Raw genomic sequence first — 57,671 nt, 5'->3', positions numbered from 1 at the left:
CAGCATCTGGTGCTGCACCAACGCCAAGGCTATCTGCCATTAAAATAATTGCTCTTGCCATATATCACCTCTCATCTTTTGTCTGGGCCGTATTTTGTTTTTATAAAGCATCTTTGCTCCCAGAGGTCGTTACTTTATTGATAGCTAAATATATCGTACAGGACATTAGTCCGCTGTCACAAAACCATAATATATCTTCTTAGTTCCCATTTTAAATAAATAAAAAATCTGGTTATACCAGCGGACATAAGTCCTGTTTTGAATGGGGCAAAACATTTAAATTTGCTCATTAAGCGAGGCAAAAGAGATTAATCGTGTCTTTTTTGCTATTGTGATCTTCCAACGTCAACAATAGCTGGGTGTGAACTTTAGTGACACGAACAATTATAGCCATAGCTGGCGCTTCTGCGTCTGGTAAGTCTCTTTTTAGTCAAACAATATATAACGAATTAGTAAATGAACTTGAATCAGGTGCTATCGCCGTTATAGAAGAAGACGCTTACTATAAAGATCAATCGCATTTGCCATTTGAGCATAGAACTCAAACAAATTATGACCATCCGGATGCGTTTGAGCATGCGTTGATGAAAGAGCATCTTGAACAATTGCGTCAAGGTAAATCAGTACAAGTACCTACTTATGATTATGCTCAACACACGCGCAGTAGTGAGACACGCACAGTAAATCCGGCAAAAATATTAATTGTCGAAGGGATTTTACTGTTAAGCGACCCAGCATTAATAGAAGAATTTGATATAAAGGTATTTATTGATACCCCGCTTGATATTTGCTTATTACGCCGTATGCAGCGTGATATCGAGCACAGAGGCAGAAGTATTTCTTCTGTTGTTGAGCAGTATCAAGCAACGGTTAGACCGATGTTTTATCAGTTTATCGAACCATCGAAGCACAATGCCGACTTGGTCGTGACCCGTGGCGGTATGAATCGCGTTGCGATTGATATTATTAAAAGTAAAATAAAATATTTGCTGCAAGAATAAAACGGGAACATTTTGGCATGACAACAATAATGAGCCTAGTAGGCATGATGATGCTACTAGGTATTGCTTTCGCGGCTTCAACGAACCGCAGCGCAATAAATAAACGAACTGTAGGTATCGCATTTTTAATGCAAGTCGTCATCGGCGGCTTTGTACTCTTTATAGAAGCTGGTAAAAACGCGTTGGCCGCTATGTCGTCAGCAGTTTCTTCAGTAATTGGTTATGCCAATGATGGAATTAGCTTCTTATTTGGTCCTTTGGCTGCGCAAGAGTCAATTGGATTTGTATTTGCAATTCAGGTTTTGCCTGTCATTGTATTTTTCTCGGCGTTGGTCGGTGTTTTATACCACCTCGGGATTATGGAATGGATAATTAAAATTTTAGGTGGCGGATTACAAAAGCTTCTTAAAACATCACGACCTGAGTCGCTTTCTGCTACCGCGAATATTTTCGTTGGACAAACAGAAGCACCTCTTATTGTGAAGCCGTTCATTCCTAAAATGACGCAATCAGAGTTATTTGCCGTTATGGTTGGTGGCCTTGCAACTGTTGCAGGCTCAGTCATGGCGGGTTATGTTGCTATTGGTGTTGATTTAAAATATTTGATCGCAGCAAGCTTTATGGCAGCACCTGGTGGTTTCTTAATGGCCAAAATGATTGTGCCAGAGACAGAAAAAACCAAAGAAAACTTAGCTGAAGTAGACAGTGGTGAAGAAAAGCCAGTTAATGTCATCGATGCAGCGGCTGCAGGCGCTTCAAGCGGCATGCACTTAGCACTTAACGTAGGTGCTATGCTACTGGCCTTCGTCGCATTAATCGCGCTGATGAACGGTTTACTTGGCGGAATTGGCAGCTGGTTTAATCACCCAGAGCTGACATTACAAGAAATTTTAGGCTATGTCTTTGCACCAGTAGCTTGGATGATTGGTGTACCTTGGGCAGAAGCTGTAACGGCAGGTAGTTTTATCGGCCAAAAATTAGTAGTTAACGAATTCGTTGCTTACTTAGACTTTATGAATTATCGCGATGGGTTATCTGAACACACCCAAGCAATTGTCACATTTGCGTTATGTGGATTTGCTAACCTATCGTCGATTGCAATTTTACTAGGCGGACTAGGTGGTATGGCTCCTAGTCGTAGAAAGGATATCGCACGCTTAGGGCTCAGGGCGGTTTTAGCAGGGTCAATGGCTAACCTAATGAGTGCAGCAATAGCAGGTTTTTTCCTCTCGCTAGCTTAGAAACTTAACGAGATATGCCGCTTTTGCAAAACAATTGGTTGGTTGCCTTAAGGGGTTAGGGTAGCCATACTAACTTGAACGATACTTCCAAAGGGCCTTTATGGCCCTTTTATCGTTTCTAATACATCATAAATACAGTCACCTAGACTCTCATCACTTTCCACAAGTCTCATTGACACAATTCACAAACAACTTTTATGTAATCAACCTTCTCATCTAAACCCACTTTTAATTCACATTTAATAAACATATAATTATAAATTAATAAACAATAACCATACTGCGAACTGCTCTTGAGAACGTAAAAGAAACTCTTCACAGAAGAGAAGTTTCTTATTACGTGCGTTTTTTTACTGCCTAATTAGTGTGTTTAAGGAAGTTTAGTGTCATCGAGTAAAAAAATTAATAACGCTTTTTCTATATTTGTACTTGTTACCCTCTGTATTTTTAATGCGAGTAAAGGGGGCGCAGCACCCATCGCTAAACAACGAAATAAGCAAGAGGTTCAAAATATTGAGCGCATCACAGTAACGGGGTCGCACATAGCACAAAGCAATAGCACGCATTTACTCACTCGTGTTTCCGACGACATAATCGGTCAGTCTGCATATGCCTCTTTATCGGATATTCTCATTGATGAAGTTGTTCAGATTAATGAGGGAGTAAGTCATTTAAATTCTCAAAATAGTACGCATAACTCAGGCCTTTCAACTGTCGATTTACGCGGTTTAGGACTTAACAGAACATTGACTTTAATTGATGGTAGGCGAGTCGTTTCAAATAGTTACTCAGGTGAGTTGGTCGGCCTTTCTACCATACCTAAGGGTATGATAAAAAATATCGAAATTATTACAGGTGGCGCGTCAGCAGCATACGGCTCTGGCGCTATCTCAGGTGTCGTCAATATCATCACTAAGCAAAGCAAAGACGACACAACAATTAATTTAACTGTGGGCGAGAGCGTGGCGGGCGGTGCACGTGAAATCGCCTTCAATGCCGATACTGGACTTCAGTATAGCAACCAGCAGGGACAACTACTGCTTAGCGCCACCTACATCGAACATTTTGGCTTGGATTACTGGGACAGAAGCCGCGCTCAACAGCAGGATGACTGGCGATATGACCCAAAAAGAATGTGCAATACGATGCTCACCGCACTGTATGACCCTAAGCAACAGAGTGCATACCGCTGTATGCGTGATATTGATCAAAATGATTGGACTTCGTTAAGCGATGCATTACCGGGAGGGGTTTTTAATGAATCAAGCAGCTTTAAGCCTAACTCAGGCTTTTGGTATGATGAGCAAACATTGCGAAATAACTGGCAAGAAGAAGTGCATGGTTTGCACTTTAATCAATACAGTTTACTGCAACTACCCAGCCAGCAACTCAACCTAGCAATCAAAAATGAATTTGATTTTAAATCAGGTAAGCAGGCCTATTTTCAATTGCATTACAGCAAAAATGATAGTCAAAATATAAAGTCCCCAGAAAACGAAGATGAGTGTGATCTGGTCATCACCTATAACGCACACACACAGCAATTTGGTTCAGATTGTATTGGCGCAATCCCCTACACTAATCCTTATATCCCGCCAGCGATCAAAGAAAGTGCAAATAGCCAAGATATAAAATGGGATCGTTTGTTTCAAGAAGTCGGCGCCGTCACCAATGATAACTCGCGCGCTACACTGCGTACGTGGGCTGGTCTCAATGGAATCATGTGGGATAACTGGCAATGGGATGCCTCACTTGGCTTTGGTCAGTTTACTCAACAACAAATCCGCTATAACGAATTAAACGTTGCTCATGTCACAAACGCACTTAACGCCCACAAGTTACCTGATGGTTCCATAGAGTGCATAGATGAAGACGCCAGAAAAGCTGGCTGCACCCCAATCAACTTATTTGGGGAAAACGCGATTAGCCCAGCGGCCGCAAGTTATATACGAGCGAACCCTAAACTGACCACTCGCCTTTCACAAATAACCTTATCCGCCACACTCAGTGGTGAACTTATCAACTTGCCGTCAGGCCCTTTATTAAGTGCTTTTGGTATAGATTACAGAAGGGACAGTCAAAATGTCTCCACCAACGTGCCTCAAGGGGGAGTGACTTTTAACTATATTCCTAACTTTTCTGGAGATGTCACTAGCTATGAAGTCTTTATGGAAGCGTCTGTACCTTTGCTCAAAGATAAGCGATTTGCACAGCAATTAAGCCTTTCTGTAGCTGCACGCGCAGCGGATTATAGCTGGTCAAATATGGGACTTATTCAGAGCTATAATCTTGGTTTCAATTTTACTCCCACGACACATTATACTGCGAAGTTTAATTGGGCAAAGGCGATGCGAGCCCCAACAATCACTGAGCTCATGTCTCCCATAAGAGGCGACTACAATGCCTTTCAAGACTTATGTAATGGCGTAACCGCAACATCAACGCTGATGGGTCATGACAACTGCAGAAAGGAAACGAGTATCAGTGATGTAATAAAAAAAGAGGGGATTTTTCACGATCGTAATAACAGCTACTCGCCAAACTTGGGAAATCCAGAGCTCACCGAAGAAACTGCCGATAGCTTCGCGGTTGAGCTCCAAGTTGAGCCTGAATCAATCGCTAACATGACCATTAATGCAAGCTATTATCGGATTAGCATAAGAGACGTCATCACATCACTTTCACATCAAAATATTATGAATAGGTGTTATAAAACAGACACACCATTTGATCCTAAGAACCCATTTTGCCAAGCGATAAAAAGAGACAGTGAAGGACAAATTATTGAGTTACAACAGCGCTTAGTCAATGCAAACCAACTCTTTACACAAGGCTATGATGCGGCGATTCACTATACACACACTTTAAATCGTCTTGGCCAGCTCAGATTTAAATTGAATTGGAATCATGTGATTGAGCATGCATTAATATCTGAACACATCAATGGACGTGTAACTGAAATACACGAAGGGTATTTAAATCACCATATTTTTGCAGATACAGGCAAAGCCTCTCTTTTGTGGCAATATGATAAATGGCAAGTGTCATGGCATACACAATTTAAAAGCGGTATAACACGCAATAAGCAAGTATCTGAGAATTGGCTTGGTTTTATGCAAGATAATAGTAAACAATGTGCACTGCTGTCAGACACCTGTATCGACAACCCAGAACCTCTTTGGGGTAATGACCTTCCATCATACACCACTCACTCGCTTCAACTATCTTATCGTCAAAAATTACAAGGAGCGACATTAAGACTCTCTGGCAATGTAAAAAACCTGTTTAATAACAATGGGCCCTTTATCATTGGGGGGAATGGCAACTTTCATAGTGCTTATGGAGGCGGACGAGGTCGCTTTGTTTCATTGGGTGCACAAATCACATTTTAACAAATACAAAAAAGGCTTCATGTTGAAGCCTTTTTTAACGGATGTTATCGTAAGTTACTTATTTAGTTGTGCCTTCGCAGCTTCTACTTTCGAATAATCTAATCCAAGTTCCGCAACGGCCTCTTTAATTAAGGCAGGGTTTTGCATCACAAGCCCCATCAGTTGCTGTAATTTTTCAGGTGGAATTGGCAATTGCTGTACAGTCGCCATTGCCATTAAAGGGTTTTCAGTTAATGCCTGAAATACCGCTTTAATTTGTTCATCAGAAATATTGTGCTCTTTAAGTAGTGCGATAATAGGATTCATTGTCAAACCTTAAACTATTAATGTGTTCGCTAGATGCAGTCAAATATGCGCCTAGCAATATATTCTTTTTTGTTGGGTCAAAAGCGTGTAACTTCAACCCCATAAATCATGAAATATCATTTTTTACTAATACTGCGCCGTAAAAACCATCATATTCACTATTTACACCGGGAACTAAGCTTAATTCGTCCTCTAAAGTCCAATTTGGATTATTAGCTAAAAATGCTTGAACCTGTTGTCCATTCTCAGAAGGTAAAATAGAGCAAGTCGCATAGACAAGCTTGCCACCCACACAACACATCTGACTGTACCTTTGCAAAATATCCTTTTGTAATACAATTAAGTCATCAATATTTTGCTCATTCAAATGCCATTTTGCATCCGGGTTACGACGTAATATACCCGTACCTGAACAAGGCACATCCAAAAGCACACGATCAAACTTTTCTTTTTGCCTTTTGATCGTTTTACTATTTTGGATCAGACGTGTTTCTATAACATGAGAGCCTGCACGCTTAGCACGCTTTTTTAATGTATCCAGCTTATATTGGTGGATGTCTAGCGATAATAAACGCCCTTTGTTCTCGAGCAAAGCCGCAATATGGAGGCTTTTTCCTCCCGCACCTGCGCACGCGTCCACTACTTTCATGCCTGGCTTTATATCCAATAAGCTGGCAATTTGCTGAGAGCCGGCGTCTTGCATCTCAAAATGACCCTTTTGAAATGCATCTGTTCTAAACAAATACCCCATTTGCTCAACTTTAAGAGTATTTGGTAAACCATCAACAGGCACAGTAGCTATCTGCTCTTTCCTTAAACTCTCTTGGACACTCACAACGTCACTTTTGAGTGAATTCACTCGAATGAAGTGTTCAGCCGGCTTGTTAAGCGCATTGGCTATTTTATGCCACTCCGTGCTCAACTCCTTTCGCGCTCGCTCATCCAACCAAGCAGGCATGCTCAGCAGCACATCTTCAGGCGCACTGGCGAGTTCATTTTCGATATTAGCGATATTCAGTGCTGATACTTCAGGGATCTCTGGGAGTGTTTGCCCGCTCAGTAAAGTGTAAGCGCCCCACATATGCCATGCATCATCTGAATTTAACCCAGTGACAGAGTCAACTAAATCTCGACGGCCAAGCCCCCAACAAAGCTTTCGACTATAGCGGATCAAATCGTAGAGAGTTGTAACAAAATATGCGCGCTGTTCGACAGTCCAAGCGAGGTTTGCTTGTAAGTGCTGTTGCACTACTTTGTCAGCATATTGTTCCAATGTTGATGCCTGTAATAAGGCACTATTTAGGCTCTCTAGCAGTTGGCGGGGTGCAGTCACGGTGGTTTCTCATTTGTGTAGTACAAGGCGCGAATTGTAGCGCTTTTGTGGTTCTTACACCACTTAATAAACCACTCCTTTTCATGCAGGTCGTCACAAATAATTACAACCTCTGCATTGCACGCTAAGAGCTACTCACATAGCATCTAAATTGAACTATTTATAAACAAGTACAACTAATACCAAGTTAATAATGCTAACTCAGTCATTCTAGTTGGTAATAAAGAAAAAATAACCAAATAAAATCTTTTACTCGTAAAGGATAAATTTGTGTTTTGGAGAAACATGATGAACTTTAAAGCTATTTTGACAACTGGGATGATCGTATCAAACCATGCTTATAGTGCTCAGATGCCACTAAAAATAGACACCGATAGCCCATTAGTCCTAACAAACTCTCCGATCGTTTTCGCCGTTAATAAAGAAGAAAAAGCGTTAGAACGTATCAATTTGAGTCAAAATACCTCTCAGAAACTGCCAATCAATGCAACATCCAAAGGGTTCCATTATGGACATGTCGCAAATTCTAGTGAAGTTCAAGCATTCGTATTAGATAATGGTGGCGTCTATTTAGTCACTGAGAACAAAACAACACAACTTGTTGAATCAAAAAGTTTGCTCACTCGCTTACAGGTAGATGACTTTGAGAAGGTCGAATTTATTTTAGATGCCAATAGTGACGGTTTAAGTGATATTTATTTACCTGGATTTACTCGTAATGAGCTTTTTGTTCAACAGCCAAATGGACAATTTATAAAGCATGACTTTGAATATAACTTACCTCTAAGAAGCAATTCCTATAGAGAATCGCTTGAAATCAGCACAAACTTTACCTCTTTACCCATAGTTCATGACTTTAATGCTGATGGCTTTCCCGATTTAGTATTTCGCACTCGCCAAGAAGTCGCAGTGCTATATGGTAATAAAACAGGTTACGCACCGAATGTGGAATATATTCATCTTCCTACCTCATTTGGAAAAATTACGGGTAACCGGATTCGTACTACACAAGACCTTTTAGATATTAACCAAGATGGGCATTTAGATTTAGTCACTAGAATACGGCCTGTGACTGAGGGTATATCAGGCCTTGAGGCCAAAGTAGAATATGATTTATATCTGGGCCAAGCTAAAGGCTTTAACTCAGGGGCTATAAAGTTGCCCCACACAATAGGTGTTGGAGGAATGCGTATCGAATATGACTTTGATGGTGACGGGTTACTTGATCTACAAACTCTTAATGTCGACATCGGCTTAACGACCATTGCAGCGATGGCACTAGGTGGGGGAAAGGCTGATATTGACGTTGACATGCATTTTTTTAAACAACACCCACATACGTTATTTAAAACGACACCAAATACAGAAAAGGAAATTGAACTAGAAGTTGATATGAAACGCTCTATGCAAGGCATGCCTTATTATACTGGCGACCTAAATGGTGATAATAAGCATGATTTGGTTTTTAAATCTTCGGATAATACTTTAAGTATTTTTTACGGTGAAAGTAATAATCTATTAAGAAAAAAACAAAAGAAGATAAACCATACTCTACCTAATAACCCTAACGATATTGTACTTGTTGACGTTGATGAAAATGGCACAGAAGATTTTGTTTTCAAGTACGCAGACAAACAAGGCAAAGTTGAGATTAAAACACTATTAAACTAACTTTTATTATCTTAGGGGTATTTAAAATGCCCCTAGTAATTTTGTGCTCTCACCAACAACACGACTCACAATTTCTTGATAAAAATTAGAGACCTTGACTCAGCGACCAGAAGAAAAACAAATGATAAGTAAACCACATACAAAAAAACATACTACAATGGTTGCTTTATAGTACGACAGACTAATAATTAAAGTGACAGAAATACTCGAATTGTTAATTCACTCTAAAATAAAGAAGAAAGATTTATACATTAACTATAGTTACTGTTTGGCTAAAAAGTTTTTACTGTTAAAAAACCACAATACTAGCTTATCAGATATCCCTATCACTCATTAGCATTAAATTTATATAATATTTATTATTTAATAAATAGGGTTCTTACATTTAACATTGGTAAATCATGTTGTACCATTCCACTTTGATCAAAAAACATACTCAAAAGGACTAATAATGAACGTGAAAAAGAATGGACTTTTAATTGCCGTACTAGGTGCGCTACAACTCACAGGATGTGGAGGAAGTGATAATAATACTCCAGCCACTCCCCCTGTCGCAGAGAGACCAAGCACAGAAAACCCACCAAGCACTGTAGAACCAAATTTTTCTTTAACCACATTCAAAAGCAATACATGTGGCAGTGAAAAAGTTGTAGCCGATATTGTTTATCACAGTGCAGATGGGAGTTTTATTTCTACAGAGAGAACATCTACATCTGGTGAAATAGCATCATTGCTGCCTGAAAATACACAACATATTTCTCTGGTTTATAATACCACTACTGAAAATGGTGATAGGCATCTGCAGATCCAAACCTTATTGAATGTTGCTGAAGGATTTAAAATCGATTCGCTCAGCTTTAATGATAAAGAACCTTGTGGATGCAGTGCAATTACATACGATTTAACAACGCTTAAAGCACAAGCACCTGACTCAACAGCGTTTAACGTCAGCGCAACACCTATTTTATTATCAGAAGCACAAGAACAGTTCAATACTTGCGCTACTGAAGCCCAAACACTTGTATTTACTCAATCTGAAGTGGGTCACAAAGGTGGATTATTTGATACATCAAAAGAGGCAACTATCACGTTATCGGATCAGCAAATCACGGCTTCTGGCACTCCGGTAGATTTGAGTGCTATACAGTTTGATGACCAAGAGACAATTAGTTTTTCATCTTATTCAGGTAATAACGAAGTACACTCAGTGATAGTAAACCAAGCCGCTTACATCAACCCATCTTATAAAGACAAGAACCAGCTTGTGATTTTCAATGACTTAGCAACGGTCAATTATTTATCTTTAAACCGTCCACTTCATATGCAGCTCACAGATGATCTGTCATATACTTCATATTTCACTGCAATGAATCGCGTTAGTGATGAAGGAAAAGTATCAGATCTTACACATATCCAATTAAATGATGTGCTCACCTCTGCCTACGAGTCATTTGTTAATTCAATCAAAGATGAGTCTCAAATGGCTGAGTTAGATTTTAGTGCGATAGATTACAGAGTAAATCTCGCCATCGTTAACTACAAATGGGAGAGTGACGTTCAAGGCAAAGTTCACTGGCAGATTATCACTGATGGAGAAGAAACGATTCCACAACTAAAATTTGATAACGTCGTTCAGGAAATTGAGCCTAATGATTTGTCCGTTACCTTAACCCTGAGCGCGCTAAATACAGAGCATACATTTAACGACTTAAGAGCCGCCTATTTAAACAGTATGATAAGCTTCGAGAAACGCGTAGAGTCAAAGCTGTTTGATAAAATGGCCAGCTATAGTCTTACCCACCAGCCATAATCATCTTTTGGGGAAACGCTTAGTTTCCCCTACTTATTTATTGTATTAATTTCCATGGTCCACTTGTATTTGTTGGACTCGGTGTATCTCCTTTGGTCCACCACTTCGCTTCATAGACCTTGTCTTGGTAGCTGGCTTTATCACCTTTAAGATAGACTTTATTGCTATCCCACGCTTTTACTCCCCCTACTGGCGGCTTAACATCGATTGGCGGTAATGTGTCAACTACTGTGACACTTGGCCACCCTGTGTGTGATTGATAGAAATTCGTTACGCATTTTTCATAATCGCCAGGAACAAGTGCAGAGTATGCAGTCTGATATCCGACTAATTTACACTCGAAAGAGTGGCCGCCCGGTCTGTCTGAGTAATGTGCCCAGTTCGCTTCCCAATTAGTGTAAAGCACACCACTTGCGCCATCGAGATTCAGACTACCAAAAGGGGTTTGCTGCCAGCATGTATTTTCTTCATCCGCTTCAATTGGAATGTTGTAGTAGTGGGATAACCCTTCCCAATAACGAATACGATTTACAGGCTGGCCTTTATAACGATTGTGTTCTCCACACTCAATCCCGCCATTTATAACATTGATGGTTGTACCAAAACCATAGCCAATGCCCGCATTGAGTTCCACCTGTGAAGGCACCCAAGTTCTATCGATCACATGTAACATGGCAGGCTTAGGCGCTTGCGGCGTTAAGAAAAACCAAATAGCAGATGCTAAATTAAGCCATGAATCTGCGACGCGACCTGGATCATTCAACAGTACAGTTGCATCCCCATCGAACATGACTTCAGAGAACATACCGTAGTTAAAGTGATAAGAGAGTTGTTTTGCACCACGGCCGAAATAGCCTTGCCCTTCACCGCACGGCCAACGTCGGTTTTGCCAGTCATTTTGACCACACCCTGTACGATAACCGCCCTGCCCTTCAGACCAACCCATTTCGCGGACATGTACAAGTGCCTGCTGCCACTCTTCTAGCCCATTTGGATTGTCAGACGTGTTGTCTTTAGAGATATGACCGCCGGTCTCCTGAGCAAAATGAGCAAATGCCGTAACGATAGACTCTTTACAAATTGCATCGGCATCTCGGCCATCTGTATATTCACCACAAAAAGCAGGGAACTTACCAATCGCACGCAAAAAGCGTGTGTATGTGTACTCAGGCGCAGCCATTTGCGTCAAAAAGTCCCACTCAGCTTGACCAAAAACCCGCTCAACACGTTGGACGTTACTTGGGTTGTTCGCAGCTCCTGGTAAAATTGCTTCAACAATCGTATTGCTGCGTGTTTCAAGTGCCTTAGACCAAATTGCATACATTGGATCTGCAGTCAATGCTTGCTCCGCTGTATTTAAATCTGCACGAGAAACAACATATCCACCTGGATTGTTAGGATCAGGCTGCACATTCATTCCATGGGTAACCGCACTTGCACACAATATTGGCATGCACATAGCCGCGAGTTTGGTAAGTTTACTTACCCCTTTTTTGCAGTTTTTCATAATTTACCTTTACATGTTGTTGAATTAAATAAAATTAGAATTCAATTTTTATTTGTATGTTGTATCTAAAAAGCAGTAACCAGCTGCTTTTGACTTGATGAATATCAATACTCATCAAATTAACAAATATTACACATTGACATCGCTGTCAATGTGAATTACCCATTTTTTGAACAAATGCAAACTTGATTATCACTCAGTCTTCTGCAAAATAGGGAAATATTATTAGAAAAAAGAACAAGTAAGATGATTAGATTAACTCAGCTAAGCCATGATTATTTTTCTCAAGTTATTTCTCTCGGTAACTTAGTACATGGAGAAAATTATCTCGATGAAGAAAAGCTTGAGAAAATTTATCAAATGGGTCTAAGAAATGGCTTAAATTCCTCATTTATTGCTGTTGATGAACAAGACCGTGTGGTGGGGTTGAGGCTAACTTATTGCCCAAGTCAGTGGGAAATAGACAAATGGTGTACCCCAACAGAGTGGCCCGTTGCCGTTGAAGCCATGGCTTACTTTAAATGCATTGCCATTCACCCAGATGCACAAGGACAAGGTATTGGCCCCAAATTATTAGCCGCTTCAATCACCGTTTTAAAGCAGCAGGGTGCAAAGGCAGGCGTTGCTCATCTTTGGCGTCAAAGTCCAGGTAATGGCGCAGTTAAATACTTCACCAAATCAGGGGGAAAACTGGTAAAACTGCACGATGATCGATGGCTTGAAAACTGTATAAATGATGGCTATGAATGCCCCATCTGTGGTAATGAGTGTCATTGTCAGGCCGCTGAAATGGTCATTGAATTTTAATGAGTACCTACGACCCTCTTTATCAAGCTAATTGCAAAGGTCAGCCGCTACCTTCTAGTTACTGGGCAAGTCAATTCTCCCTAGAAACAGACATTAAGCAGCCCACAAAAGCTGATATGTATGATGTTATCATTATTGGGGGCGGCTTTACCGGGTTACTAACCGCCTTCTATCTTGCCACTATGCACAATCAAAAGGTCTGCGTACTTGAAGCGAACCAAGTGGGATTTGGTGCAAGCGCGAGAAATGCCGGGTTTGCATTGCCCACCACAGGCAGATTAACTCCATTAAGCATGGTTAAAAAGTGGGGACTAAATATTGCTTCACAGGTATATAATGAATACCAAAATGGTGTAACTCGTTTAGAAAGGTTAATTCAAGAGCACAGTATCGACTGCGACAAACAATCACATGGATATTTGAAAATTGCCCACTCTAAACCTGCAATGGATGCCTTATATCAAGGTTATGAGTTTGCAAAAAAAGCCTTTTTTGATGAGAAGTTATCGGTTATCACACCCAATGAGCTTAAAGAGCACTACCTGAATATGCCTAACACCCACGGGGCAGTAAGAAATCAGCATGGTTTTGGACTAAACCCTTTAAAGCTCCTTAGTGCATACAAAACTGTGGCATTAAAGGCCGGTGTGGATATCTTTGAGCACAGCCTTGCAGAACATATGCCTAAAATGGGTAACACTCACACAGTAAAGGTAAATGATGTCTTACTGCGAGCCAACAAACTTCTTATTACTGCAAATGCTTATGGCAGCAAACGTTTTCACCCTGCGATTAATCATAAATATATCCCGATATTAAGTAGTATTTTGGTTACCCGCCCACTTACCTGTAACGAGTTAGCCGAGACGGGCCTCAAAACACACCAAGTCATGATGGATACCAGAACGCTCAAATATTACTACCGACTATTACCAGACAACAGACTGTTATTTGGCGGTAGAGGTGCTGTGTATGGGAAAGATCAAAACAAGCAAACCTACCAAACCCACCTCAAAGGCGCCATGCAAAATGGCTTCCCTGCACTTAATTCAATCGAGACAGATTATTACTGGCATGGTTATATTGCAGCGACTTTGGATGACCATCCTCATATTTATTTCCAAGATGGCGTTGGCTATGCCATTGGCTACTGTGGCGCAGGCGTCGCCTTCAGTACCCAAGCAGCATATCGCTTATCGCAAATGACCATGTCATTAGATACGCCATCGCTGCCAATCTATCAATCCGCCGCGCCTAAAGTGCCCTTTGCGCGACTTAGCCGTTTAGGCCAACTGAGCTTTTATCACTATGCGCAACTCAAGGATCGTCTGTTTTAGTAACAGGCTTTACCAAAAACTATTGTAACAGACACACAAAAAGATCAAAAATTAAACAAAAAGCACATCTTATTTCAATATTTGAACCGTTTAATGAGACAGGCAATTAAACTCAAATAAGGAAAATAAAATGAAAAAGTTAGTAATCGCAGCTTTATTTACAAGTCTGTCTGGTGTTGCAGCGGCCAATGCAATTGAACTAGAAACAATGGAAAATAGTAATGTTGCATTTGAAAAAGCAGAAGTCACTATCGCAGCCAATCAAGGGGTATTTGCTTCAAGCGTCGTAACATATTACAGCCCTCGTGTTTGGGTAAATGGTCGCCTTCAGCCGTTTTTTGTAGGTTCAACAAATGGTAACCAGTTCTGTGAAGAGCGTGGTCACAACCAAGAAGTCAGTGGCAGCACAATCACATGTGGTGAAGATGAGTCTTCATATGCAAATTACGACTGGTATGGAAAGTCTTGGGTATACAAGAGCACAGGCAGTAAAAACCAATGTTATCAGCTTTATGCAACAATAAAATGCCAATAATCAGGTTTGGCATCATAAGCTAAACAGCGTTGTATATAGTTGCAAAGTAACATGTATAAATAGGAGGTCACTGACCTCCTATTTTAAATTAGGTCAAAAGCATACAAGTTAAATTGTCGCTTCTGTCTTTTTTATCAAACCAAATAATTCATCTTTAAGCTGAACACGCTCCATTTTTTTCGTGTCCAAGTAATCGTCAGTGGTGTTTTCAACACCCTCTTCAATTCGACGCACTTCTTTGTCTAGCTCATTATATTTATTGAACAGTTTTGCAAAGTGGTTGTCATTCATTTTTAAATGGCGGATAGTGTGGTGGTGATCAGGAAATTCGTGCAATAAGTCGTGTTTTTCTATGCTCATAAATGGATCCTTCTGAGATATTTATTGGCTTAACTTCATTGTTACTGATACACATAAATGGTTATTGATCTGTATCAGCAATACATTGGTTATCCGTCTTATAAAACCACTTCAAAAGCATATAGCATGCACTTTAAAGATGTTAAATCACCAAGGTATGACACTACCATCAAAGCTCAAGAAGCTACCGCTTTGCTCCTCTTGTAACTCATCTAACACACGTTTTAGCCCCAATGCCGACTCTTGTGGCGTGATCAAAGCATTCGGGCCACCCATCTGTGTCTTTACCCAACCTGGATGTAAGGCAACCGTTTTAATGCCTTGTGGTAATAAGTCATTAGACAAGCTTTTTACTACAGAATTCAGCGCAGCTTTAGAGCTTCGATAAATATATCCACCGCCTTTAGTATTTTCAGTATGGCTGCCAACTCGTGAAGATAAGGCAGCAAAAGTTTTACATTGCCCTCTTAACAGGTTTGGATAAAACGCCTCAGCTAACTTGGCAGGCGCAATGGCGTTAACTTCCATTACCCTGCGCCAAGCCTCGACATCACAGTGCCCAAAACCATACCCCTTTGGTCCATATAATCCAGCATTATTGATCACAACATCAATCGCCAGCACACTCAGTTGCTTAGCTAGGTCGTCAAGCTGAATATAGTTAGTAACATCTAATGGGTATATATCAAGCACACCTGATGCGCTCCCCCCGGCCAAATCACGTAAGGCCTGGCTTGAATTTATGTCTCTAACGGTTGCCAGAACATGCCAGCCAGAATCTAGATATAATTTTGCAAGAGCAAGCCCAATGCCTCTATTTGCCCCAGTGATCAATACGCACGCCATATGTATTCCAAACTTGATCCGTAAATAAAAGAGTTTTAACGAATAAGAGAATGCAAATCAAGTGGTAACAACATTGCCCTAGATCATCACATATGATTGAGCCAATGCTGTGCAGAATGAGGTTCAGAAAAATAACGTGTTTGCCCGCCTAGTACCCAGCCACCAATGATGGACATAATTCTCTGCCACCGATTGCAGCCAATTACGGCAGTACGTGTAAATTGATCACTGTATTTGCAAGCAAGTCGAATATCAGTCCATGCTTCACTTACTTCCCACCCTTGTAACTCAGTTAGATCAATTAACACACAAATATCTTCATTCATACTGTGCATGACCACTTGATCAACTATGGGTAAGACAACCACATAGTCTTGGTGAGTGAGCCTGCCAACGGCTTTAAAGCTCAGTAATAAGCCGAAGTCCCGACGCTCTGTACCAACTGAAATACCATGGAATTCACTCATTGCAAATGCCGCTTTTAGAAAGTAAAAAATAAGTAAACAATGCCCTTTTTTACAATAGTTCAATTTAAGCTATCGCGCACATTTTAATAAATATACTATGCTTAAAAAAACGCGCTCATTAAAACCTTTGCTCCGAGTAAGCCTAAAAAAATGGGAAAGTCATTGAAAATAATAATCTTTTTTTTAGTGAGTTTGATCACTACTTACAGCTATGCACAAACAGAAAAGACTTGGTTCAATCAAGCCACTTATACCAAACTAGAGGATGCGAACACGCATACCTTGCAGCTGAGTAGCCACTATTACTTTGCGCCTCAAGCCAACTTTTGGGTGTGGGATGACTTCGGTTATCTAGATACAGACACCAATCTGCTGGCAACGTATACCAATGATGAACAATCTGCATTTACAGGTTTGGAAGGTGAGCTGTTTATTTCAAATTGGTTTGCAACAGCAAGTATTGTTGACTTAGGAGAGACCGACGACAACTACACTATCGGATTTGGCTATTTATTTTTTGATAATTTGAAAGTGAGCGCCAAACATCAGCAACAGGCGGGCGCAGACGATATTATTTGGCTGCAAGGCCAGCTCAATATAGATATCGATGAAAATGCTTATGTGGGTACCACACTAGTCAGTGATGATGAATTGGACAACTGGCAGGTAGAAGTGCGCTACTTTCGACGCCTAGGAGAGCAGCAATACTTCACACTTGATTTAACCCACGAAAACACAAGCAGCAAAAACCACAACAATTTCATTGCGAATTACTATTTTAACCAACACTTCGCCCTTGGTCTGGGCAGCAATGAGTCGCATCTACTCGTCGAAGGCAAGTATTTTGTTAATCACAGCTTTTTTGTCAAAGCTAGATATCAAGAGCAAAGTGATGATGAGCAATCTTTAGAGATGTCTATGCAAGCTCAGTTTTAACCGTCGATTAGTATATGCGACGACGAAAAGCATCATTGATAGCTTCTACTTTCGTATGTGACAAGGCGCCGGTGCTTGTCTCAACCCATGACTCAAAATCAGCGAAGCTCTCTAATTCAAACATTTTTGCTGTTACCTCGGCACAGTTTAATGCAAGCATGTCATAGATCACTAACTCTGCGTGCCACTCTGCATCAAGCACCTCAAACCGCTCTCCTCGTTTTATCATAAAAGCTCTTTGAAAACTGCGCTTCAGCTGCATCAATCCTAGCCTGCCAACGTCGTCACTTTTCGGTAATGCGTAATCACTGTACTGCCACTGTGCTTTTGGGAACAGAATCGAAAAGTCTGGGCTACTTGGTGCTACATAATCAAACTGAATAGTCTCATTTGCCGTCAGTACGACATCATAAGGGCTAAAGTTAAACGCAATATTTAAGCTGCAATCACCTTCAGTTAATACTAAATCACCATATACTTGAATATCCGTGGTGAGCTTAACTGTATAACCTGACCAATCTTTATCAGGAATAGCTAGACAAGATGAGAAACAGCTTAAATCTTCCTGACTTAAAGCCAAAGATGTTGATTTATCTAAACAGAAAAACTCGCCAAGTAACTCAGCTCGCTCATCCTTATTCTCGCCTTGAGTCAACCACGCTTTTAGGCTCACCTGCTGCGGAATAAGCACGCCTTCAGGCGCTAAAAACTGAACCAAATGTTTGAAAATATATACTTGTGGTTCGCGTTTTAACAAAGCCGTCATAGTTTCTGAAATAATAATATCAAAATGTTCTTGAGACGACTCGGGATGCCATAACGTCGCGTCTGCATGATGCGTACGAATGTGGTAATGATCAAGATTAAAGTGGTTAATTAACTTATGCACCGCATCAATATTCTCTTGATGAATATCAATTAAGGTAACCTCAACAGGTAAGTTATCACTCACCACCAATAAAGGTATAAGCAAAGTAGCATAGGGTCCAGTCCCTGCATAAAGTACTCTAACGGGAGCGTCATTTTCTCTAATGCAGTCATTTATCGCTTGTGCGACGCCTTGAGCAAATAATTGTGTTCGCACTGTTTCTTCAAAACATTTTGCCGCTTGCACGGGAGAAATCGCAACACCTGACGCGGTTTCTGTTTTATCAGAATAATTCATATCTGTACTGGTAAATATCCCAGTAACAGCGCCTAAATAATCCACCATAGCTTTGATATCAACTTTATCGACAGCCCCTTTTGGAGCATTCAGTAAAACCTGCGCAACATCGACAAACTGTGATTTAGATAACCCCATAACTTCCCTATTTTTAGAAACTTAGAATTAGGTTTGAGGATAGAGTGACATACCCCAAAAGTAAAACTAAAAGGCTTGCAAAAAACAGTCTTAAATATCTGAGTTGTTGTGAAGTTTTTACAACTCGATGTAACACTCCGCCAAAATATAGCCATAGCGCATCTGCCACGATAGCAACCGCAAACAGTATACTGGCCGCAACCACACTGGCCTGCACTTGAGATTCAAATGGCAAAGCTGTATTAGCAAATATAGCGATACAAGCAGCATAAGCTTTGGGATTAAACAAATTTAAAATAAACCCATCCATAAAACCAACGGACTTATCTCCAGTTGAAGATAAAGCACTTTTATTGGTAGCAATTTTATATGCAACGTAAAGTAAGTAGAGTAAAGCCGCGACTTGCAATAGGTGCGTTAATTGCGGGAAGCTCAACAGTAACGCTCCTAATCCTGTTGCCGACGCAACAATAGCGACCAGCAAGCCACTCAAAATACCCAGTAAAAATGGCACTCCTTCTCTAATCCCAGAGCTTGCCCCAACAGCGGCGAGCGCCAATGGGGCAGGACCAGGTGAGCCAAGTAACAAAAAGGTTGTAAATGCGAGCGAAATAATGGCTTCTAGCATGGGGTCTCCAAACTTTCCTTTTGTTTTATGTTTTGTTTTTTCTTGTGTTGAGTTCGTCGAAAAACTGACGAGGGACGGTTGAGGTGAACACCTCAACCTATTGCGTTTTATTCGGGTGACGGGATGCGAACAACGCCTTCCATCAATACACGTGCACTTCTGCTCATGATGGCTTTTTTCGCCAGCCAGCGTTGTCCATTTTGCTCAGCTTCAGCGCCGACTTTTAAGGTACCTGACGGGTGCCCAAACGTGACTTGGTTTCGCTGTCCACCACCAGCAGCTTCATTAACTAAAGTCCCCGGAATTGCCGCCGCAGTTGCGATGGCCACCGCGGCTGTACCCATCATCGCATGATGGAGCTTGCCCATTGATAAAGCTCGTACATTTAGGTCGATATCTTGCTCACTAATGGCTTTACCACTGGATGCAGAGTATGCACAAGGGCCACTAACAAAAGCTATTTTAGGTGTGTGCTGACGAACCTTAGCTTCTTCCAAATCGTTGATCAGACCCATTTTTAACGCACCATAAGCGCGAATTTTCTCTAGCCTTTGCAACGTATTTTCATCACCGTTTATTGCCTCTTGCAACTCAGTGCCATTAAAACCCAAATCGTCAGCCTTAAAGAATAAAGTCGGGATCCCTGCATTTATCATAGTGACATCAAAAGCCCCTTCATCAGGTACTTCAAGTACATCCACTAAATTGCCACTTGGGAACATATCGGCATCAGCATCAGCTGGATCTAAGAACTCAACAACCACTTCAGCTGCCGGAAACGTCACCCCATCTAACTCAAAATCGCCAGTTTCTTGCACTTCACCATTGGTGATAGGAATATGTGCGATGATGGTTTTACCGATATTTGCTTGCCAAATACGGACAACTGCAATGCCATTTTCAGGTATGCGAGTATTGTCAACCAAACCATTGCTGATGGCAAAAGCACCAACCGCCGCGGTTAAGTTACCGCAATTACCGCTCCAATCGATAAATGGCTTATCGATAGCCACTTGTCCAAACAAGTAGTCAACATCATGGTCGGCTTGTGTGCTCTTTGACAAAATGACCGTTTTACTGGTGCTGGAAGTCGCTCCCCCCATGCCATCAGTTTGCTTAGCATACGGATCTGGGCTGCCGATCACGCGAAGTAAAATATCATCCCGCAATTTACCGGCAACTTGTGCGCCTTTAGGTAAATCTTCTAAATTGAAAAATACGCCTTTTGATGTCCCGCCACGCATATATGTAGCAGGTATTTTTATTTGTGGTTTAAAACTCATGATCCTTCCTAACAATAAACCCAAGCATTGCTTGGGTTTATTTTGATAATGTTGGTTAAGCGTTGGCTTCTAAAAAATCTTTTGCAAAACGCTGCAATACGCCACCCGCTTCATAAATAGACACCTCTTCTGCGGTATCCAATCGGCACGTTACATCCACTTTGATACATTCACCATTTCGGCGATTAATCACCAGCGTCAACGTTGTACCCGGTGTACGCTCACCCACAACGTCATAGGTCTCTGTGCCATCTAACTCAAGTGTCAATCTTGTTGTGCCAGCTTTAAACTCGAGCGGTAATACACCCATACCAATCAAGTTGGTTCTGTGAATCCGTTCGAACCCTTCAGCAACAATCACTTCAACACCCGCAAGTCGCACCCCTTTTGCCGCCCAATCTCGCGAGGAGCCCTGACCATAGTCCGCACCTGCCACAATAATAAGCGGCTGCTTTCTATCCATATATGCTTCGATTGCTTCCCACATACGTGTCACTTGGCCTTCAGGCTCAACACGTGCAAGAGAGCCTTGTTTCACTTCACCATTTTCCTTCACCATTTCATTCAATAGCTTCGGATTCGCAAACGTTGCACGCTGCGCGGTTAAGTGATCTCCTCGGTGTGTCGCATAAGAGTTAAAGTCCTCTTCAGGCAGGCCCATTTTGGCAAGGTATTCACCCGCGGCACTGCTTGCCATAATTGCATTAGAAGGTGAAAGGTGATCGGTAGTGATATTGTCACCTAAAATTGCCAGCGGCCTCATGCCTTTCATCGTACGCTCGCCTGCAAGCGCACCTTCCCAATATGGAGGGCGACGGATATAGGTGCTCATTTCGCGCCATTCATACAATGGGTCGTTATCTTCACCATAATCAACCGTGAGGTTGAACATCGGGTCGTATACTTCTCTAAATTGCTGTGGTTTTACACTTTTTGCTATAACCGCATCAATCTCTTCATCGCTTGGCCAAATGTCTTTTAGTGTTACTGGGTTGCCCGCTTGGTCATGACCAAGGACATCTTGCTCAATGTCAAAGCGCACACTACCTGCAATTGCGTAAGCCACCACCAATGGCGGTGACGCTAAGAATGCTTGCTTTGCATATGGGTGAATACGACCATCAAAGTTTCGGTTACCTGACAATACAGCCGTTGCATACAGGTCTCTGTCGATAACTTCTTGTTGAATTTTAGGGTCAAGTGCCCCACTCATTCCGTTACACGTAGTACATGCAAAGGCCACTATGCCAAAGCCAAGCGCTTCAAGCTCTGGTAGTAAGTCTGCTTCAGTCATATAAGAGCGCACCGCTTTGGAGCCCGGTGCAAATGATGTTTTGACCCAAGGTTTGCGCTTCAGGCCAAGTTTATTGGCGTTTCTTGCCAGCAACCCAGCTGCGACCACATTGCGTGGATTACTGGTATTGGTGCAGCTGGTGATTGCAGCGATGATCACCGCGCCATCCGGCATTTGATCTTCAGTTTTTTCGTAATCAGCCACGATACCTTGTTTGGCCAAATCTTGCGTTGCCACACGGCGATGCGGATTAGATGGACCCGCTAAGTTGCGTCCTACACTGGATAAATCGAACTTTAATACACGCTCATACTTGGCTTCAGTCATGGCATCAGCCCACAAACCAGTCAGCTTGGCATATTTCTCTACTAACTCGACTTGCTCATCATCACGGCCCGTGAGCTTTAAGTAATCAATGGTTTTCTGATCTATGTAGAACATAGCAGCCGTTGCGCCATATTCGGGTGTCATATTTGAAATCGTCGCACGGTCGCCAAGGGTTAAGTCATTTGCGCCTTCACCGAAAAACTCTAAGTAGGTCGAGACCACTTTTTCATTACGTAAAAATTCAGTAATGGCTAAAACAATATCAGTTGCAGTGATACCCGGCTGGCGTTTACCCACCAGCTCAACACCCACAATATCCGGCAGTCGCATATATGATGCACGGCCAAGCATGACACTTTCCGCTTCTAAGCCACCCACACCAATGGCAATCACTCCCAGTGCATCAACATGTGGTGTATGACTGTCAGTGCCAACTAACGTATCAGGAAATGCAACCCCATCTCGCGCCTGAACCACTGGTGACATTTTTTCTAGATTGATCTGGTGAAGAATACCGTTACCCGGTGGGATCACATCGACATTTTTAAACGCTGTTTTTGTCCAATTTATAAAGTGGAAACGGTCATCGTTACGGCGGTCTTCTATCGCTCGGTTTTTCTCGAACGCATTTTCCTCATAACCTGCATGCTCTACAGCCAGACTGTGGTCAACAATTAGCTGAGTTGGTACAACCGGATTAACTTTGGCAGGATCGCCTCCTTTTTCTGCAATGGCATCACGAAGGCCAGCTAAATCAACCAGTGCTGTTTGACCAAGAATATCGTGACACACAACGCGCGCTGGAAACCATGGGAAGTCCAGGTCTCTGCGTCTTTCAATTATTTGTGTCAAAAAGTCATTAAGCTTTTCAGGCTCAGCTCTGCGCACTAAGTTTTCTGCAAGGACTTTAGAGGTGTAAGGTAATCCATCATATGCGCCGGGCTTTATCGCTTCGATGGCCTCGCGCGTATCATAGTAACATAGGGTAGAATCAGGTAATCGTTTACGGTATTGGGTGTTCATAACTGCTTTTTCCAACTGAAGAGGTGACGATGTGCTTAGCATGCAGCGCTATAAAGCACTGCATGCTCACGACTTACGGTCTATATAAGTCGTCGGCTAACTAGCGCGCTGCAATCGCAGGCACTGGGCGAAGATCTTCACCTGTATATTCAGCCGAAGGACGAATAATACGGTTATCCGCACGCTGCTCCATCACGTGTGCAGCCCAGCCCGTTAGGCGAGACATCACAAAAATTGGGGTAAATAGCTTCGTTGGGATCCCCATGAAGTTATATGCAGATGCATGGAAAAAGTCCGCGTTACAGAATAACTTCTTCTCACGCCACATCACTTCTTCACAGCGAACAGACACAGGGTAAAGCACTGTATCGCCAACATCTGCAGCCAGTTTTTCAGACCATGTTTTAATAATTTCATTACGTGGATCTGATTCAGAATAAATCGCATGACCAAAGCCCATGATTTTCTCTTTGCGCTCTAACATGCCCATCATTTCTTGTTCAGCATGATCCGCTGATTCAAAACGCTCAATCATCTCCATCGCAGCTTCGTTAGCACCACCGTGAAGTGGACCACGCAGTGAACCAATTGCGCCTGTCACACAAGAATGCATGTCTGATAGTGTTGACGCACATACACGCGCAGTGAAAGTAGATGCATTGAATTCATGCTCAGCATAAAGGATAAGTGATACATGCATAACGCGCTCGTGAAGCTCTGATGGCTTTTCACCACGTAGTAGATGTAAAAAATGCGCGCCAATTGAATCATCATCTGTTTCAACATCAACGCGAACACCATCATGGCTAAAGCGATACCAATAACAAATGATGCTTGGGAAACACGCCAGCATACGGTCAGTCACTTTACCTTGCTCATCAAAGCTGGCTTCGCCTTCCAAGTTACCCAACATAGAGCAGCCTGTACGCAGCACATCCATTGGGTGTGCATCTGCTGGAATACGCTCTAACACGTCTTTAAGTGCCACAGGTAAACCACGCATTGACTTCAATAGAGCTTTATATTCGTCAAGCTCACTTTGATTTGGCAGTTTGCCTTTAAGAATAAGGTATGCAACTTCCTCAAACTGACAGTTCTCAGCCAAATCTTTAACATCATAACCGCGATAAGTTAGCCCCGAGCCAGATTTTCCTACTGTTGATAATGCAGTTTTCCCTGCTACTTGACCACGTAGACCTGCACCGCTTAGTACTTTAGCCATTACTTTCTCCTGAAAATTTTTTACCTGCTGAATTTTAGAATCTTTTTTCTGAGCGTGCTAAAACACGCTCTTTTATATTATTTGTTACTTGTTTTTACCTTGGGCAAACAATGCATCAAGCTTTTGCTCGTAATCGTGATAACCAAGATAATCATATAAATCCATACGTGTTTGCATGGTATCTACAACTGCTTTTTGGTCACCATCATTCAATAAAGTACGATATACCAGCTCGGCTGCTTTATTCATCGCACGGAATGCGCTTAGAGGATACAGCACCATACCGACGCCCCACTCACCAAGCTGTTGCTTGCTCCAAAGTTCAGTCTTACCAAACTCTGTCATGTTCGCTAAAATTGGCACATCTAACGCTTCTGAAAATGCTCTGTAGTGTTCTTCAGTTTGAATCGCTTCTGCAAAAATGCCATCTGCGCCCGCTTCTACATAGGCTTTTGCACGTGCAATCGCAGCGTCTAAGCCTTCTTGAGCAAAGGCATCAGTGCGCGCCATAATGAAAAAATCTTTATCAGTACGGGCATCCACCGCCGCTTTAATTCGGTCGACCATTTCTTCTGTTGATACAATTTCTTTGTTTGGTCTATGGCCACAGCGCTTTTGTGCCACTTGGTCTTCAATATGTACCGCTGCAGCGCCTGCTTTTTCCATATCTCGAATAGTTTTGGCAATATTAAACGCACCGCCCCACCCTGTATCAATGTCCACCATCAGCGGTAAATCACAAGCAGATGTAATACGCTGAACATCAGCAATGACGTCATTTAAAGAGGTCATGCCTAAATCAGGTAAGCCGTATGATGCATTTGCGACACCACCACCAGATAAGTAAATTGCTTGGTGACCTATTTGCTTTGCCATAATCGCACTGTAAGCGTTAATCGTGCCTACAATCTGTAATGGTTGATTTGCATTTAACGCGTCACGAAATTTTTTTCCTGCACTCATGATGGTGTACTCTCCTGTGATGTTTACTTCATATTTGATAGCTTGACGGCGATATTATTTTTTGAATATTGAATATGGCGTCGCATTAAAATCTCTGCCAATTCACCATCACGATTTGCAATGGCTCTTACGATATGTATGTGCTCGTCATAAGCTGTTGTCACTCTTGGTCCAGTCATACCTAACTGAACTCGATACATTCTTGCTAAGTGGTAAATCCCATTGCTCAACATAGTGATCAGTTGTTGATTTTGACTGCCAACAATAATTCGATAATGGAAGTCCAAGTCACCCGCCTCTTGATAGTAGACGTTGCGCTGCTTTACCTCGTCCTGCTGGCCTTCTAACAAACTGCTTAATTGATTGATCTCAGCATCAGGCATATTTTGTGCTGCAAGCCTTGCCGCCATGCCTTCTAATGCTTCACGGATCTGGTACAGCTCAAGCAAGCCTTCGGACGTTAGAGTCACGACGCGCGCCCCAACATTGGCTTTGCGTTCAACAATATTGCATGCTTCTAAGCGGTTAATAGCTTCACGAACGACTGCACGGCTAACCTCATACTTTGTCGACAATTCAACTTCACTCAGCTTTGAACCAGCTGATATATGACCTTCAACAATTTCTTCCCTTAAATGAAAAAACGTTTTATCTGAAGAAGTTACAGCTTTCTCTTTAAAGAAGTTCATCAAATGATCACGCAATAGTTTTTATCAATTGCCAACAATATAGATACACTTTACGTTAACGTCAACCTGCAAACAAATAAATTGTCGACAATCTTGTTATTCACACTATTCACCTTATTTATTATGGCTGAGCAAGCACCTACCAATTTAATAATACAGATAAAGTAATAAACTAACGTGACAAGCGTTTAGTAAATCAGCAAAGAAGCATGCTAAAGCGCTGATAAGATAATAGATAATTTAGGAGTGGTAAGTTTAAAAACAGCGGTGTATAGGCAATAAAAAAGGCAAGCTTAGCTTGCCTTTTAGAATTCGTATAAACTGTGACAGTTACAGCTTAACGATTTCCTCAGCTTGAGGACCTTTTTGGCCTGTAGTAAGTTTAAATTCTACACGCTCGCCTTCAGCTAGAGTACGGAAACCGTCGCCTTTAATTGCACTGAAGTGTGCAAAAACGTCTGGGCCATTTTCCTGAGCGATAAAACCAAAGCCTTTTGACTCGTTAAACCACTTTACTGTACCTGTTAAAGTATTAGACATAATAATAAATCCTGATAAAAAATATAAATGCCAATCCTTAAAAGCAAATTCTACACTGCTTAAAGAGAATCCATCTTTATAAACTGGCAAACCTATGCCCTTGTGGGCGCATAGACCTAAATTTTGCCGGTGATAAAACTTCAGGACGGTACTACTACAAGCTAACACTTATACAACAACGTAATGGAGATTTATAAACACTGACCGAAATTCTGTCTATGTTCATCTTATAGGGATGCCCCTCTAAGTCAACTAATTTTTAAACATATTTATGAATGCTTAATGACATAATCACATAAGCATTGTGAACAATTAGAGACACCGCTACAGCCCCAGTAAAAATAAGGCTTTAGTGTATATCAATGCGAATCGATTTTTATTGATTTTTCTGCATAAAAATAGCATTTCAAGTGCATGCATTTATGCTCGAATTTGTTTTCCCAATACTTTATTTATTAGCAAATATGGTGGTATAAAGCCGCAGATATAATTGACCTTCCACAAATTAAAATTGCAATAATAACAATAAAAATAAAATACCTAAAAAGTCCAGCTCCGCCAAAGTAGTAAACTAGTGTAATCAATACCGAAAAAAATGAATGTTAACAATTGCACTGCATTTTGAATCCATCCAGCGCGTAGAGCAGAAAATGGTGTCCAAGCTTATTTAATCGAAAAGGATTGACCCAACAATTCATCCACCTTTGTACCTGGTACTGGTAAAGAAAATAAATGCCCCTGTAATTGATCGCAGCCATGGGAAGCGAGTGTCGTTGCCTGTATATCACATTCTACTCCTTCAGCAATACAGTTAACGCCAAGACTCTTAGCAATATTAATCATTACTAAGGCAAGGTCGTCTTGGTGCTCTGCTCCACCGATTTCATTAATAAAGCTAGGATCGATTTTTATCGAATCAAAATGCAATTCTTTGAGCAAAGAAGGATTAGTGTGACCAAGACCAAAGTCGTCGATGGCCAAACTAAAGCCTAGGTCACTTAACGCATTGAGCGTTGCTTTAAGTTCATCCGCACGCTCTAGTAATGGGCGCTCTGCTATTTCTAGTTCAAACTGCTGTGGACTTAACTGATATGTGTTCAATAGTGTCATTAGCTGTTCTGTAAACATACTATTTAGCAAATGCTTTATCGACAGGTTTAAACACATTTGTAGGTGAGGGTAATCTTTTAACCACTCTACAAACTGCGGTATTGCAAGCTCAAAAACATACATACTTAAATGGCCATTTATCCCAGCACTTTCTGCAACATCGACAAATTGCTCTGCAGCGATCAATTCATCTTGGTGTTGCCAACGTGCGAGGACTTCTATTTTTTCTATAACCAGCGTCTGTGCATTTAATATGGGCTGAAAATAAGGTAAAAATGCTTTTTCTCTAAGCGCCTTTATCATGGCTGTTTCTTTTTCAAGATATAGCTCAGCTTCTTTATCGAGCTCAGCACAATAGAATTGGTAATTAGAATGTCCCACTTTTTTGGCTCTATACATGGCCGTATCGGCACTTTTCATCAATATATCGGCGTTTTCACCATCTTCGGGATATAACGCAACGCCCGCACTAAATGACACATTCACCTGAGTCGCTCTCAAATCATAGTCACCACTTGAAGCGTGAAATATTTTTTCCACCACATGCCGGACATGTTTTCTGTCGTCCATACTGTCAATCAGAAGTACAAACTCATCGCCACCAATGCGTGAAACCGTATCACATGCTCTGATACTCGCGGTTAGACGCTTAGCCACCTGCTTCAATAACTCGTCGCCACTGTCATGACCAAGGGAGTCATTAATTGCTTTGAACTTGTTTAAATCTAAAAATATCAGCGCAAACTGATGCTTGTGACGCTTAGCTCTTTTACATGACTGAACCAACCTGTCTTGCAAAAGTAACCTATTTGGCAAACCAGTTAATGCATCATGATGGGCCAAGTGATTCATTCTCTTTCGCATCAGGCGCGATTCCGTGACATCCTGAAACACCAACACAGCGCCAGCAATTTTATCGCCGCGAATGAAAATAGGTGAGCAACAAACCTCTATCGCAAAGTCGAGGCTAAGATGATTTCTAAAGCAAATCAGTTCACTAAGGCAAACAGTTTGAAGCTCTTGCATAGATTGCTGCATTGGGTCATTAATGGGCTCTTTACTATCTTCATGAAATAGTGGCATGATTTCTTGAAATGCTTTCCCTTTAACCTCATCGCTCAACAGAGCCAAAACAGCTTCAGCAACAGGGTTCATAAAGGTAATCTTGTTATCTATATCTGTGCAAATAACCCCATCGCCGACAGAACTTAACGTGATCGCCAGTAATTCATGCTGTTTTTGTAACTCACTTTGCTTAGCGACATCAACCAGCTGACCAAGAAACACCCCTTGTAAATGAGTATGATTGATTGAAACGATGAACTCTTCTTGATTCTGTGTCGCATGTAAAGGTCTAAATGACAATTGTGCAAAGTCATCACCCTCTTTTTGCCAACGTATAAATTTCTCAAAGCTAGACTCATCAATGAGCCCTTTTAACCCTAACTCAACCAATTTCTCTTCCGAAGTACGAAGCTGTTTGCACAGTCCTTGGCTAACAGCATATAAGGTGCCATTTTCACAAACCAAAAACTGTGCCGTTAAGCACTCCCTAAACACCTCATAATACAGCTCGCCATGTTCGCCAAAACCAATTTCTTGCTGTTTTTTTCGCGCGAAATAAATCACTCCGCCGCCTAAAACTATGGCCATCACAAAGCCAATAATACCAAGAGAAAAGTAGTTAAAAAGTTCAATTAGAGATTCATTACCGTACTGACCTACTTCGGTAAAAATCCAATTTTCTATAAACTGACTTATCTGAACACCAAATGAGAGGCCAACGAGCAGAAAAAAGACACTGAGTAACAGTTTTTGTGTGAGTCGATTCATATGCATTCGCGCAAAATCAATAGAGTTATAAAAATATCCTTAGTATCAATTAAGCTTAGACTCTGATGGTCAACTTTAACAGTCACTGCAATTAATTGATTATTTATATTTCTGGAATTTAACCTACTTTTGTCCTAAATCTATTAAGGGCAAGGTTATTGAGATCAAGTAATGATAAGCATAAGCGACGATGTAAAAGTGGTTGAAAACTTTGTGCGCGTAGCGCAAATAATCGCGAACTTGGAGTCCATTTTAACCCAAGCGAAAAACCTTTCTCTGACCGCTAAAAATGCACGAGTCGTAGCACTAAGAGCAGGGGATGCAGCGCTAGGTTTTAAACCCATTACCAATTTTATCGATGAGTTCTCAGAACAAACTATTGCTTCTACGACTAAAATTGCGGACTTATCTAATCAGCTGTTTAAAGTCGCGCATAAATTAGTACGCTGTAGTCAATATTTTCATCAAATGACACTACTCAAAACACATATAAACTCAAAGCAAGCAGATGCTATGTATCAAGAAGCGCTTAAATCACAGCGACGCGCAGCGTCACAACTATCTCTGGCTCTGAGCGAACTTGAAAATCACTTTGAAGACATTCAAAAACAAATGCAAAGCGCCGAATATATTGCCGTAACCAGTAGAGTTGAAGCCACCAATGCTGGGGACTTTAGTGACAGTTTGCAATCTGTATCTGACTTTATTGCAAGTGCAGCTAAAACAATCAAAACCGCTGTTGTATACAACTTAAGTGAAATCCATACTCTAAGGGGAGTTTTAAAGTGAAACTAGCGGAATTATACAAAGGAAAAACACACAGTTGGATGATGCTTGAATGCAGTGGCTCAAAAAACGATACACACAGCGCGGTTAATCAATACTTTATTCACAGTGAATATGAATCGTTGCTAATGGACCCTGGTGGGATTGAACTATTCTCTCCAATGTTAGCAGCTGTCTTACAGCATACTGAACTCGATAAATTGACAACCTTGTTTGCATCCCATCAAGATCCTGACATTATTGCAACTTTAAGTTTATGGGATAAAGCCATCGCAAACGCCACGTTATACGCGCCCTCTTTATGGGATCGTTTTATCGGCCACTTTGACTTAGACAATCTTCATTTTGAAGGCGTCAGTGATGAAGGTGGGGAAATTCAATTGGGTGGCGTGCGCTTACGCATACTTCCCGCACACTACTTGCACGCAGCTGGCAATTTTCATCTATATGATCCCACAGCTAAAGTTTTAATGAGTGCTAATGTTGGTTCAGCAATCAAAGCGCCGAGTGATACTAAATTCGTGGAAGATTTTTCACTGCATGTGAAACATATTGAACAATTTCACAAACGCTGGATGCCGTCTAACCAAGCTAAAGCAAACTGGATTGCCAGAGTTAAAGAGCTTGATATTAATATACTTGCACCCAATCATGGCAAGCTTTATAAAGGCGAGCAAGTACAAGAGTTTTTGGAATGGTTTGATAAATTAGATGTAGGTAGCGCTGCTAAATGAACACCAAATTGTTCAGTCTGTGAGAATTTATAAAGCGCTCTGTCATATCAGAGCGCTTGGTCTTTTATGTAGCTACTGGGTATAACTTAAAATAGGGTAGTCACGACACACACTTTGTACTTCATTGATAAACCCATCTCTTAGTTCTGGATTCAAACGGTACTCCTTCTCGCTGACAATGTGCACAGCATCTAAAATACGGCACACCAACTCGACCACCTTTTTACAGCCAATTTCATCCATATGTCGCTGCGCAAGTGCACCGGTGCCAATTCTCAGTCCACTGGTAACAAATGAAGAACGGGTTTCACCAGGGATCCTGTTTTTATTCACCGTGATCCCACACTCTTCCAACGCCTCTTCAGCGATTGTACCTGTGAGCTCTCCTCTGAGCTTGATTAGCACAGTATGATTATTCGTTTGACCGCCAATCACTTCATACCCATGAGCATTAAACGCATCAGCAATGGTATCAGCAGCATGGCGGATACGAGTAATATATTGTTTAAATTCAGGCTTTTGTGCGTAGCCAAATGCAGCGGCTTTTGCAGCAATAATGTTCACCGCGGGGGCGCCCTGCATCATAGGAAACACAGCGCGATCTAGAATACGAGAAAAAGGCAAGTTGAAGCCGGGTACGATGTCATTTGCATCTCGACCAGACAATATTAACCCACCTCTAGGGCCTGCCAGCTGTTTGTGCGTACAAGTTGTCGTTACATGGGCATGATCAACAGGGCTTGGATGTAACCCAGTGGCTACTAACCCCGCAATATGAGAAATATCCGCCATTAAAATGGCACCAACCTCATCCGCTATCTCTCTGAAACGAGCAAAATCAACCACCCTTGAATAGGCTGTTGCGCCACAAACAATCAGTTTTGGGTGATGCTCATGTGCAAGTCGGCGAACTTCCTCGTAATCTATCAAACCCTCATCTGTCGTCCCATAGCCAATTGCTTTATAAAAAGTGCCAGATACAGTTACTGGGCTGCCATGCGTTAAATGTCCACCATGATCTAGAGACATCCCTAAAAAAGTATCACCGGGCTTCAGCAACGCTGAAAACACTTGGTAATTTGCATTAGATGCTGAGTGTGATTGAACATTCGCATATTGCGCTCCAAACAGTGACTTTGCGCGTTCAATGGCCAATGACTCAACTTTATCAACATTTAAACACCCTGCATGATAACGTTTACCCGGTCCGCCTTCAGCTGTCACATTCACCAAAGCAGATGCTGATGCGGCCAGCGTTCTAGGGTCTACAGTGCAACAAGATGCCACCAAAGATAATGTATTGTGCTGCCTGACAACCTCATCATCAAGTAACCTTGCAAGTTCAGCGTCTTGCCGACTTAATTCGAGTATGCCCTTTTCTAATAAACCTTGTTGTCCTGAGATAAGTTGTCTATCAAAGTTCATAAAAGCTCCTTCTACGCCTCTTTGTTATTAATATATTTATATGAATAGTTATGTAAAACATCTGCTACTGGCTGGCAGATAAAATTAAAACCGCAAACCCAGCTAAAATAATGGCACTTACTCTCTCAATACGGGTAACATGCTTTTGCAGTATTTTTTGCGCCTTCACCCCAAGTAGCACCAGCCCACCCTCAGCAAAGACTTCAATCACTAAAAAAGTAAGTAGTAAAATTAAAACAAACGAAAAATCTATCGTGCTGACATCAACAATCGTTGGAATAAACGCAATCCAGAACAAAATTATTTTGGGGTTAGATAACGCCAGCAAAAAGCCTTTGAAAAAATAGCCTGAGTGCACTTCACTGCTAGCTTCAACCAGTCCTTTCGAGCTATTTATCCAAGTACTCGTTGCTAAATACAACAAATACCCACTACCTATGACCTTAAACCAGTCTATTAATTGCTCGGATGCAACATTCATAGAGTTCAGTCCAAACAATGCACATAAAATCAATACAGCGAAGCCAAGCGCGCCGCCTAAAACTAATTGCAGCCCTTTACTGTGCCCTGACTTTATTGAGGTAGTCAGGGCTAACATGGCATTTGGACCTGGACTAAAAGACATAGCACTACATGCTAATACCAAAATAAACCAATCACTTAGAACCATAAAAACCTCCCTAATAGAGGGACATTTTATGGAGAAAGAAAGAAAAAAGTGCTATGTTATCTGGACTTTTTTTAATGATTTCTGGTCATGTCGTGTGAATAAAAGACCTCACTTTTCATTGTTACTCCTACCGGAGTTTTCTTTGCTGCCTTATGCTAGCTTTTTAGATAAGTTGCGCTTTTCCTCCGATGAAGCCGATTTTAGCTCTCAGAAATATTGCAGTTGGGCATCCTATGCTTTAGATAAAGATCTCATTGCCTCTAGCTGTGGCAGTATGCATAAAGTCACGAGCTTATCTAACGAAGATAATTTAACACCCTTCTATCAATCAGATTTCGTTGTTGTTTTTGGTGGAAGAAATATTTCATCTGCGATTGAAAAAGCACAAACATTAAAACCGTTAATAAAAAAAGCATATGCTTTAGGCGCGCACTTGGTATCAATTGACAATGCGGTGTTCTCGTTCGCACAGTCAGGAATGTTAAGCAATCAAAAAGTAACTGTACACTGGCGACATCACCAGCAGTTTTTAGCCATGTTTCCTCGTCTCAACCTCGCAAAAGATTTACTATTTGAAACGCAAAATAGGATCACAACCTGTGTTGGAGGCACTGCAACCGTTGAGCTTGCTATTGAGTTGATCTCTACATATCTTGGCAAACCACAGGCTAGCAAAGGGCTTGCTGACATGATCATTGAACAACCCAGACTCAATCAGTTAGAGCCAAATTTTGCCGATATCCCCAATGTCAACGACCCTCTACTAAACAAAGCTCTGACCTATATCTTTGAGTCTATTGCGCACAGACAAACTATTGAGGAAATTGCCAATCGCACAGGGATCAGCCGCAGACAGCTTGATAGAAAAATGGAGAAGCGATTTCAATGCTCTGCCTCGCAGTATTTACATCAACTAAAAATGAAGCAGGCACGATGGCTACTGCTCAATACTCCACAAAGTATCTCGCAAATAGCGGAGTCTGTTGGTTTTGATAATCTAGAGTACTTTAGGCAGGCGTTTAAGCGATTTTTTCATAAAACTCCCAGTAAAGTACGCGACGAAGCCTCGCAGTAAAACATACGTGCTCAATGCTTAAACTTTTATGCATCAGACTTTACATCCAAAAGACTTGGACGATTAGATTAACTTGCACGTCATAGTAAAAATAAATGATAAGAATGGAACTTATTATGTTTTTGACATGCAGTTATGTCACACACTTCAGTACTTTGATCTGCCTGTTTATATCGTTCTTTGCACAATCTCCTACGCATGCATATCAAGCAATAGGTAAATACGCGCAACTCCAACACTACCCGCAGGGTTCAGATCGTGCTGTAGGTGCCATGATCACCCATCGTTCCCATCTCTCTATACAATCGCACTCAACAAACACGACTTACTTTAAAAAAAAGCCCTTAGTAAACAATGCAATAAACTTGAGTGAAAGCTTTATAAATGAGTTCTATAAATTAAGAGAAAACGATTAAACTGGAACTAAAAGGCCTGAGTCCGATAGCGTATCGAAATCAGGCCTTGATAGCCGCTTAGAAATGAGACCAATTTTATAGGGTCACTTCACTATCGTGCTTTCATCACTCGTAAGCTCTATTACCCTCGGTAAGAGACCCCAAACCAAACGGAGCGACCAAATTCAATTTCACTGGCCAACATTTGTTGATGTTCACCTGTCATACTGCGACGCTTTTCGTTGGTGAGATTTCGCACTTTGGCTTTCATCACCCAGTTTTTGTTGACGTCATAGCGCAACTGCATATCCCATTGTGAAAAGGCTTGCCACACCTCACGAGTTTGAGCAGTAAGCGGCAACGGCTGATAAGGTGAGTACTCACCTGCGTAGTGATAGCCCAAACGGATCTCTGTTTTGCTGCCAACAAATCGATAATGTGCAATCACGTTCGCCGTTTTATCAGCTTGGCCAAATTGATAATCTAAGCAAGACACTGCTTGATTGGGTATTTCGTAGCATACCTCATGCGACAAAATCGTCGCATTTGCCACCAGCCCGAAACCTCTTAGGTGCCTTGACCACGCAGACCAGTCCTGCAATGTTAAACTCAATTCAACGCCATTGACTTCAGATTGACCATAGTTAGACTTTTGCTCAAGTATCACTCGGTTATCTTGCTCACCCAGTACAGTACGCGTATCCACTGCGGTGTCATCAATATACTTTTTAAATAGCGCCATTGAAGCCAGATTGCCATCTCGCCAATAATACTCAGTTGATAAATCCCAACTCTCTGCAAGGCTGGTTTTTAAGTTTGGATCGCTTCGTTTGATAACCGTATAGTCACGCCTTTCATTCACAGAGTTTAGGTTATTACTGGCAAAATAATCAGGTCTCGCAACGCTTTGCCCAACACTGGCAAATATGCGCCAATTGTCAGTTATATCATAACGACCGCGCAATACGCCCAACCACTGCGAGTCTTTCAGAGAAAGTGTATTGGGCGTCACGCTTTGGGTGTTCATATTAATATCTTGCCCTTGCGTTTCTTGCTGCCATGATTCGTAACGAGTACCGATAGACCAGCGCCACCTATCAGATTGGTTAATTAACTCAATATGTGCAGCACTGACTTTATCGACGCTATTAAAGTCATGTCTCAAGCTTGCGAACTCACTAGCATTGTTATTTAACTCAAAGCCACTGATATTTTCATCAAAGTAATTACTTACATACTCACTGGACAACCAAGGTAAATTAAGTCCAAAAGCATCTACCGAATACCTGCTGTCACCAACAAGCTTGCCAATTGGGATATCTTTTTTGACATCGTATCGATTTACATCCCTATTAGATCGCATCTTGCTGTGTGTATAGCGCAGTCCAGACTTTACGCTCCAACCCAACCTGCTTCCTTCGGCATGCCAGCTATACAATACTCGTGAGTCCAATATGGTGTTGTTATTTGCTCTGCGTTGTAACTCAAATTCGTCAAGCTTGATGGTACGAGGGCTCTGTGCAAAACGAGGATCGTTTACTGACCAGCTCCTATCACTGTAGAACCCAGTATATTGATACCCCAACAAGTGATATTCTTTTGGACTGGTTGCGCTTTGCCACACGCTTTCTTCATCTTGCCTATCTGAACTCGCTTCACTGTAAGCAATGTCAAAGCTAAGGTTTTGGCGTGAGCTAAGCTCGTTTTTAAAATGTATATGACTGCCAAGCTGTCTACGTGCAGTGTCCCTATAGATAGTATCCAGAACTAAATCAGCCTGTTCAATCTCAGCCTGATCTTGCCTCACTTTTACTGGCGTTCTGGGCACTTGCTCAAATGCAAAGCTATTACGCGGCTCATTCTCTGTTTGTTGGTAATAATAACTATGCCAAAACCCATAGCTTTGCTCTGTTGGAGCTGCTTCAAGCTTGATTGAACCGCCCTGACGTACCCAAACATTTGAATATGCCGATTGGCGAGAGCGATTAATAAACGCTTGCCCATCTTTATTAACATGGTACTGATTACTGAGGTTACTTTGGTCTCGTGATTTTTCTGAGTACATACCAAATGCAACCAAACCAAACTGTGAGTCTTGCCCAAAAACACGGCTGTATTGGCTACGAATATTTAAGCCTAGCTTGTCGTCATCATCGGGCACATTTTGATAACTATACTGAGATAATTCAGCATCAAACCTGAAGTGTGGAGAGCGTTTTTCAAAAGCACTGTAGCTCTTAAGATCCATCACAGCCCCAACAGAGTTACCATTAAAGCTCACATCTGGGGTCTTATACAACCACAGCTGACCCACAGAAGATGCCGGAATAGTTTCTAAATTGACGCCCCGAGTGTGCTGCCGGTCACTGGCAAGCGCCATCCCATCTAGCGTGACCGAGTTCATTCCTGATTGCACACCACGAACAGTCACTAACTGCCCCTCATCCGAATCATTGATGGTATGCACCCCCACGATGCGACGATATGAATCTGCGACATTAATATCCGGCAGCTCGCCAATATCATCTGCTGCGATTAAATCAACAAGGCCCACTTGATAGTTGTGCTTCAGCCATACCGCCTCAGTGCTTGCCCCCTTTTGACCTAATACGCTTATTCTTTCGATCTCACTGTTATTCTTAGACCCAGATTTACGCTTTTTCCTTTTAGCATCATGTGCCTTATTTGGCCGGTAAACAATGAAGCCAGAACTTGCTTGCTTAACTTTAAGGCCAGTATCTTTGAGCAATATTTGAAGTAGTTCATCAAGTGTAAATTGTCCTTTCACTTGTGCCGTTTGGTATCCTTTAAGTAAAGCTGGCTGAGTAAAAATAGACTGCTCACTTTGCTTAGCCACTTGAAATAACGCCTGGACTAGGGGCTGAGGCTCAATATCAACACGAAGACTTTGCTCACTTGCAATTGCTAACGTGCTTAACTGCAGACCACTCAACAATAAAAATAGATTTCGCATTACACTCTTACATTAATTCGTTTTAACCATGGCAGGCTTAGTAAGCAACCATGTGTCACCTGACTGCGTGTATTCTAATGACAACATCGCAGCAAGATCTTGTATCACAGACGGAATATCTTGGGTTGAAAATGAGGCAGTGACTCTCAGCTGTTCCACATCTTCACCAGCCACAATAATCTGGCCAGCGTAATACCGATTTAGCTGGGCGACAATTTGGTCGAGAGGCGCATCTTGATAAATCAACTGTCCTTGCTGCCAGTCATCAATCACTGTTGGATCAATAGACGTTACTTGACTCAGCCCTCTGCTGTTATCTGCAATAATGACCTCTCCTGCTTGAAGTTTGGCATGCCTGTCTTGCAGCTCCACTTCAACTTGCCCCTGTGCAACCGCCACTTGAATCGAGCTCGGATTGAAACGCACATTGAACTCTGTGCCTATGACGGTAATATTCACTTGCCCAGAAGAGACAATAAAGGGCCGAGCTTTATCACTAACAACATCAAAATACCCCTCACCGGAAAGTAACTTCAATGATCTTGCTTGATTTGACATAGACACCAACAACTTACTATCAGGGCCAAGCGTCACCACACTGCCATCGACTAACGGGTATGTTTCAACTTGCGCTGTTTTAGTTTGATATATTTGCTGTGCTATGACAGGGTCAGTTTCTTGTCGCTCTAGTCCTAACCAACTCAACAGGGATATCAACATGACACTCGCCGCAATAGCAAGCCAGCGATATACATGGTTATTCGCTGCTGACTTATCAGTATTAATTGTTACTTTTGACGAGTTTTTTAATTGCTCAACAAGCACTTCAGAATCTGAGCTTTGTGCCACCGGTAATTGCTCTACCAATGAAAGCGTTTCTTCTAGGCGTCTATAAATACGCTCATGTTCGGGGTCTAAGATCAGCCACTGTTCAAATTGCATTTTTTGTTCAAGATCCAATTCATCTTGAATCAGCAACCAGTGGGTAGCCTGTTGTTCGATAAGTTGCTTCGAAGATGTTGTATTTAAGTCAGTGTCAATGCGGCTGAAAACATCATTGGGTTTAGTCATTAGCACTTACCTTTGTATGGTGATTTAACGCGTTACTGCAAATAAGCACTGCTTTAGCGACCTGACGCTTTACTTCTGTTTGCGACATCTCGCAACGTCTGGCAATTTCGGCATAAGACATTTGATGAACCCTGTTGAGCAGAAATAATTGTCGCTGCTGCGCAGGAAGCTGCATTAAAGCTTTATCTATCAATGCCAATTTCTGCTTATTGTTTAAATCGAATGACGGCTCTCTGTCGTCCAAACTGACATCAGGATCAGAGATTTGTTCGTCAATATAGCGCTGCCGTGTTTTTTCTGAACGCTTAAAGTCTAACACCAAGTTTTGCGCCATTTTATACAAAAATGCACGGTGATTTTCGATTTTATCTTGATGCTCAAGCCGAGAAAAGCGCTCAAATGTTGCTTGTACTATATCTTCAGAGTCTGGTGGCTCGCCAAACTTACTTTTTAAAAAAGCGCCAATTTCTTGGCTGTATTTGTGGTACAAACTAGTGAGCAAATGACTTTTTAAATGGCTGATTTTTGATGTTGTCTTTACTGTCTCAGACAAGTGCGTGCTCTCTAGCTCAAAAGTAAAACGATGGCAATGAAATGACCAAATGATGTGCGATTTTATCACTGCGCCCTTAAGTATGACAAGTCAGCCAAATTTCCTAAAACGCAATACTGAGTACCCAAATTACGCTCGTTTCTGATCTAAGCATGGTTGATATTTATAGCCTGCTGAATAAACACTGGTAATTAACATATGTTGGGGGGAAATAACCTTTAACTTCCGACCTAGGTTACGAATGTAGCTATTTATCGTATTTTCAGATACAACTCAATGATCTTTATAAATATGTTTACGTATATCCTCCCTGTTAAAAACGGTATGAGGATGACTATACAGTAAGCGAAATAAATTAAACTCAACTTCTGTGAGCTGCACTTCTCTATCCGCATACTTGACCGTAAAGTGGCTCTCAAGCCATTGAGTACGATGACGCATAGCCGCTAGTTTTTTGTAACCGATGTAACATAGCATTGATCCTTACTACCATTTCTTCAGGACAATAGGGTTAATGCTTCATTTCGTTCAAACAATAAAATTTTCGCCATAATACAAATTTAAGTTGGCATAACCCTCAAATAGCTCAAACCAACTTAAAAACCTCACAATGAAACTCAATGCAAGTATGACGGCTAACGGATCTTAATCGTCCAAACTTTTGAATACGTTCAAAGATGAATCTCGATATCAACACCGGATCACATCTTGAACTTACCTGTTGCCTCCATTAAGTGGTCTGAAGCATCGTGTAGCTGATGAGATACCTCATCTAAATCAGAAAACGAGGCATGTACTTGCTGCTGGGAAATATTCATTCTTTCAATCGTCTCAGCAACGATGTTAGCGACAGAGCTCTGCTGCTCCGCCGCAGACGCAATTTGATTATTCATCATGGTAATATTAGCTATCTTGCTTTGGATCTCCTCAAGCGCCTGCCCCGCGTTAAGCGATCGCGTTTCATTACTACTCGCTTGATCATTGGCTTGCGTCATCATCTTAACACTGCGATCAGCCGCATTTTGCAACGAGTCCAACAAAGTGCGTATTTCTGTCGTCGCATCGCCAGTTCTTGATGCTAGCGTTCTTACTTCATCGGCCACAACAGCAAATCCACGTCCTTGCTCGCCCGCCCTAGCAGCTTCAATCGCCGCGTTAAGCGCCAACAAATTTGTTTGTTCTGCAATCGAGCTTATTACATCTAAAATCGACGAAACGCTATCAGTGCCTTTAGCGAGATCATTAACCGCATCAGCTGCCTCTCCAATTTGTAAATTTAAATCTTTGGAATTTGCAATGTTATCCGATACCGCCTTAAGGCCATTTTGCGCTTCAACTTCCGTTTCTTGCGCCGCAGTGTTAGCCGCAGAGGCAGCTTCACTAATGCTCGTTATTGACTGAATGAGTTCATTGATAGACTGCTGGGTTTGAGATGCTTGAGACGCTTGTTCGTCTGTAAGAGTGCGCACATTTTCAGTGCTGTGGACTAATTTTTTTGACGTATCTAACAAAGGCTGCGAAACCGCCATTACGCCTTTAATGGACTCTGTTAAGGTATCCATAAACTTGTTAAAGTTAAACGCAGTGCGCCCTAACTCATCTTTGCCAATCACGGTTAAGCGTTGATTTAAATTGCCTTTCCCATCAGCAAGCTCCCTTAAAGATGCACGCAGTGCGTTGGCGGTACTACTGATGTTTCTCGCCACAGACAGTGCCACAACCAATAACAAAATGCTCAACACAAGACCTGCTTGCACCGACATCCAAAGCCCATCGTTACCGCTTTGATTTGCTTTTTCTATGGTTTCCTTAAAGTACTGTCCGACCAACTCCCTATAATTTGTTAAGTCAGCGTCTGTTTGCTCAAATAAATTGGCTTTTTGCTTTGCAAGCGTTGGTAACTGACTAAAATCAATGGTGTTTGTGATCATCCCATCAGCTAGCTTTTCAGACAGCTTTCGATATTGGTCAATCACCACTAATTGCTCGTTAAGCATTGCCCGATTGTTATCATCTAAATCAGCTAGTTGGGCAATATTATCTGTCAATTCAGCTACTGTCTGCGACGCTTGAGCAAGTACATCTTTGTCTGCAAAAGACACAGATTGACTGAATAACTCATCTGCTCTTTTGATAAGAACACTATTAATCGTTGATAATTGAACCGTTTTATATATTTTTTGCTCCAACAATAACAACTCTTGTTGCGTACTTTTAAAAGCAGCAAAGTTTATAATTAAGTTGATAATAAAGACAGAAATGGACAGAGCCACAATCAGACAAACTTTATAAAATAGCGGAAGGTTTTTGAACCACAGCATGTTCAGTATCCTGCATGAGCGTCATTAGAAAAGCAGTCGGGATAACCCATACAGCTTCATTTGGTGCATTTGTAAATATAATCTTGGACAAAATTGTATAAATTGCCAATTATTCGACAATTTTCGGGAAATCTAATCATTTCGTCTTCGTAATAGGAAATTTTTTTTACAAACTAGTAAATAAGTAATCTTGTTCTACGGTTAGAGTGGTGCATGTAGTCGGTTGCACCTAATACAACCACAGGACAGGGTGAAACTATGAAATCTAATAATGCTGTAAAGTTGTTAATTGGGGGAGCGCTTGCATCATGTAGCTTCTGCAGTTACGCAGACGTGGTATTTAATGGCTTCGCATCACTGCGCGCAACCTCAGCGGACAGTGACGGCGGAACATCTGCATTTCCCACACACAAAGCCGATGGAGATATCTCATTCTCAGATGAATCTCTATTTGCGCTGCAAGCAAGAACCGACCTTGGTGAAGGACTCAGTGCAACTATTCAAATTATGGCTGAAGGCACTGAGGATTTTGACGCAGAGGCTCGTTGGGCATACATCAGTTATGAGCTATCTCCTCAGCACACCATTAGCATGGGCCGCTTTGCAAACCCAAGTTTTTACCAATCTGAATATCAAAACGTCGGCTTTACCAATAATTTTGGCCGCCTTCCTCGAGCAGTGTATGCCGGTTTTGATTTTTCGACCATTGAAGGGATAGCGTTAGACAGTAATTTCACTTTTGGTGATTACTCATTAGTTACTAAAGTGCTCTATGGTAATTGGGATGGCACCACCTTCCTTGCTGCTACACAAAATGACGAAACATTTGGCTTTAAAGACGAAATTTCTGTCAGAGTGGAGCTAAGCAAAGACTGGTGGACTGTATTTGCAGGCTTCTTCATGGTAGAAATTGAAGGCGGCAGTGTCGACAGTAACGCCATTTTAGGTGCCACTAAAGGTGCTGTCGAGCTGGCAGTTAGCCAGGGCGCGACAGCGCAACAGGTTGCAGAATACGAAAGCGCTGTTATTTGGGGTGGTAAAGATGGTCTGTATGGTTACTCAGGTTTTCATATCGACTACGATAAATTTATTGTTGATTTCGAATTCGCTAATTACGGTGTAGAAGACTCATCTGATGGCTTTAACCGTGCTTGGTATACTGCATTTGGTTATCGTTTAATGGATAAAACGATTGTCACTGTTCATCACGAAAAATCGATTCAAGATGAGGGCGATTTAGAGTTCCTCAAAGGTATCTCTCACCCAACCTTATTTGCTACCGCAAAAGCATTAAGAAATACACTGTCGCTCAGAGAGTTTGATGCTATTGGTGTGTCAGTTCGCTATGATTTTCACTCTAATGCCGCGTTCAAATTCCAGTATTTATCTGGTGAAGACACGCGTCCCAACGTCCAAGATTTTACTGTCTTGAGCGCTGGCGTAGACATCGTTTTTTAGTGGGGTGAAAACATGAAAGCTATATTACTGACTACTGTACTTATGTTATCCACCTCAGCGCATGCGGTTGATGTGGTTGTTCATCCTTCTAATAACGCCGCACTAGATAAAGGTAAAATAGAGCAAATATTTTTGGGTAAATTAAAAACGTTTGATGGCTCAGCCAAAGTTATTCCCATTAGCCAAGTTGACAGCAACCCAGTAACAGAGGAGTTCAATACAAAGGTCGTTGGTCGCAGTGCTAGCCAGCTTAAAGCCTATTGGTCTAAGCTATTGTTTACCGGTAAAGGCCAACCTCCTAAAAGTATGGCTAATGATCAGGAAGTTATGAAATTAGTTGCTGATAATCCAAATGTAATTGGCTATGTCACCAGTGGCAGTGCCGACAGCAATGTTAAGGTACTTATGTCCTTCTAAGGCGATTCAATCAAGTTATAAAACTGATCAATTGCTTTAGTATACAAGAAGCTCTGCTCTAGCAGAGCTTCCATAACACCACTGCGTTTTGCTTTTTCAATTTCCAATTCAATTGACGCTTTATGGTCTAAACAGGGGCTGAAATTAGATAAAGCTAAGTACACATGATTAATTTGAATAGGCTCAGGTAACATAGCCAAAGGCACTGTTTTACCAGATTCAAACCACGTATTAATTGTTTGCCACTGAGGCGCGATAAAATAATCGATCCTTTTTAATTTAACCAATTGAATTGCTTTAGCAATGCTATCGGTATGAAGTAATTGTAAATTGTCTATCTCGAGGTTAAGCGCAGGATCAGGTTTGAGCGACATATCGCGCAGAATTGCGCCTCTCAAACCATATAACTTGTTAATGTTCATAACGCGTTTACCACGGCGATAAAATACTGCATAAGCAGAATCAGTAATGGCGGGGTGCAACACGGTAAACCAATCTTCAGGGTAGTCATCACTTTGTAGACCTACAAACATGTCAATATGACCATCGCGCGCCCATTGCATCACTCGCTGCATTGGTGCAGGTTTTGCCACTTCAACAGTGATTTCTTTAGGTATAATGGTGCGGACAAACTCAAAGCCTATCCCTACCTGCTTTTCATCATTTATTGCATAACTAATAGGCGGCATATCTGGGCTACCGGATAAACGCACTAACGTGCACTGGGCGTCACTCGCGACACTTTTAAAAAGGCAAAAAAATAGACATATGCAACATTGCTTATTCATGCGGCTCTCGCGCCCACAAATTCCTATTGTTAGTTATAGACCATTTAGCATAAATAGACGTTGAATAAGTACTGACTATATAGTTTAAAAACTTCATTAAATTCAATTTTAAGCCTCTAAACTCAGCCATTCACATGATACAGTAGTGAAAAAATTAACTACTTGATGCCGTGCGTATTTTTAATTCTCTCAAATTTGTAGGTTTACTGAGCATTATGACAATGAGTACACTAACCTGCGCCAATAGCGCCCAACCTGATATTCGCCAGCTGCTTGGACAAAAGCTCATGCTGGACTTTCGCTACTTTTGCCAAAACGACGTCCAATGCCGTCAGCCCATGACGACCTTGCCCACTGAGTTGGCTTCATTTATCAAACAATATCATATTGGTGGCGTGATTTTATTTGCTGAGAATGTGCAGCAAACAGCACAAATCATTAAACTCACAACCGACTTACAACAAGCCAGCGAGACACCACTATTTATTTCTATTGACCAAGAAGGCGGACGCGTAGCGCGGATCAATCGTGCAGAAGCAACCTCGTTTACTGGCAATATGAGCATAGGTGCAACCTATAAAAAATACGGTGATAAGTATGCAACAAGCGTTGCAACAGTCATCGCTAAAGAGCTCAGCAGTCTTGGGATCAACGTTAACTTTGCGCCTACTGTTGATGTAAACGCCAACCCACTGAACCCAGTTATTAATGTCCGCTCTTTTGGCGAAGACCCAAAACAAGTTGCACTTTTAGGCGCTGCACAAGTGAAAGCATTTGAGCATCACGGGGTTATTTCTGCACTCAAGCATTTTCCTGGTCACGGTGATACCCATGTAGACAGCCATACTGGACTGCCAAAAGTTGACCATACATTGGCACAAATTGAGCGCCAAGACCTTTACCCTTTTGCACATATTATCAAGCAACAACAACCGGGTATGATCATGACTGCGCACATTCAATACCCAGAATTGGACAGCAGTACAGTGACGAATAAGCAAGGTGACAAAATGATACGCCCAGCCACTATGTCACGTGCCATTATGCATGACTTACTTAGAGGTAAAATGAATTATCAAGGCGTAACTATCACTGACGCGCTTGATATGGCTGGTGTAAGTGACTTCTTTACGCCTATTGATGCGGTAATTGAAACCTTTAATGCAGGGGTGGATATTGCGCTGATGCCAATACAAATTAGAAATCCAAAAGATTTAGTACAATTTGCCACGTTTTTTGACGCACTCGTTAACGCAGCAGCAACGGGTGAATTAAATCAACAAGACCTCATTCAATCAAATCAACGAATTGCCGAACTCAAATCTCGCATGCTTAGCAAAAACGGAACACCCAGTCTTGCTATCGCTAAAAGCATGCTTGGCAACCCTCAGCACAGAAAAGTTGAAGCCGAATTAGCGCTTGCGGCAATAACCGAGGTGAAAAATCAAAACATGCTGCCAATTAAAGCTGAAGAGGGTGCACATATTCATTTAATTATGCCTGATAGACAAAAAGCCGCGGCTTTAAAGCAAGCCTTGCTAACTGAAATAAATAAAAACATTACGATTTCAATTACTAGCCTTCAAGCTTTTAAACCAGAGCGAGCAAAGCAGGGAATTTTACAAGCTGATTGGGTAATAAGCGCCTATGCATCACCCGAGCAAAGCGCAGCAGAAATTGGTGGAATGGATGACTTAGCTGAGTTAGTGTCTTATGAAGTATCTAAGCAGCAGCAACCCAAAGCATTATTCGAACTCATGCAGTTTGCGCATACACATAAAAAAGAAAGTTTATTTATCAGCTTACGCGCACCATATGAAATTGCAAAATATGCACCGTACAATCAAGCGGTTTTAGCAAGCTATGCCTATAATGTGGATGTAGTTATTGAAAATGATGTGCGCGGGCCTGCATATACAGCATTGGCAAAGGTGATCACTGGTAACGCAAAAGCTTATGGGAGATTACCTGTCAGCATCGATAATAAGTGACCCAAACAGTAATACGTCACCTAGAAGTCGCCCCGCATTGATGAAATCACGTCTATTTTTGTGGGGGTAATATGGATCCAAAGGCGTCCTTAACGGCACCTAACGCGATTCGTGAAATGATTAGAGCCGGGGATTATTCAGGTCCAACCAATGGATTTGTACCTGGCTTCACGCAATGTAATATTGTGATTTTGCCTAAGGCTTACGCTTTTGACTTTCAAAAGTATTGCCAAAATAACCATGATTGTTGTCCCTTATTAGCAACCAGTGTAAACGACGGCGAATACCACGTAAACGCACTGGGCAGTAACATCGACATACGTACAGATGTCCCTAAATATCGGGTGCTTCGCGACGGGCAACTGGTAGATGAAGTCACTGACATTGAAAAGCTTTGGCGCGATGACTTCGTCACTTTCGCGCTTGCCAGCTATGTCGCCTTTGATTATGTCTTACACACTTTTGGTTTTGATCACACCACGTCCAGCCCTGCACATACCCTACCCATGTATATCAGCAACATACCCAGTGAGCCGGTGGGGCCGTTCAAGGGGAATAAAGTGGTCTGTTTAAGACCAATGGATACACAAGAAATTATTCGCGCCATACAAGCAGGTAGTATCAGTCGCGTGCCACATGGTATTCCTGTTCATTTTGGCAACCCAGCTGATATTGGGATTAATAATTTGCAAAAGCCCAACTTTGGCGACCCGATTTTCATACCAGACAATAAGCAACCTGTATTTTGGACAACCAGCCTCACAGCTCATCTTGCAATTACCCGTGCAGCGCCAGAATTGTGTATTATAAACAGTCCTCAACATATGTTGGTCACAGATAGGCCAGATATGGATCTGTTAATACAATAATTAAAAGTAGGTTGGCATGCTGTTAAATTGTGATTTGGGTGAAAGCTTTGGTGCTTGGGAAATGGGACTTGATAAAGAGGCTATGCCATTCATAGACATGGCAAACGTTGCATGTGGATTTCACGCAGGTGATCCAAGTGTTATGCAAAAAACCATAGCACTTGCTAAGCAGCATGATGTACTCCTTGGTGCCCACCCTAGTTACCCTGATCTGCAAGGTTTTGGCCGCCGCTCGCTCACTATGGCTAAACAAGAGCTCATAAACTGTATCCACTATCAAATAGCAGCGCTAGAGGGGATGGCAAAAGTTGCTGGAATGACGCTCAGTTATGTTAAGCCCCATGGCGCGCTATACAACGACATGATGCGTGATGAGTCTATCTTAACGACGCTCATCGAAGCGATACATCAATACCCAAGTGAGCTGAAGTTAATGATTCTAGCCACATCGCGAGCAAAGCAACACCGCGCTCTTGCTCAGCAACATAAGGTGACTTTACTCATGGAAGCGTTTGCCGATAGGTTGTATACCGATGAAGGCATGCTCACACCTCGCTCTGAGCCTCACGCAGTGCATAGCGAAGAGAAATTATTAGAGCAAGTAAAGCTTCTCGCTGGCAGTCAGTCAGTGATAACCGCAAGCGGACACAAACTAGCGCTAGCAGCAGACACGCTGTGCGTGCACGGCGATAACCTTCACGCCATAAAACAAATAGAAAAAATAAGAAAGATACTCAACGGTTCAATGTAACTATTTTCGTCTTATGTAGGGATAACTATGGAGCTGATCACACCGCGATTAAGACTCAGGCCGCTGACTAAAAATGACTGGCAACTATTTAAGAGATTAAATCAAAATCCAGATGTCATGGCTTACGTCGCAGATATACAAGCACATCAAGCTTTGAAATCACGTTTTGATGAACGCTGTGCTCGTTGGCAAAAACAAACTGATGCATGGCTCACGCTAGTCATCGAGCGAGTTGATACAGAAGAATGCATTGGCTTACATGGATTTAAAAGCTTCTCAGATAAGCCAAGCATTGCAGAGTTGGGGTTTATGTTGTGTCCCACTCAACAAGGCTACGGCTTTGCATTTGAAGCATCCGAAGCCGTTATAGACTATGCATTTACTCACCTAGGTTATGACACATTATCGGCTACTGTCACTGTCGGAAATAATGCATCTGAGCAATTACTTAACAAGCTCGGGTTTACTACTTTTCAAGTCATTAAACAGAATTATCAAATAGGTGAACAGCTATTTGATGATCTTCAACTTACTTTGCGTAATCCAAATCTATAAAACATAAAAGCGCCACCCTGCGTAAACTAGGTGGCGCTTGGTCTGTCCAAGATTTCGCTTGGAACATGAATGTACGCGATTTAGAAAGGACCAGCGTTTACATCAGGCGACTGCCATAAGCTAGACCAGACGAAATTACCATGGACATAAAAGATAGTATCTCCATGAATAACGCCTCTATCATCTGCTGCGCGTACATAAGGAACGCTTTGTTGTGGCTCATCATAGGTTGCAACACTACTACCGATGTAAGTTAAAGAGCCCGAACCTGCAGTGCTAACTTCAAATGCTGCCAGCGCATTAATATTGCCCCAAGCACTCGTATTATCATCTTGAATTGTCACTTCCCAGGACTCTACCGGTAACGTCATGCGGAACATTTGCTCACTCACTTTTAAGTAACTAAATGCATGATGATCGAATTCAACCGGCGTATAGCCACCTGCAAAAACATGTTCTTTGATTAAAGTAGGGGTAGACATATTACTGACATCGAACAAACTCACTTTTGCCCCAACGGCAGGCACGGTACTACTCGAAGAATTATCGCCACCGTCATCAACAGGCTCTGACACAAACCCAAAATCATTCACATTTTGGCCTATGCCGATAAGTAAGCTGTCAGATACGGGGTGAAGATAAGCCGAGTAACCAGGGATTTCAAGTGCGCCTGCTATGATAGGTTCGCTAGGTTTGGATAAATCAATCACATAAAGCGGATCTATCTGCCGAAAAGTAACCACATAAGCTCTATCTTCCATAAAGCGTACTGCATAGATATTTTCTTCAACTAATCCATTAGACTCAACTTTTCCTATCGGGGTAGAGTGAGTTTCATTTGGCAAACGAGAAATAATTTCCAAATTTGTGCCTTGTTGCTGAAGAATAAAAAGTTGATGTACCATACCTTTGAGTTCATTAAACCGAGAGGTCACAACACGTAAATTGCCTTCATATTCACTGAGCCTAAACGCGGCATTACTGATATTAGCAACAACAATAGGCTCGATCATATTATTCAAAGCACTACCAAACCCCAATGCACCATCAACATTCCCTGACGCACTATAAGTGATAGAGCCGCCACTCAAAGAAAATTTATGTAAAGCCGTTTGGGTAAGATCGTCAAAACTGGCAACATCTGTTGGCCAAAATCGGTTATGTAAGTAGATACTCTCTTGGGATGCATAGACACCGTCTGCTGGTGCATTAATACAAGTTGACTCAAAATTAGTCGGGTCTTGCATAGAGAACTTAGTAATCGTTGTAATTGAGTTTGCACTATCAATAGCTGTTACATCAGTTGGAATGTAGCAATCATTGGCATCAAATAATGCCGACTCCTCTCCTGTTTTTAAATCCTTAATTTTGGGAATAAGCTCCGACACATTCAACTGATAGAGCGCCTGATACACAGCCAACTCTTCCGTTAACTCGGTGGTATATTCAGCCCTATATTTACTCACCACAAACAAGTCACCATTTATCACCCGGCTATCGAGAATATCTCCTTCAACTCGATATTGCTGTATTATTTGAGGCTGCTCTGGCGTCGCCACATCCGAAAAGCTGAGTTCAAACGTATTTAAATATGTGTTTGGCGAAGGGGATGTGGATGATGTTGCTTGATTTTCAGCTGGAGAATCCTCAAGGGTGAGCACCGGATATTTGAACACCGAAGCCAACTTTCCATTATTTAAATATAGCTCTTGTTGAGCATATAGATTTTGCGAAGCATCTAGGCGCGCAACTTCATTAATGCCATCATCCGTCCTCTTCATAATCCTGACATATTGTTTAAAATCAGCACCTTGAGAGAGCTCTTGAGCGGAATGCCCAGCTATGTAAAGATACTCCCCATCATATTCAATTCGATCGCCTTCATCCACGCCAGCTTCAACGACGTTAGTTGACGAAAAACCGAGGGATGATTCACCGTCGGCTCCAGGCGATGCATTCACAGGCACAGAGGTATCTGCTTGCTCCGTCGGTATACGGCTCAAAAACGCGCCATTTTTTAGTAATGTAGTAAATTCACTGGATGATGCTTTTTTAAGCTTAGATGAGGATTCATTTAACCAATTTAATTCTGGCACGCTGCTTGGTAATGTCGACTGTCCTTGATCTCCGTTATTATCACTATTGCTATTATTATCACTGCCACCTCCGCATGCAACTAATGCAGGTAGTACAGCCAATGCAATACCTGCTCGTAAAAACGAAAGAGTAACTTTTGAATAAAACATAGTTTTGCTCCTTGAATGAAAGTAACTTTACTTTAATACAGTGACGGCATTGTTCTGTTATTTCGCTCGATCTATTTGTTATTTAATGTAACCACTTCTGGTAATTACGAAAATTACTGGTAAATTTAGCTCTAGGTTTTACGGGAGTAAATTGATTGAAACAATTTTTCATTTTATTATCTCTGTGCTGCGGCTTCTTCACTACGGATAGCTTTGCAAACTGCAGTGAGAATAATGAGCAATGTACTGAAATAGGCAAATGGGAGTTTTCTGTTGCCGTTGGTGCTGGCGTCGCGACCAACCCAGTCAGAGACGGGGATAATGTTCCTTTAGTGATATTGCCTTATATTAATTACTATGGTGATAAGTTCTTCTTTGACAATACAACTACAGGCTACACTTTTGTAGAGCAGGACAGATTCGATGTCAGTTTCATTGCCCAACTCAACACCGAGCAAGCATATTTTGAACGATTCCACCCGAGCAATATTTTAGTAAAAAATACATTCACTGGAGAGTCAAGTAATCCGGTAATTACCCCTGAGCCCGATGAATCTAACCCGCCCACAAGCCAACCCGGATCAGATGGTGTTGACTCTGATGGAGATAGTGGCATTACCGATGACGGCAATGATTCAAATAATGATAAAGAAGAACAGCCAGAGCCTAACGAGCCTGCAGAATCTATTTCACTAGATACAATTTCTAAACGAGATTGGGCTTTGGACGGCGGTATTCTTGCACATTGGTACTTTGAAAACTCATCTAAATTAACCCTAGTTTGGCTCCATGACGTTACAAATACTTATCAAGGTTATCATGGTAGCCTCGATTACAGTTTTGTTATTCCAATACAAACTGACAACCCATCTCGGTTAAAAATCAAACTTGGTGCAGAGTACAAGGGCAAAGCTTTAGTTGATTACTATTATGGGATCAGCCTCAAGGACTCGCAGTCACAACATCACTTATATCAAGGGAAATCTACTGTAAATCCTTATGTAGGTGTTGCTTTTAACTATAAATTAAACTCGAGCTGGCAATTAAAGTTCAGTGCAAGACATACTTGGCTGGGTTCCGGCATTAAAGAGAGTCCTCTTGTGGATCAAAACTCTTCGTCCAATATTTTTATTGGGGGATTATATGAGTTTTAAGCGGTCCTCTATCCTCGCTTTGTGTTTGTTATTATCAAAAACTGCCAACGCTGAAATTAATGCATTACCAGTAAAGAAAGCAAAGCTTGAGATTAAGCCTATGGTTTGTATGGTTAAATCAATAGGCCAAATTTGCGAAATGACGATTTCGGTCGACTGGTCTATACAGACGCCACAAAATGTATGCTTATTTAAAAACGAGACATCTTTACAGTGTTGGAAAAACAAGCAAAAAGCTAAAACTAATATCAGTATCTCAATTTCTGAAGACATGATTTTTTCACTCAGAAACGAAAAAATGCATGTATTAGCAAATCAGAAAGTAAAGATAAACGCAGCTGTAAGCCGAAAATATAGGCGCAAACTAAAATCTGACTGGAGCTTTTTTTAATGGCTAAAGTAATCCTTGTTGAAGACGATGAAAGACTTGCAACACTAACTGGGCAATTTCTTGAAAGTAACAACTTTTCTGTCACCATAGTTAATGATGGTGCAAAAGCAGTAAATACCATCATAGACCAGCAGCCTGATGTTGTTATCTTAGATATTATGTTACCCAATTTAGACGGTTTCTCTATTTGTAGAGAAATAAGACAGGCCTATTCAGGCCCTGTACTGTTTTTAACAGCCAAAGATAGTGATTTTGATCATGTAAGAGGCTTGGAAATAGGTGCAGATGATTATGTCATAAAGCCAGTAGAGCCATACGTATTGCTCGCCCGAGTTAATGCCTTACTGCGGCGCGGAGGAAAACAACAAGAAGAAAGTACTGACAATATCAAACTTGGCCAATTAGAAGTAGACAAAGCTGCCCGTAAAGCCTATCTATCGGGCCAAGAAGTGGAATTGACCAGCTATGAATTCGATCTGCTATGGGAGCTTGCAAACAACGCAGGACAAACTCTAAGCCGTGAGCATATTTATAATCAAGTCGTTGGACGTGAATATGATGGTTTAGACCGTAGTGTAGATGTGCGAATTTCTCGCCTACGTAAAAAACTAGGGGACAACCCAGAGCAACCATTTAGATTAGTGACTGTTTGGGGTAAAGGTTACTTGTGCTCTAAATCAGCTTGGGATTGAGGTGTCATGCTCCGACTGTTAGCAAGTTTATATTTCTTTGTTTTCTTTAGTATCATTGCTATCAATCAAAGTAGTGAGTACATATGGAAACACTGGGGTAATCAAACCCCTAATGAATTAGGCTATGCAAAGCAAGTTGCGGACAATTTAAGAGACGTTTTAAACACCGTTGGTATTGAAAATTATCCTAATAAGAGCAGCCTAGATATTATTAATATTAACGATGTCGCTTGGTTTCCAGAGCAGCGCACTGCGCTAGGCAAGGGAGAAGTGGTCATTTCATTTGACAGTAATGATAATTACCAACTATTCATGCTATTAGCTGATGAAATAAGTATCGTCAAACTGGGACCTTTCGAACCCAAACGCCCCTCTATATGGACTAAATATGGCTTTAAGCTCGTTTCTTTTTCTATTTTAGCCTTGTTGTTAGTCCTGTGGTTGCGTCCTCTTTGGCGCGACTTAGAGCAGCTTAAGCGTATTACAGAGCAGCTAGCGACCGGTCAACTAGATATTGAGACCAAACCATCGCGATTTTCTGCCATCTCAACGCTTACTCAGCATATACAAAAACTTGCATTGCAAACAGCAAGCCTGATGCAAAACCAAAAACACTTGGTAAACGCAGTATCACATGAATTGAGAACACCACTTGCGAGATTAAAATTTGCACTCGCAATGTTAGCACCAAAAGATCCTCAGCAAGTCCAAGCAATGAGTCAAGATGTCACAGAAATGGAGCTGTTAATTGACGAAATGCTGAGTTATGCACGTTTAGAGTTTTCTGAGCGTGAGATGAGTAAAACTAACATCCCATTGAGTGACTTAGTCGAGGCGCAAATAGGCAAATGCTTAGGAGCATCTAACAAGCAGGTTGAACATAGCATAGCTCAAGACATCTATGTTTTTGGTAATGATCATTATCTAGCGCGTGTTTTACAAAATTTACTGCAAAACGCTGAGAAATATGGCGCTCAAAAAATTAAGATAGAGCTCAAGCTGCGGGATAATCATGTGATTTTATCTGTATCTGATGATGGCCCGGGTATTCCAGTAGATAAGCGTGACAGTGTATTTAGCCCGTTTACACGCCTCGATAGTAGTCGTAGCAAGGAAACTGGCGGCTTTGGCCTTGGGCTCGCTATAGTGACAAAGATACTTAGTTGGCACAATGGTAAGTGCTGGGTAACAGAGTCTGAAATGCTTGGAGCAACCTTCAACGTTTCTTTACCTGCACATAGAAACACTAATATTTAACTGATCGCCTAAGTACTTTTGTCTGTGCTCTTTTGTTTTTGGTGTCTAAACGTTTTCTCTGTGAGCTTCTTGTTGGCTTTGTCTGTCGACGCACTTTCTCAACCTTAATCGCATCAAGGATAAGTTGCTTTAATCGATTAAGCGCATCCTCTTTATTTTGCTCTTGAGTTCGATACGTTTGCGCTTTTAGCACAATAACACCCTCTTTACTGATCCGATTGTCTTTTAGTGCCAGTAGACGATCTTTGTAAAATGCAGGGAGTGTAGAGCGCTTAATATCAAATCGTAAGTGTATCGCCGAAGACACCTTGTTTACATTTTGCCCCCCGGCCCCTTGTGCTCTAATTGCCGATAACTCTATTTCCCAATCAGACAGCTCTACATTATTTGATAGACGTAACATACTAACTTAATTGCCCTTTTGAATTGGTTTAAGTACTTAAGCTCAAACCGTAAGAAACATAAAAGCACTTAATCATTGTCTAATAATACGGATACCGTGCTCTCAATGCATATTATAACAAAAAGGTAAGTAATAGGGATGCTTTAAGGTACTAGTCTTTGTAACCAACGTCACTCTAAACCTAGTACCTAAACATTTGTATGCTAAACGGTGCGCGTGGCTATTGCAGGTGATAACTGAGATGCTTTGAAAGCTGGATACAATACAGCTACTTGGCCAAGCAGAATTGTACTCAGTGTGCCTAAAACCATATAACTTGCTGGCACAGTCCCCAGCGAAAAAGCATTGCTGAATGCATTACTCAGAACTATTGCTGCAATAATGCCTATGACAATCCCAATACTACAAAGTACCAAATTTTCTAACACAAAATACCGGATTATTTGTCCTTTGCTCGCACCCATGGCGCGCCGAATACCGATAAGTTTAGTGCGCTTAATAATGCTATAACGAGATTGCCCAAAAATCCCCAATGCCGTCACCATCAGTAAGCCGCCAATCACACCAAATAACGTATTACTTGCTGCATTTTCAGCACTGTAGGCACTTGCCTTTACTTGCTCAAACGTCTCTATTTTGTCTATTTTTCTACCGTGAAAAGACATTAAATACGCCAACGCCTTCTCCATTACATCACTCTGCTGGCCAAGCTGTGTTCTAATGATGTAATACACCATAGCATCAGCCTCTTTGACTGGAGCCAAAACCACATGCTCAACAACAACCCAAGTTGGCCATGCTGCTTGTAATTTGTCTATTACGCCAACAACACGCTGTGGTTTTTTATCTATATAAATAGTCTTACCTACAACTTGTTCCCATTCATCGGCATAAAGTGACTGAGCAAGAGGCTTGGTGATCATGATATCTATGGCATCTTTATGCCCATCAGTGCGCACGTTCAGTTCAGAACTTGGGCTAAACCTATTGCCGGCGACTAATTGTACACCAAACGCGCTTAGCAAATTTAGGTCGCCACCATAATAACCAGAAAAAGTGTCATACCTAGAGTCGGGTTCTGTTGCGACTTCTAAAAATCGTCCCCAGCCACTAAGTGGAACTCCAGAGGAAACAGAAGCGAATTCAACGCCTGAGAGAGCTCTGAGATTAGCGAGATCTTGATCTAACATACCAGCCCGAGCAGCCTCATCAACGGGTAAGTTAGTCGCAATATAGAATACATTTTGCTCATCAAGACCTGAAGCTCGCCCTATTGACTCACGTTTATCCAGAGCAAGATATACCGCATTAACCAGTATCGTGAAGGTTATCGCAACCTGTAAAATGAACAGCGATGACGCGCCAAAGTTACTTTTTAGTGACTTTAAAATTGGTAATAAATCCTTCATTCCCCATCTCCCTTACAAGCTTTTCAACTGTGTTGCAGGCTGAACTCGAATTGCTTTTACTATCGGGAACAATCCAAAGATCAAGCTAGAAACTACGGATAGCAAGACGGTTACAATCATCAACTGCACACTCATTGCCATGATATCTTTACTTAAATGTGTATAAAGTTGGCTCGATAGGAATAAGCAAATTTGACTCAGTAGCAAGCCTAAAAGCCCACCTATTAGACCGATAATACCTGTTTCAATCATATACTGCTGGATCAAATCAACGCTACTTGCGCCAACTGCGCGACGAAGCGCAACTTCACCCGCTTTGCTTTGGAATTTGGTCATTATGATACTCATTGCATTTAACAAACAAAGTGCAAAGAAACAAATGGCAAGCCAAACCGCTATTTCACTATCTGATGAATAGGCTTCACGCTCTTTTAAATACTCAGCAGGTGATTGCAATTCATTTAGCGTGGGGCGCTGGAATCGGCCCAAAGATTTTTGTTGCTCTACATAAGAATCTAAAAAGTCCATGTAAGCATCTTTTTCTAGTTCATTATTCAGTTGAACCCAGAAATAAACCCAAATACACTCTGAAGCCCAAAATGCTGCTACAGATGCATTCTCTGCATCTTTCCAGCATTCAAATGCCTGCACATTTGGCGACCAGAACTCTAAATTTAGCTGTGTTTGAAACGGCACAAATATATCTCTAGGAGATTTAAAGGCACGCGTAGACTCACCATAAAAACGCGGTAAAACAAACCAATCGTCAATGACACCAACAATAGTAAACTGGTGCTCGCCAAGTTCTATTAACTGCCCTATCGAATCTTTTCCTTCAAACAGCTGTTCATTGAGCTTCTTAGAAATTACAACGACTTGTTCACCACTTTGATCACTGCCTTTAGGCCACGATGACCCGTATAGAAAAGGAACTTCAAAAGAAGAAAAAAAATCTCGAGTAGAAGCACGTACAAACGTCATTTTTGCATCAATTGCATCTTGAGAGGGCAGCTTCAACATGTCCTTAAAGCCAGCAATAGGGATATGCGCTTGTGCTTTATCATGGCGAATAAGATTCACAGCATCTTGCACTGACATGTAGATAGGTGCATGCTCTTCATCTCTATTTCCATAAATCACCTCTGGGCTCCAGTTATTAAGCCGTACTAAATGAAGAGAATCCGATTTAGATGGTAAAGGGTCTTTTGTCATCATATAGTTGATCGTGTACGTCGTCATTGTGGCCGCAATACCCACTGCAATAACAATGATTGCCAACAAGCTCATATAACGCGTTTTCCACAAACTCAGAAATGCCAATTTGGTGTAATAAATACCCATAAAATGTCCCCTAAGCTATTTCTTGAGCGTAGTTTTCCACATCATTAATTACACCATCTTTTACCTCTATGACCCGGCTTGCGAACGCAACTTGAGAGAGATCGTGCGTTACCATGATGATGGTAGTCCCTTTTTGATTGATCTCTTTTAATAGCGACATTACACCACTGGCCATTTTAGA

At 41.6% G+C, this 57,671-nt stretch carries 50 protein-coding genes (2 of these 50 only partly in view); 22 read left to right on the top strand and 28 right to left on the bottom strand.

Annotated elements, in window-relative coordinates; genetic code table 11:
* On the bottom strand, positions 1–61 hold the 5' portion of the coding sequence (locus QNM16_RS14130; protein ID WP_284021081.1) for a phosphopentomutase. The gene continues 1,154 nt to the left of window position 1, outside the view; only the first 61 of its 1,215 coding nucleotides appear in the window; the start codon lies at positions 59–61; the stop codon falls past the left edge of the window.
* Between the two features lie 310 nt (positions 62–371).
* Between QNM16_RS14130 and udk the strand changes: the two genes are divergently transcribed.
* From udk to QNM16_RS14115, 3 genes are all read left to right on the top strand, one after another.
* Positions 372–1,001 carry a uridine kinase gene (gene udk, locus QNM16_RS14125; RefSeq protein ID WP_039610702.1) on the top strand — a complete coding sequence of 210 codons (630 nt, stop codon included), beginning with the start codon at positions 372–374 and terminating at the stop codon, positions 999–1,001.
* 17 nt (positions 1,002–1,018) lie between these two features.
* Positions 1,019–2,242 carry a NupC/NupG family nucleoside CNT transporter gene (locus QNM16_RS14120; protein ID WP_046354077.1) on the top strand — a complete coding sequence of 408 codons (1,224 nt, stop codon included), beginning with the start codon at positions 1,019–1,021 and terminating at the stop codon, positions 2,240–2,242.
* Positions 2,243–2,625: 383 nt separating this feature from the next.
* On the top strand, positions 2,626–5,634 hold the full coding sequence (locus QNM16_RS14115; RefSeq protein WP_284021080.1) for a TonB-dependent receptor domain-containing protein: 3,009 nt from the start codon (positions 2,626–2,628) through the stop codon (positions 5,632–5,634).
* Positions 5,635–5,688: 54 nt separating this feature from the next.
* Here the strand turns inward: QNM16_RS14115 and QNM16_RS14110 are convergent, their stop codons facing one another.
* The gene (locus QNM16_RS14110) at positions 5,689–5,940 is read right to left on the bottom strand and encodes a DUF2999 family protein (protein ID WP_063364275.1); all 252 of its coding nucleotides are present in this window, start codon (positions 5,938–5,940) and stop codon (positions 5,689–5,691) included.
* Positions 5,941–6,046: 106 nt separating this feature from the next.
* Complete coding sequence (locus tag QNM16_RS14105) at positions 6,047–7,273, bottom strand: RsmB/NOP family class I SAM-dependent RNA methyltransferase (RefSeq protein ID WP_284021079.1); 1,227 nt, start codon at positions 7,271–7,273, stop codon at positions 6,047–6,049.
* Between the two features lie 285 nt (positions 7,274–7,558).
* Between QNM16_RS14105 and QNM16_RS14100 the strand changes: the two genes are divergently transcribed.
* Together QNM16_RS14100 and QNM16_RS14095 are read left to right on the top strand one after the other, a co-directional pair.
* Positions 7,559–8,944 carry an FG-GAP repeat domain-containing protein gene (locus QNM16_RS14100; RefSeq protein WP_284021078.1) on the top strand — a complete coding sequence of 462 codons (1,386 nt, stop codon included), beginning with the start codon at positions 7,559–7,561 and terminating at the stop codon, positions 8,942–8,944.
* Positions 8,945–9,395: 451 nt separating this feature from the next.
* The gene (locus QNM16_RS14095; RefSeq protein ID WP_284021077.1) at positions 9,396–10,754 is read left to right on the top strand and encodes a hypothetical protein; all 1,359 of its coding nucleotides are present in this window, start codon (positions 9,396–9,398) and stop codon (positions 10,752–10,754) included.
* Positions 10,755–10,791: 37 nt separating this feature from the next.
* Here QNM16_RS14095 and QNM16_RS14090 read toward each other — a convergent pair whose 3' ends face one another.
* Positions 10,792–12,213 (bottom strand): chitinase, encoded by a 1,422-nt coding sequence (locus QNM16_RS14090; protein ID WP_284021234.1) that lies wholly within the window; start codon positions 12,211–12,213, stop codon positions 10,792–10,794.
* A gap of 297 nt (positions 12,214–12,510) precedes the next feature.
* Here QNM16_RS14090 and QNM16_RS14085 point away from each other — a divergent pair, with 297 nt between their 5' ends.
* From QNM16_RS14085 to QNM16_RS14075, 3 genes are all read left to right on the top strand, one after another.
* Positions 12,511–13,068: a GNAT family N-acetyltransferase gene (locus tag QNM16_RS14085; protein ID WP_284021233.1), complete on the top strand. Its 558-nt coding sequence runs from the start codon at positions 12,511–12,513 to the stop codon at positions 13,066–13,068.
* Entirely contained in the window at positions 13,068–14,405 is a 1,338-nt protein-coding gene (locus tag QNM16_RS14080) for an NAD(P)/FAD-dependent oxidoreductase (protein ID WP_284021076.1), read from the top strand. The genes QNM16_RS14085 and QNM16_RS14080 overlap by 1 nt, the downstream gene beginning before the upstream one ends.
* Positions 14,406–14,535: 130 nt before the next feature.
* Positions 14,536–14,940, top strand: coding sequence for a hypothetical protein (locus QNM16_RS14075; RefSeq protein ID WP_081216640.1), 405 nt, complete (start codon positions 14,536–14,538; stop codon positions 14,938–14,940).
* A gap of 108 nt (positions 14,941–15,048) precedes the next feature.
* Here the strand turns inward: QNM16_RS14075 and QNM16_RS14070 are convergent, their stop codons facing one another.
* The 3 genes from QNM16_RS14070 to QNM16_RS14060 all read right to left on the bottom strand — a co-directional run bounded on the left by QNM16_RS14070 (position 15,049) and on the right by QNM16_RS14060 (position 16,613).
* Positions 15,049–15,300: a YdcH family protein gene (locus tag QNM16_RS14070; protein WP_211036658.1), complete on the bottom strand. Its 252-nt coding sequence runs from the start codon at positions 15,298–15,300 to the stop codon at positions 15,049–15,051.
* 147 nt (positions 15,301–15,447) lie between these two features.
* A complete protein-coding gene (locus QNM16_RS14065; protein WP_284021075.1) occupies positions 15,448–16,146 on the bottom strand; it encodes an SDR family oxidoreductase in 699 nt (232 codons plus the stop codon).
* 86 nt (positions 16,147–16,232) lie between these two features.
* On the bottom strand, positions 16,233–16,613 hold the full coding sequence (locus QNM16_RS14060) for a SpoIIAA family protein (protein WP_284021074.1): 381 nt from the start codon (positions 16,611–16,613) through the stop codon (positions 16,233–16,235).
* 162 nt (positions 16,614–16,775) lie between these two features.
* On the opposite strand from QNM16_RS14060, the gene QNM16_RS14055 reads away from it, so the two are divergent.
* The gene (locus QNM16_RS14055) at positions 16,776–17,549 is read left to right on the top strand and encodes a putative porin (protein WP_284021073.1); all 774 of its coding nucleotides are present in this window, start codon (positions 16,776–16,778) and stop codon (positions 17,547–17,549) included.
* Positions 17,550–17,556: 7 nt separating this feature from the next.
* Here the strand turns inward: QNM16_RS14055 and QNM16_RS14050 are convergent, their stop codons facing one another.
* The 9 genes from QNM16_RS14050 to QNM16_RS14010 all read right to left on the bottom strand — a co-directional run bounded on the left by QNM16_RS14050 (position 17,557) and on the right by QNM16_RS14010 (position 29,764).
* Entirely contained in the window at positions 17,557–18,852 is a 1,296-nt protein-coding gene (locus tag QNM16_RS14050; RefSeq protein WP_284021072.1) for a class I SAM-dependent methyltransferase, read from the bottom strand.
* Positions 18,853–18,865: 13 nt separating this feature from the next.
* Positions 18,866–19,480 (bottom strand): LysE family translocator, encoded by a 615-nt coding sequence (locus tag QNM16_RS14045; protein ID WP_284021071.1) that lies wholly within the window; start codon positions 19,478–19,480, stop codon positions 18,866–18,868.
* A 107-nt stretch (positions 19,481–19,587) separates the two neighbouring features.
* Positions 19,588–20,763, bottom strand: coding sequence for a 2-methylaconitate cis-trans isomerase PrpF (prpF, locus tag QNM16_RS14040; RefSeq protein WP_284021070.1), 1,176 nt, complete (start codon positions 20,761–20,763; stop codon positions 19,588–19,590).
* A gap of 55 nt (positions 20,764–20,818) precedes the next feature.
* Entirely contained in the window at positions 20,819–23,407 is a 2,589-nt protein-coding gene (acnD, locus tag QNM16_RS14035; RefSeq protein WP_284021069.1) for a Fe/S-dependent 2-methylisocitrate dehydratase AcnD, read from the bottom strand.
* Between the two features lie 100 nt (positions 23,408–23,507).
* Positions 23,508–24,629: a bifunctional 2-methylcitrate synthase/citrate synthase gene (prpC, locus tag QNM16_RS14030; protein ID WP_039610685.1), complete on the bottom strand. Its 1,122-nt coding sequence runs from the start codon at positions 24,627–24,629 to the stop codon at positions 23,508–23,510.
* An 84-nt stretch (positions 24,630–24,713) separates the two neighbouring features.
* Positions 24,714–25,592 (bottom strand): methylisocitrate lyase, encoded by an 879-nt coding sequence (gene prpB / locus QNM16_RS14025; RefSeq protein ID WP_063369732.1) that lies wholly within the window; start codon positions 25,590–25,592, stop codon positions 24,714–24,716.
* A gap of 23 nt (positions 25,593–25,615) precedes the next feature.
* Positions 25,616–26,281 (bottom strand): GntR family transcriptional regulator, encoded by a 666-nt coding sequence (locus QNM16_RS14020; protein WP_284021068.1) that lies wholly within the window; start codon positions 26,279–26,281, stop codon positions 25,616–25,618.
* 330 nt (positions 26,282–26,611) lie between these two features.
* Positions 26,612–26,821 (bottom strand): cold-shock protein, encoded by a 210-nt coding sequence (locus QNM16_RS14015; RefSeq protein WP_023398377.1) that lies wholly within the window; start codon positions 26,819–26,821, stop codon positions 26,612–26,614.
* A gap of 663 nt (positions 26,822–27,484) precedes the next feature.
* Positions 27,485–29,764, bottom strand: coding sequence for a putative bifunctional diguanylate cyclase/phosphodiesterase (locus tag QNM16_RS14010; protein ID WP_284021067.1), 2,280 nt, complete (start codon positions 29,762–29,764; stop codon positions 27,485–27,487).
* 171 nt (positions 29,765–29,935) lie between these two features.
* Between QNM16_RS14010 and QNM16_RS14005 the strand changes: the two genes are divergently transcribed.
* Complete coding sequence (locus tag QNM16_RS14005; protein WP_284021066.1) at positions 29,936–30,553, top strand: chemotaxis protein; 618 nt, start codon at positions 29,936–29,938, stop codon at positions 30,551–30,553.
* Positions 30,550–31,284, top strand: coding sequence for an oxygen-binding di-iron domain-containing protein (locus tag QNM16_RS14000; RefSeq protein WP_284021065.1), 735 nt, complete (start codon positions 30,550–30,552; stop codon positions 31,282–31,284). The genes QNM16_RS14005 and QNM16_RS14000 overlap by 4 nt, the downstream gene beginning before the upstream one ends.
* Positions 31,285–31,356: 72 nt before the next feature.
* Here QNM16_RS14000 and QNM16_RS13995 read toward each other — a convergent pair whose 3' ends face one another.
* The gene (locus tag QNM16_RS13995; protein WP_284021064.1) at positions 31,357–32,709 is read right to left on the bottom strand and encodes a serine hydroxymethyltransferase; all 1,353 of its coding nucleotides are present in this window, start codon (positions 32,707–32,709) and stop codon (positions 31,357–31,359) included.
* A gap of 64 nt (positions 32,710–32,773) precedes the next feature.
* Positions 32,774–33,379 carry a LysE family translocator gene (locus tag QNM16_RS13990; RefSeq protein ID WP_284021063.1) on the bottom strand — a complete coding sequence of 202 codons (606 nt, stop codon included), beginning with the start codon at positions 33,377–33,379 and terminating at the stop codon, positions 32,774–32,776.
* 28 nt (positions 33,380–33,407) lie between these two features.
* Here QNM16_RS13990 and QNM16_RS13985 point away from each other — a divergent pair, with 28 nt between their 5' ends.
* A complete protein-coding gene (locus QNM16_RS13985; RefSeq protein WP_284021062.1) occupies positions 33,408–34,454 on the top strand; it encodes a GlxA family transcriptional regulator in 1,047 nt (348 codons plus the stop codon).
* A gap of 537 nt (positions 34,455–34,991) precedes the next feature.
* On the opposite strand, the gene QNM16_RS13980 is transcribed toward QNM16_RS13985, so the two are convergent.
* The 4 genes from QNM16_RS13980 to QNM16_RS13965 all read right to left on the bottom strand — a co-directional run bounded on the left by QNM16_RS13980 (position 34,992) and on the right by QNM16_RS13965 (position 41,768).
* Positions 34,992–37,823 carry a TonB-dependent receptor gene (locus QNM16_RS13980; protein WP_284021061.1) on the bottom strand — a complete coding sequence of 944 codons (2,832 nt, stop codon included), beginning with the start codon at positions 37,821–37,823 and terminating at the stop codon, positions 34,992–34,994.
* 12 nt (positions 37,824–37,835) lie between these two features.
* Positions 37,836–38,894 (bottom strand): FecR family protein, encoded by a 1,059-nt coding sequence (locus tag QNM16_RS13975; RefSeq protein WP_284021060.1) that lies wholly within the window; start codon positions 38,892–38,894, stop codon positions 37,836–37,838.
* Positions 38,887–39,447 (bottom strand): RNA polymerase sigma factor, encoded by a 561-nt coding sequence (locus QNM16_RS13970; RefSeq protein ID WP_284021059.1) that lies wholly within the window; start codon positions 39,445–39,447, stop codon positions 38,887–38,889. The genes QNM16_RS13975 and QNM16_RS13970 overlap by 8 nt, the downstream gene beginning before the upstream one ends.
* Positions 39,448–40,148: 701 nt before the next feature.
* Positions 40,149–41,768 (bottom strand): methyl-accepting chemotaxis protein, encoded by a 1,620-nt coding sequence (locus QNM16_RS13965; RefSeq protein ID WP_284021058.1) that lies wholly within the window; start codon positions 41,766–41,768, stop codon positions 40,149–40,151.
* Positions 41,769–42,026: 258 nt separating this feature from the next.
* On the opposite strand from QNM16_RS13965, the gene QNM16_RS13960 reads away from it, so the two are divergent.
* Complete coding sequence (locus QNM16_RS13960) at positions 42,027–43,226, top strand: hypothetical protein (RefSeq protein ID WP_284021057.1); 1,200 nt, start codon at positions 42,027–42,029, stop codon at positions 43,224–43,226.
* A gap of 12 nt (positions 43,227–43,238) precedes the next feature.
* Complete coding sequence (locus QNM16_RS13955) at positions 43,239–43,643, top strand: type 2 periplasmic-binding domain-containing protein (RefSeq protein WP_284021056.1); 405 nt, start codon at positions 43,239–43,241, stop codon at positions 43,641–43,643.
* Here the strand turns inward: QNM16_RS13955 and QNM16_RS13950 are convergent.
* Positions 43,640–44,356 (bottom strand): substrate-binding periplasmic protein, encoded by a 717-nt coding sequence (locus QNM16_RS13950; protein ID WP_284021055.1) that lies wholly within the window; start codon positions 44,354–44,356, stop codon positions 43,640–43,642. The two genes, QNM16_RS13955 and QNM16_RS13950, sit on opposite strands and share 4 nt — an antisense overlap.
* A 296-nt stretch (positions 44,357–44,652) precedes the next feature.
* Here QNM16_RS13950 and QNM16_RS13945 point away from each other — a divergent pair, with 296 nt between their 5' ends.
* The 4 genes from QNM16_RS13945 to QNM16_RS13930 all read left to right on the top strand — a co-directional run bounded on the left by QNM16_RS13945 (position 44,653) and on the right by QNM16_RS13930 (position 48,597).
* Positions 44,653–46,422 (top strand): glycoside hydrolase family 3 protein, encoded by a 1,770-nt coding sequence (locus QNM16_RS13945; RefSeq protein WP_284021054.1) that lies wholly within the window; start codon positions 44,653–44,655, stop codon positions 46,420–46,422.
* Between the two features lie 71 nt (positions 46,423–46,493).
* A complete protein-coding gene (locus QNM16_RS13940; RefSeq protein WP_284021053.1) occupies positions 46,494–47,291 on the top strand; it encodes a D-glutamate cyclase family protein in 798 nt (265 codons plus the stop codon).
* A 16-nt stretch (positions 47,292–47,307) separates the two neighbouring features.
* Positions 47,308–48,042, top strand: a complete 735-nt coding sequence (locus tag QNM16_RS13935) for a 5-oxoprolinase subunit PxpA (RefSeq protein ID WP_284021052.1) — start codon at positions 47,308–47,310, stop codon at positions 48,040–48,042.
* 27 nt (positions 48,043–48,069) lie between these two features.
* Complete coding sequence (locus QNM16_RS13930; protein ID WP_284021051.1) at positions 48,070–48,597, top strand: GNAT family N-acetyltransferase; 528 nt, start codon at positions 48,070–48,072, stop codon at positions 48,595–48,597.
* 80 nt (positions 48,598–48,677) lie between these two features.
* Here the strand turns inward: QNM16_RS13930 and QNM16_RS13925 are convergent, their stop codons facing one another.
* Positions 48,678–50,843, bottom strand: a complete 2,166-nt coding sequence (locus tag QNM16_RS13925) for a beta-propeller domain-containing protein (protein WP_284021050.1) — start codon at positions 50,841–50,843, stop codon at positions 48,678–48,680.
* Between the two features lie 155 nt (positions 50,844–50,998).
* On the opposite strand from QNM16_RS13925, the gene QNM16_RS13920 reads away from it, so the two are divergent.
* Genes QNM16_RS13920 through QNM16_RS13905 form a run of 4 tightly spaced genes read left to right on the top strand, consistent with a single transcriptional unit; the run spans position 50,999 to position 54,337 of the window.
* On the top strand, positions 50,999–51,997 hold the full coding sequence (locus QNM16_RS13920; RefSeq protein WP_284021049.1) for a MipA/OmpV family protein: 999 nt from the start codon (positions 50,999–51,001) through the stop codon (positions 51,995–51,997).
* Positions 51,987–52,388 (top strand): DUF3019 domain-containing protein, encoded by a 402-nt coding sequence (locus QNM16_RS13915; RefSeq protein WP_284021048.1) that lies wholly within the window; start codon positions 51,987–51,989, stop codon positions 52,386–52,388. The genes QNM16_RS13920 and QNM16_RS13915 overlap by 11 nt, the downstream gene beginning before the upstream one ends.
* Positions 52,388–53,080, top strand: a complete 693-nt coding sequence (locus QNM16_RS13910) for a response regulator transcription factor (RefSeq protein ID WP_284021047.1) — start codon at positions 52,388–52,390, stop codon at positions 53,078–53,080. The genes QNM16_RS13915 and QNM16_RS13910 overlap by 1 nt, the downstream gene beginning before the upstream one ends.
* A gap of 6 nt (positions 53,081–53,086) precedes the next feature.
* Positions 53,087–54,337: an ATP-binding protein gene (locus QNM16_RS13905; RefSeq protein ID WP_284021046.1), complete on the top strand. Its 1,251-nt coding sequence runs from the start codon at positions 53,087–53,089 to the stop codon at positions 54,335–54,337.
* On the opposite strand, the gene arfB is transcribed toward QNM16_RS13905, so the two are convergent.
* The 4 genes from arfB to QNM16_RS13885 form a co-directional block, all read right to left on the bottom strand.
* On the bottom strand, positions 54,327–54,740 hold the full coding sequence (gene arfB, locus QNM16_RS13900; protein WP_284021045.1) for an alternative ribosome rescue aminoacyl-tRNA hydrolase ArfB: 414 nt from the start codon (positions 54,738–54,740) through the stop codon (positions 54,327–54,329). The two genes, QNM16_RS13905 and arfB, sit on opposite strands and share 11 nt — an antisense overlap.
* Positions 54,741–54,943: 203 nt before the next feature.
* Positions 54,944–56,149: an ABC transporter permease gene (locus tag QNM16_RS13895; protein WP_284021044.1), complete on the bottom strand. Its 1,206-nt coding sequence runs from the start codon at positions 56,147–56,149 to the stop codon at positions 54,944–54,946.
* 12 nt (positions 56,150–56,161) lie between these two features.
* Positions 56,162–57,490 (bottom strand): ABC transporter permease, encoded by a 1,329-nt coding sequence (locus QNM16_RS13890; RefSeq protein ID WP_284021043.1) that lies wholly within the window; start codon positions 57,488–57,490, stop codon positions 56,162–56,164.
* Between the two features lie 10 nt (positions 57,491–57,500).
* Positions 57,501–57,671, bottom strand: partial view of an ABC transporter ATP-binding protein gene (locus tag QNM16_RS13885; RefSeq protein WP_284021042.1) — the 3' portion only. It continues 519 nt past the right edge of the window; 171 of the gene's 690 nt are visible here — the last part of the coding sequence; its start codon lies off the right edge, out of view — the gene reads right to left on this strand; its stop codon occupies positions 57,501–57,503.

Source organism: Pseudoalteromonas umbrosa (assembly GCF_030125375.1).
GTDB lineage: Bacteria > Pseudomonadota > Gammaproteobacteria > Enterobacterales > Alteromonadaceae > Pseudoalteromonas > Pseudoalteromonas umbrosa.
The sequence above is the reverse complement of the archived record's forward strand: the minus strand, read 5'-3'. Positions and strand labels throughout refer to the sequence as shown.

Coding starts and splice junctions, on each gene's coding strand:
- QNM16_RS13985 (WP_284021062.1), top strand. CDS start 33,408: ATGGAGAAAGAAAGAAAAAAGTGCTATGTTATCTGGACTTTTTTTAAT.
- QNM16_RS13925 (WP_284021050.1), bottom strand. CDS start 50,843: ATGTTTTATTCAAAAGTTACTCTTTCGTTTTTACGAGCAGGTATTGCA.
- prpB (WP_063369732.1), bottom strand. CDS start 25,592: ATGAGTGCAGGAAAAAAATTTCGTGACGCGTTAAATGCAAATCAACCA.
- QNM16_RS13895 (WP_284021044.1), bottom strand. CDS start 56,149: ATGAAGGATTTATTACCAATTTTAAAGTCACTAAAAAGTAACTTTGGC.
- QNM16_RS14075 (WP_081216640.1), top strand. CDS start 14,536: ATGAAAAAGTTAGTAATCGCAGCTTTATTTACAAGTCTGTCTGGTGTT.
- QNM16_RS13890 (WP_284021043.1), bottom strand. CDS start 57,490: ATGGGTATTTATTACACCAAATTGGCATTTCTGAGTTTGTGGAAAACG.
- QNM16_RS14095 (WP_284021077.1), top strand. CDS start 9,396: ATGAACGTGAAAAAGAATGGACTTTTAATTGCCGTACTAGGTGCGCTA.
- QNM16_RS13975 (WP_284021060.1), bottom strand. CDS start 38,894: ATGACTAAACCCAATGATGTTTTCAGCCGCATTGACACTGACTTAAAT.
- QNM16_RS13915 (WP_284021048.1), top strand. CDS start 51,987: ATGAGTTTTAAGCGGTCCTCTATCCTCGCTTTGTGTTTGTTATTATCA.
- QNM16_RS14015 (WP_023398377.1), bottom strand. CDS start 26,821: ATGTCTAATACTTTAACAGGTACAGTAAAGTGGTTTAACGAGTCAAAA.
- QNM16_RS13960 (WP_284021057.1), top strand. CDS start 42,027: ATGAAATCTAATAATGCTGTAAAGTTGTTAATTGGGGGAGCGCTTGCA.
- QNM16_RS14045 (WP_284021071.1), bottom strand. CDS start 19,480: ATGCTAGAAGCCATTATTTCGCTCGCATTTACAACCTTTTTGTTACTT.
- QNM16_RS13990 (WP_284021063.1), bottom strand. CDS start 33,379: ATGGTTCTAAGTGATTGGTTTATTTTGGTATTAGCATGTAGTGCTATG.
- QNM16_RS13905 (WP_284021046.1), top strand. CDS start 53,087: ATGCTCCGACTGTTAGCAAGTTTATATTTCTTTGTTTTCTTTAGTATC.
- QNM16_RS13955 (WP_284021056.1), top strand. CDS start 43,239: ATGAAAGCTATATTACTGACTACTGTACTTATGTTATCCACCTCAGCG.
- QNM16_RS14050 (WP_284021072.1), bottom strand. CDS start 18,852: ATGGGGTTATCTAAATCACAGTTTGTCGATGTTGCGCAGGTTTTACTG.
- prpC (WP_039610685.1), bottom strand. CDS start 24,629: ATGGCTAAAGTACTAAGCGGTGCAGGTCTACGTGGTCAAGTAGCAGGG.
- QNM16_RS14100 (WP_284021078.1), top strand. CDS start 7,559: ATGATGAACTTTAAAGCTATTTTGACAACTGGGATGATCGTATCAAAC.
- QNM16_RS13910 (WP_284021047.1), top strand. CDS start 52,388: ATGGCTAAAGTAATCCTTGTTGAAGACGATGAAAGACTTGCAACACTA.
- QNM16_RS14060 (WP_284021074.1), bottom strand. CDS start 16,613: ATGAGTGAATTCCATGGTATTTCAGTTGGTACAGAGCGTCGGGACTTC.
- QNM16_RS13995 (WP_284021064.1), bottom strand. CDS start 32,709: ATGAACTTTGATAGACAACTTATCTCAGGACAACAAGGTTTATTAGAA.
- arfB (WP_284021045.1), bottom strand. CDS start 54,740: ATGTTACGTCTATCAAATAATGTAGAGCTGTCTGATTGGGAAATAGAG.
- prpF (WP_284021070.1), bottom strand. CDS start 20,763: ATGAGTTTTAAACCACAAATAAAAATACCTGCTACATATATGCGTGGC.
- QNM16_RS13980 (WP_284021061.1), bottom strand. CDS start 37,823: ATGCGAAATCTATTTTTATTGTTGAGTGGTCTGCAGTTAAGCACGTTA.
- QNM16_RS13965 (WP_284021058.1), bottom strand. CDS start 41,768: ATGCTGTGGTTCAAAAACCTTCCGCTATTTTATAAAGTTTGTCTGATT.
- QNM16_RS14090 (WP_284021234.1), bottom strand. CDS start 12,213: ATGTGCATGCCAATATTGTGTGCAAGTGCGGTTACCCATGGAATGAAT.
- QNM16_RS13935 (WP_284021052.1), top strand. CDS start 47,308: ATGCTGTTAAATTGTGATTTGGGTGAAAGCTTTGGTGCTTGGGAAATG.
- QNM16_RS13945 (WP_284021054.1), top strand. CDS start 44,653: ATGAGTACACTAACCTGCGCCAATAGCGCCCAACCTGATATTCGCCAG.
- QNM16_RS13930 (WP_284021051.1), top strand. CDS start 48,070: ATGGAGCTGATCACACCGCGATTAAGACTCAGGCCGCTGACTAAAAAT.
- QNM16_RS14010 (WP_284021067.1), bottom strand. CDS start 29,764: ATGAATCGACTCACACAAAAACTGTTACTCAGTGTCTTTTTTCTGCTC.
- acnD (WP_284021069.1), bottom strand. CDS start 23,407: ATGAACACCCAATACCGTAAACGATTACCTGATTCTACCCTATGTTAC.
- QNM16_RS14080 (WP_284021076.1), top strand. CDS start 13,068: ATGAGTACCTACGACCCTCTTTATCAAGCTAATTGCAAAGGTCAGCCG.
- QNM16_RS14005 (WP_284021066.1), top strand. CDS start 29,936: ATGATAAGCATAAGCGACGATGTAAAAGTGGTTGAAAACTTTGTGCGC.
- QNM16_RS14070 (WP_211036658.1), bottom strand. CDS start 15,300: ATGAGCATAGAAAAACACGACTTATTGCACGAATTTCCTGATCACCAC.
- QNM16_RS14120 (WP_046354077.1), top strand. CDS start 1,019: ATGACAACAATAATGAGCCTAGTAGGCATGATGATGCTACTAGGTATT.
- QNM16_RS14020 (WP_284021068.1), bottom strand. CDS start 26,281: ATGAACTTCTTTAAAGAGAAAGCTGTAACTTCTTCAGATAAAACGTTT.
- QNM16_RS14110 (WP_063364275.1), bottom strand. CDS start 5,940: ATGAATCCTATTATCGCACTACTTAAAGAGCACAATATTTCTGATGAA.
- QNM16_RS13940 (WP_284021053.1), top strand. CDS start 46,494: ATGGATCCAAAGGCGTCCTTAACGGCACCTAACGCGATTCGTGAAATG.
- QNM16_RS14065 (WP_284021075.1), bottom strand. CDS start 16,146: ATGGCGTGCGTATTGATCACTGGGGCAAATAGAGGCATTGGGCTTGCT.